We start from the raw sequence: 54,185 nt of genomic DNA on the forward strand, positions 1-54,185 counted from the left end.
AATAAAGAGGTTTTGATAACCAAATTAAAGCAGCTCTAAAGAGTTTTGAGTTAAAAGTTAAACTTCAAGTTTTCATTCAGGACGAATGTACTGATTAACTATTTTTTTTGGGAAAATTAGTTAACCCATCATTATAACATATAATTAATTTGCAAGAGTTCTAATCTTCTCTGTGGTTTGATTGCTTACTGTCACCAGCCGAAAAAACCCTCCTTGAAGTTAGCTATTTTTGCCTTATATTTCGAGAATAACGGGGGTATGATCGCTAGGTTTTTCTTGTTTTCTGGGTTCTCGATCGATCAGACAATTAACGGCTTTTTCGTATAGCTGAGGAGTTAAATAAAGATGATCGATTCGCCAACCTCGGTTACGAGCAAAACCACCGCTGCGATAATCCCACCAACTATAATGTCCTGCTGCTGAGGTGAATTTTCTAAAGGCATCTTGTAAACCAATTTCTAAGACCTTTTCTAAAGCTTCTCTTTCTTTAGCTGAAGACATAATATGATTTTCTTTGCCTTTGGGATCATAAATATCTTTATCTTCTAAGGCAATATTAAAATCACCGCAGATACATAATTCCTGGGGTTGAGAATTAATAATTTTATCTAGATATTTCCTAAGAGTTTCTAACCATTTAAGCTTATAAATATATTTATCACTATCTAGGGAAGAACCATTAGGAACGTAGAGATTAATAATCCGAATATCGCCGATTACTCCAGTAATTAGCCGTTTCTGTTCGTCCAGTTCTCCTGTTAAATTTTCGCCGATAATTGGACTGAATCCCACAGTGATATCGTCCAGGGGTTTCTGGCTAAAAATCGCCACACCATTATAGGATTTTTGTCCAGAAATATAGAGATGATAACCCAAAGATTCAAAAGCTTCTCTGGGAAAATCTCGATCGATTACCTTGGTTTCTTGCAAGCATAAAACCTCAACGGGATTGAGTTGTAACCAATTAATTACCTGATCTTGTCGGCTGCGAATCGAGTTGACATTCCATGTGGCGATTTTCATAGCTAAAAACCGAGAATTTTTCTCACACTTCCTCAGCAAAACTACTGCGACGCACAAACTCAAAGGGACCGGCGATCGAACCCCAGACTAATTGATCGGTTTCGGGATCTAAACCGCGATCAACGCTAATTAATCCCTGTTCACTAATTTCAAAACTATTATCCAAATAAGTCATTTTATCTTTGCGAAAGACTAAACATTGTTTCCCCGGTTTCACCACCCCTTTAAAACTGTTACCTGTCCAAGTTACATTCATATCACAACCCGGCATCGGTTCTAATAACTCTAAGCTGAGATTTTTGAGACGCTGGGGTTCTCTAGAAGCACCAAAAAAGTTAGCTTCCTCTTTAACTTTAAAGTTTTCTAGTTCAATATGGTCATCGACTACCGATAATTTAAATACTCGTAAACGATAGGGAGTATTGAGCATAAAATCGTAGGCCTGCTCTAAAAATAAACTGGTTCCCTTCAGTAATTCATCGGGTAAAGGACGCATACACACGCGAATATGGGCAAAAAAAGGCGGATTAGCAAAAGCTTGTTCTTGATTACTAAAATCGGCCGCCATCCAGCGTGCTAGGGTTTTTATATCCGTAGAATGAGTCATAATTTTTGATATTTTAATGGCTATTAGCTATCAGCGATCAGCTAGTTAATCGCTCTGATAAATTTTCACTGATTACTGATAACTATGCCCCGACAATTTTTATTGTGCAATTACTTTAATTTCGATATCGGCACTAACTTCGGGATGGAGTTTGACTTGTACTTTATAGACTCCCAATTGACCGATATCGGGAACGGTAATACCACGGCGATCGATTTCTAATTTAGCATTTTCTAGAATAACCGTAGCCACATCTTGACTGGTGACAGTACCGAAAATCGCCTCGTTTTCACCCACCTGTTTAGGGATGGTGTAGGGACTGAGTTTTTCGATCGCAGTTTTTCTGGTTTCCGCTTCTTGTTTTTCGGCGAGGAGACGTTGACGCTCTTTTTCTTTCCTAAATTCTGCCTGTTTAATCGCGCCTTTGGTGGCTAAAACGGCCACACCTTGGGGAATAAGGTAATTGCGGGCATAACCGGGTGCCACTTCCACCACATCGCCATTTTCACCTAATTTGCTGACTTTTTGATTGAGGATAACCTGCATTCGTTTCGCCATGATCTTGACCTAAAACAATAGTTCCAAAACCTTTATCATACCATGCAATCGTCAAGTGTTGATCACAAGTTAGTTATTGCCGGCGGCGATGATTTGGGTTAATAGGGGACCGATTGCCTGAAAAGCCGAGGGTAAAACCGCTACGGTGGCGGCTGCGATAATAATTGTCGTGGCCAATCTCAGCACTTTCTCGGAGGCTTTTTCGTAGGTGTCAAATTTATAGTCGAGCTTGTCTAATCTTTGGTCTATTTCCTGAAAGCGTTGTCCCATAGCATCAAAACGTTGGTCTATTTCCTCAAAACGTAGATCTATCGCCTCAAAACGTTGATTTACTGCTGTTTGGAAGCTTTTCAGTTCGTTGAGAACATCGGTTAGGGTGGGTTCTTGAGTGGACATGGTGACACCTTCGGGAATTTGATCGCCTAACACAATTATAACCTTAAGTCAAGCTTTTTTGATGATAATTAACGTTTTTATTGGTAATATTTTGACCTTGTTCCAGTGTTGGAGACAACCAGTATTTCTATTCTAATAAGGTCTCTTTAATTGTTGTTAAAACTTTGCTATCTTTGACCATCCAAGCATGAAGCAATACGGGAATGGAAATTTCTTTGCCCACCGATAAACGGGAACTATGGGCAGGAAATATCATTAAATCGTAGGGAGTCCAGATAATTGTGGTTTTAATTTTATTTAAAATTTGTTGACAATCTTTATTTAAATCCTCTAGAAATTGACTCCCCGGCTGCATTTGTCTAATCCCATCTAAGGGTAAACTATATGCGGTTAAAGTGCCTCGATTCGGGGCAGAAATATTTAGGTAACGTTGCACTCTTGCCACCCCTCCTAATCTTTGCAGGTAGTAGCGGGTAATTAGTCCTCCCATACTAAACCCAATCAGATCTACTTTCTGCTCTTTAGCAAAGTTTTTCTCGATATAATTCTCCACCTGACCTGCTAAAACTTCTAACTTTTCGTAACCGTGATTAGGAATTAGATTAAAAGTATGTACCTGCCAACCATGATGGGTTAAATACTCACTCATCGGTTTAAAAACAGCAGTAGTGTCCAGAAAACCATGCACTAAAACGACAGGATTCATAGATGAGGGTTTATCCTTTAATTTCAGATCTATTCTAACGGATGATACGGGTAATTATCGAAAAAATTTTTTAGAAATAAAAGGGCGATCGCACTAATTCAAGATGATTTAATTTTCGTTTTGGCTTGTTTTCATGTCAAACGTAATCCTCAACAATGGAAAAGACATTTTTCGCAATCGCACCCCAAACCTCTCTTAAAACAAGTTTGATCGCAATTCTCAACTCCGCTCGCACCTCAAACTCCCCACAAAGTTCGATCGTACTTCACACTCTCTTGCAAAAAATTGATAGGATGCTATAATCCAATTAAGCTGATTTATCAAAAACCTTAAATTTTAAAATAATTATGACTATTGAACAAATTGAGAATGCAATTTTAAATCTTTCTAAAACTGATTTTGCTAAGTTAAGAAATTGGTTATTAGACTTAGATTATTTGCAGTGGGATAAACAATTAGAACAAGATATTAAGGAAGGAAAATTAGATGCTTTAGCTCAAGAAGCACTGGCTGAATTTGAAGCGGGAGATTATGACAAAATTTAATGCACTATACTAACCGTAAATTTTGGTTGTTTTATAATCAGCTACCCGAAGATATACAACAGATAGCAGATATTGCTTATGAATTATTAAAAACTAATCCTAATCATCTCTCATTACATTTTAAGAAAGTTAATAAATATTGGTCTGTTAGAGTCGGAAAAGCTTATCGTGCGTTAGGAATTGAAGTTAAAAATGGGATTTTATGGTTTTGGATTGGTACTCATGATGAATATGATAGATTAATTAGTAAATAAAAGCGATCGCCCCCGCTTCTAAAAAAAAGATCGCACCACCAACTCCCTGAAAACAGCGATCGCACCCTCAAAACTCTCTTACAACAAGTTCGATCGCACTTGAGTTCGTAGTAAACCCTTTAGGGTTAAATTATGGCTAAAGTTACCGCTACAAGAAAAGACGATGCCGAAGGCACAGCTACGCTGCCCGCACCCTTAAACTCTCCAAAAAGCGATCACAACTACAAGAAAAGCTGATCGCATTCTAGCTAAAAAATGTTAAAATAAAACCTGAATATCAAAAACTATTGTGCTTAAGAATAGATAGTATGAGCAAATTAGAATCAATTCAGGCAGAAATAGAAACTCTTACCCCCGATGACTTTACCTATTTAAAAAACTGGATTAATGAGTTAGATGAGCAAAAATGGGATAAGGAAATTGAGGAAGATTCTAATGAGGGAAAACTTGACTTTCTAATTAAGGAAGCCTTATTAGAAAAGAGTAAAAATCAATTGCAGGAGTTATAAGTGCATCGAACTAATGCTAGATTTTGGAGATGTTTTAATCAGTTACCTCAACCAATTCAAATTTTAGCAAAAAAGAATTTTGAACTCTTAAAAAATAACTTAAATCATCCTTCTTTATCTTTTAAAAAAGTAGGGAAATTTTGGTCAGTTAGAGTTGGTATTAATTACCGTGCTTTAGCTTTTAAAGATGGAGAAGATTATATTTGGGTATGGATAGGAAGCCATGAAGAATATGAAAGATTATTGAAATAAAACTGATCGCCCTCGCCTCTAAAAAAAAGATCGCACCCTCAAAACTCTCTTACAACAAGTTCGATCGAACTTTTAGTTCGTAGTAAGCACGGAGAGGGCTAATCATGGCTAAAGCCATTACTACAAAAAGAAGATCGCACTTTTTCAGACAAATATTTTTAGATTGTTTAAATATTTTGTATGTTATAGTCTAGAGAAAAGAAAGATATTACACGCCCTCTCCTTTGCATCTGCCTTTCCACTCCCATACCACCATCGTATACCAAACTCAAGAGCAGGAAGATGTCCTCGTGGTGCAGTAGCACTGGAGAAAGTCAGTGAACTGAAATATAACCATTCTTTGTCTAGCCACCAGCCTTTACGCCAGCCTATTTTATCGCCAAACTTACAGAAAATATCCCAATCAAAAATACCGATTTCGCCGCCGCATTCTAACCAGATTTTTTTTTGCACGGAAAAGCCAAATTTACCGTCACTATATTTTACCCAAAGCTGGTCAATAATTTTTAATTCTTCACGAGAAAAATTTTTACAATTATCTTCTTTTAACAAACATTCTCTTAGTTCTGTCCCCATAACTTTTCTTGTTCTTAGCCCCATAATTTCATACATTACCTTAGCAGTTTCTTCATCTGCTTCTCGCCATTGTCCATTTTTTAAATATCGATCTAATTGGGTAAAATCAGCCTTAGCAGTTTTAAGTGGTATTTGTGAAACAGGCATCTTGCCTGTTGGTTGTGCTTGTGGTTGTAAAGCATTTAAAACTTGTTGTGCAGTCCATCTTTGTCTTCTATCTTTTTGCAAACAACCTTCAATAATTGGCTTAAACTCCCTCGGTAAAGTAGGGATTTGTAAATCACAATTCATCACCCTAGCCATTAATTGATTAATATCATTATCGAATTTATAGGGAAATTGATTAGTCGTCATTTCAATCAACATAATACCTAATGACCACATATCCCAACCTGCTGAAATATCACCCTTAAACGCTTCAGGAGGCATATAAATAATTGTACCGCCATTATTCACTGTTTGAGTATGACTTTTGTTATTTAAAGTTCTAATTAAGCCAAAATCTGCTAACTTATATTGTTGATTAATCTTAAGAATATTACCCGGTTTTAAATCTCGATGTACCTTATTTTGACTATGAAGATAACTTAAACCTTGTGCCACTTGAGCCGTAATATTTTTAATCTCACCCGATGATAAACTACCTTTGGCAATGTGATTTTCGAGGCTACCTTGTGCCAATTCCATCACTAAATAAAGCATTTCAGTATTGAGAAAACGAAATTCACCTACCGAATAAGCCTTAATTAAATTAGAGTGTTCTAACTTTCTGGCATTTTGTAACTCAATTAATTTATCATCGCTACTTTCGGGAATAACTTTAATAGCAACTTCTTGAACAGACGTATTTCTTACCATTTCACTAGCATGAAACACACCCCCAAAACTACCCGCACCGAGAAATTTATTAAGACGATAAGAGCCTATTTGTTGCCCTTCTAGCATCTTCATCATTTGATCTAGCATAATACTTAAATTTGCTAATTTTTCCGTTGTGTAGAAATATGAATGGGACTTTCGGCATCGTGATGCGGAACGAAATACGGTTTTAAACCTAACTTTTTCCAATAAATCAATAATTGATCATGTTGGGTTTCGTGCCTCAACCCAATCTATAGGCGATCACACTAAGTTAAAAAACTTTGAGATTATGATGACAAATTGTATCACATCTCTAACCCTCATAAAAGATGATTGCACCCCCATTATAAGAAAATTATAAGTCAAGACTTGAGTTTTTGTCAAGCTTTTTTTTGACGGCAATCAATGGCAAGAATTTCGGGGAAGTATTTAGCCACCGATGCCTAACCGTCCCGCTAAACTAGGGCTTAAAGGAATCAGAGTCGCTAACATTAAAAAGAGTAGTAATAAACCCCAACCGGCGCGGGTGTCATCGGGTTCGGTTAACTCATTTAAACTAGGTCTTTCTAACTCTCTTTGTAAAAAAGCGACTAAAATTGTCCAATAGAGAGGAATGGGATTGCTAGAATTAACTAAGGAAATAATGCCCAAAATAACCAAAGTGGCCACAGTGGTACGGCGGGCAATTTTGCGACCATAAATAGCCTGAACAATTCTGCCACCATCTAACTGTCCGGCGGGCAGTAAATTAAGGGCAGTAATCACCAATCCTAACCAACCAATAACAGTTAAAGGATGCACGGAGATAACGGCATTTTGTAACTCGTCACCTAAAACTATCCGCGCTAAAAAACTCACTAAAATTGAACTTTGGAAAAAGGTACTAGGGATTTGAAAAAGGCTGGCAGAATTAGATAAAGTCAGTCCAACAATTAACAAGATTAAAGAAACCAAACCTCCCAAAGCAGGACCAGCAAAAGCTATATCAAATAGGACACTGCGGTTAGGTAATAAAGATTCAAAACGAGTAATCGCCCCAAAAGAACCAATCTGCCAAGTGGGAAGAAAATAGGGTAAACTGAGACGAACATTATGGCGTTTAGCGATAATTAGATGACCAATTTCGTGGGCAATTAATACCGACCATAAACCCAAACTGAGGGGAATTGCTTCTCGATATCTCTGCCAATTACTAAACAAATCAAAACCTAATAAAATTCCCGCCGCTTCTAAGCTGGTGACAATGGTAGCGACTAACAAAACTAAAGAGAGATTTTTTTGAGCAAGAGTTGCAGGACTAGGATCATTAGTTTTGGGAAGGATAATTACCACCGGTTTTTCCTCGGTTCCTTCCACCAGAAATAAACGATATTTATCACCAAAATGATTACTTAATTTCTGGGTTAAGCGCGAGTGAACTATATCCGGTTCTCCCCGTAAATTGCCTTTAAAAATTGCCCCTTCCTGAAAAGAGATAGTTTCGGTGGCAAAAAAAGTATCTATCCCAAAAATACTCTGAATAACTTTTATATCCTGTTCGGAAATTGGCATCACATCCGGCACAATTACTGTCACCGCTGCCGGGGTTTCTAGGGGAGTAACGGACTGGCTAACTGCTGGGTTAACTTTCGGTTCAATTATCTGATTGGTTTTCAGTAAGCGTAAACGGTTGCCTAAATAAATATAGATAATTGTGGAAGCAATCAGTAAAAAGAGAATTACCGCTAGATTGAGAGCAATTCCCGCCGCAAATAGCCCGAAAAAAATCAACCAAGGAGCAATTAGTACCAAGGACTGTAACCAAGGTAAAATTCCCAGTTGGCCGTAGGGTTTAGCTCGATAAAAACTCCAAGTCAAGATAGCACCAGCGACGAGGAAAATAACAGCGACCGCAGCAATTTCCGAAGAAATATTAACCATAGGAAAGTCAAAATTAACAGGTTTTTATCAATCAATTTGATTATAAGCTTGCAGGGCGGCCCGTAATTGCCCTCGATGCTTTTGTAACAATTCTTGTCCTGCCGCCGCCGAAAGTCCCGTTTTCTGCATTAACAAAGCCAGTTTAACCCGGCGGCCACTTTTTTCCAGTAAAATTGCCGCTTCCTCACGACTAATATCGCTAAGGTGGCAGATAATCCGTAGGGCGCGGTCATGGAGTTTATGATTAGTAACAGCCACATCGACCATCTGGTTGCCGTAAACCTTGCCTAACATTACCATTGTCCCTGTGGAAAGGATATTTAAAGCCATTTTCGTCACCGTTCCCGCTTTCAGACGGGTGGAGCCAGCCAAAAGTTCTGGTCCGGTCAATAAGCGGATATCCACATCCACGGCGATCTCCACTTGTTCGGCGGGGACACAACTAATGGCAATCGTCGTCGCACCTCGCTGTTTTGCCGCCTGTAAAGCCCCGTGAACGTAGGGGGTTGTCCCCCCGGCGGTAATCCCGACTACCACGTCTAATTCGTGAATTTCTCGCTGGGCAATAATCGCCGCCCCATCTTCCGCTTTATCCTCCAAATCTTCGGAACTACGCACCAGCGCTGCCGCTCCACCGGCAATAATTCCCTGTACCAATTCCGGGGGAGTGCAGAAGGTGGGGGGACATTCGGCCGCGTCCAAAACCCCCAGCCGGCCACTGGTTCCCGCCCCAATGTAAAAGAGCCTACCACCCTTAGCCAGAGCTTGACTGGTCAGGGAGATTGCTAGGGCCAATTCTTGCCGGGCTATGGCGATCGCTTTTAGGGTTTGGGCATCCTCGCGATTGAAGAGATCCACCAATTCGAGCGGGTTTAATTGGTCTAAATTTAGGCTGTTTGGGTTAATTTGTTCGGTTAACAGGTGTCCTCTGCTTTCCCACTGTTCCATAACGGTTTAATTGAGCTTTTTGTAAGATTATTTTTAGTATATAGCCAATCGGTGGGTAAAAAGCTTGACAATTGCCCCCCGAATGTTAGATGATAGTAAATTGTGTCAATTCCTGCTCGGATCAGGTGAAGACATTAGCACAAAAGCTGGAATTTTTTTCAGCTACCTGTACGGCAAAACGAGCGCAGAAAATTCATGAGTTACGCAATTATTGAGACCGGTGGCAAACAGATTCGGGTGGAACCCGGTCGCTATTACGATATCGAACTTCTTCCCGTCGATGAACAAAGTACCCATACCATCGACAAAGTGCTATTAATCCATGATGAGGATGATATTAGCATCGGTCAGCCCTTTATCGAAGGGGCCAGCGTGGAAGGGACTGTCATGCAACATCGTCGGGGCAAAAAAGTTATTGTCTATAAAATGCGCCCGAAAAAGAAAACCCGTAAAAAACGCGGTCATCGTCAAGAAATTACCCGTTTTATGATTGATTCAATCAATTATAACGGTAAAACCCTAACTGCCACTGCTGCCACCTCCGTCGCTGAAGTTGTGGAAGATAGTAGCGACGAAGAAGAATAACTTTTACAATCAAAAAAGCATTTGGAGAGAAATTATGGCTCATAAGAAAGGTACGGGTAGTACCCGCAACGGACGCGATTCTCGTTCCCAGAGACTAGGCGTTAAGCGCTACGGTGGTCAAGTGGTAAAAGCGGGAAGTATTCTCATCCGTCAACGGGGTACTAAAGTTCACCCGGGTAAAAATGTTGGTCGTGGTGGCGATGATACTTTATTCGCTTTAATTGATGGTGTGGTCAAATTTGAATACAAGGATAAAAGTCGCCGTCAAGTTAGCGTTTATCCTGCTGAAGTTAGCGCCAGTTAATCCCATCAACCCTGATTAATTTTTTCCCTGTAACCTCCTAACTCATCCTAGGGGGTTTTTTCAGATAATTTATATCTGTTGACAGGGTAGATCGATCGCTCATAGATTAAAATAGTCCGAAAGTAGCTCGGAAAAGATGGACTCACCATGATTTTTAAAATTGCCGATATCTTAAAAAATTTGCCCTGGTCTTTCAATTCTACTGCCGAATTACCCTGGTTAGATCGCTCGCGAGCCGAAAAATCCCTGCAAAAAGCTCGTCAACAACGGCGAATTTCCGAACGAGAATATCAACTCCTTGACCATTGGCGAGAATTGGGTTATTGTATTGTCAAAGATTTAATTCCCGCAACTGCGATCAATAATTTAGTAGCAGAATTAGCCGATTTATTTTTCCTAGAATCGGCTATCCCTGGATTAAGAATTGAAGGCATTCAAGCAGAAAATCTACCGGCGAGTTTAAGTCACGAGCAAGTTTTAGCCCTAGATATGGAGCAAAGAAAAGCCTTAGTTAATTCTATTTGGCGACTCCATGCCTTTCATGAGATTTCCCCCGCTGCTCGAGCAATTTTTGACAATCAAAATCTGAGAGATTTAGTTAATTTAATTATCGGCAAATCCTGCGAACCGAGATATTCCATCAACTTCCTGCACGGTACAGAGCAGGGGCTGCACGAGGATATGGCAGTTTTTTATGTTCATCCTGCTAATCATTTAGTCGGTGTTTGGATTGCCTTGGAAGATATTTCCGCCGATGCTGGTCCGCTAATTTTTTATCCTAAATCTCATAAAAATATCAAAGTAACTGAATTTTTTCCAGACTATCCCGCCGTCAATCTTAAAAATATTACTGCCGCTCAAATTCCCCAATACCAAGATTATGTTAACCGGCGCGCTCAGAATTATGATTGTCAATCATTTACTGCTAAAAAAGGAGAGATTCTTCTCTGGCACGGAATGTTAATTCATGGTGGTGGGAAGATTAATAATACCCTGCTAACCCGTAAATCGATGGTAATTCATTTTATTGCCGAGGGTGGCGATTACAACGATCGGGCTTTGGGTCCTTTTAATTGGTAAGATTAATGTACCACTAATAACTCGGAAATAATCGGACTAATACTAAATCCGTTTAGTATAGGCTACTTATGAGGAGAGGCAATAGGGGTAATAGATAATCCGTCTTTAATAACTAGATTTAGTATAACATCGGATTTTAACAGGTCAAAAGTCTTATTTTCAAAGGGTTTTACCATCATTCAGCAAACCCTAAATATGACAAATGCCCCGCAACTATTCTGTTTTTTTTCCCTTGACAATACTTCTTGTATTTGTGGTACTAAGGTCGGCAAATCTTCTCGAATTGTTGCCCAAATTCTACTTAAATTAACTTGAAAATATTCGTGAGTTGCAACATTTCTCATTCCTGCCATTAAACGCCAAGGAATAAGAGGATAGCGAGACTGAATTTCCTTCGGTACATTTCTAGTTGCTTCTCCGATAATAATAAAATCATAGAGAACCGCTTTGATATTTGTTTGATTCTTGGCAAATTCCTCAAACGTCATTGCCTTTGTTCGCTGTTCAATTTCACTGATAGATTCTAAAATGTCTTGAAGGCGAAGTCGCCAATCTCTAGAAGGCATTGATCAGATCCTCAAGCACAGGTTCCCGTAAATGTTCTCTTAAGGCATCCTGAGTTCCTAAATCCACAGAGCATCCCAGAATATCTTCTAAATAATACTGTACTTGCAGAAGTTGAAAAAAACCACCTTGTCGATCGAATTCTACTAACAAATCTACATCACTATCGGCATCAGCTTCATCCCTGGCCACTGAACCAAATAAAGACAAAGATTTCACCCCTAGTTTTTGTAACTGTTCTCGGTGTGCCTCTAGAATTGCCAGCACCTCGTCCCGTTTCATTTGGTGTGTCTTTGAACCTGCCATCAATATTATAGCTTTGTCGGTGCAACCCTTAAACTGAAGCTGAAATCTTCCAAATCTACAAAACAAACTAATCACTGAAAACTCACATCTGATCACTGCTCACTGATTAAGCGGTAGCTTCTAAAAATACGCCTAAATTGCGGAATTTTTGATAACGAGATTCGCGTCGTTGTTGGGGTGTCAACAAAGATAAAGTCTCTAAATTTTCACTAATAGCGGCTTTTAAATTGGCTGCCGCTTTAATCGGATCAGCATGGGCCCCTCTGGAGGGTTCAGGAACGATCTGATCGATAATATTTAACTCTTTTAAATCTTTTGAGGTAATTTTGAGGGCAACTGCTGCTTTATCGGATTTTTTGGCATCTTTCCAGAGAATGGCGGCACAAGCTTCGGGAGTCGCCACGGTATAGACAGAATGCTCTAACATTAATAGGCGATCGCCGACACCGATCCCCAAAGCACCGCCGGAACCACCTTCGCCAATAACAGTACAAATGATCGGCACATCTAAACGGAACATCTCCCGAAGATTATAGGCGATCGCTTCTCCTTGACCTAATTTTTCCGCTTCTACCCCCGCCCAGGCGCCGGGGGTGTCAATAAAGGTTAAAATTGGCTGATTAAACTGATGAGCGTGTTCCATTAAACGCATGGCTTTACGATAACCACCGGGGGCAGCCATGCCGAAATTTCTAGCCACATTATCCTTAGTATCCCGGCCTTTTTGATGCCCGATAATCACCACGGGACGACCGTTAAAACGGGCAACACCACCCACAAGAGCGGGATCGTCGTAACCACCGCGATCCCCGTGCAACTCGAACCATTCATCGGTGATTGCCTGAATATAGTCTAGGGTGCTGGGGCGCCGGGGATGACGGGCTAATTGTAGCCGTTGGGAAGGGGTGAGATTGCTAAAAATTTCACGACGTAATTGATTAGCTCGTTCGTCTAGTTGACTAATTTGTTCCGAGACATCTACGCTATTTTCTTGGGCTAATTCTTTAATCTGTTCGATGCGGGATTCTAATTCGTAGAGGGGTTTTTCAAAATCTAGGAGAAAAATCTTTTTCTCGGTAGTCTCGTTTTTGGTCATAGGTTAGTGGCTAGAAGTTTACTGTTCGCTAAGTAGGTAGGCGTTAAAAATTATCAAATACCCCCCTTATCAATGGGGGATTAAGGGGGGATCGGCACCCCCCTTATCAAGGGAGATCCCCCCGCCTATCGGCACCCCCCTTATCAAGGGGGGCAGGGGGGATCAGAGGCAAAATCTATCTTCAATTTAATTATAACTACTTACTTAATCTTTTCTAGCTTAACGTTTTTCAGCGATCGATTATCGGCAGCTTCGGGATTACCCGGAGATAATTTCAGATTATCGATCGAATTTTGTCAATTGTTGTATAATGATAGATCGTGCCTTTTTCACCCCAAGGAGGATTAGTTATGGCAGGAAGTGAACTAAAAGCGGATCTATGGGTTAACGAATATATTACCCCCTGGGACATTTATAGTCATGGGGTTTCGCGGATTTTAGCCTACAAAAAAACCGCTTTTCAGGAGATGTATATTGTAGAGTCGGGGGCCTATGGAAAAGCCTTGGTACTGGATGGGAAATGGCAATCTTGTACGGGGGATGAATTTATTTATCATGAAGCATTAGTGCAACCGGCAATGATTGCCCACCAAGAACCAAAAACTGCTTTAATTCTGGGAGGTGGTGAAGGTGCGACAACGCGGGAGTTATTGCGTTGGAAAACAATCGAAAAAGTGATGATGATCGATATCGATGGGGATGTGGTGGCAGCCTGTAAGGAACATCTTCCCGAAATGCACCAAGGCACTTTTGATGATCCTCGTTTTGAGTTAGTTGTGGCCGATGCTTTAGAAGTTTTAGACACTACTAACGATCAATGGGATATTATTATTTCTGATCTGGTTGATCCCATCGGAGAGGGTCCTTCTTTCCCCCTATTCACGAAAGAATACTTTGAAAAACTACAAAGAGTTTTGGCCGAAAATGGCATTGTTGTTGTCCAATCTGGCCCAGTTTCTCCTCCTTCGGTGATGTATCATGCGCGTTTGGTGAATACTTTAAAAGCAGTTTTTCCCTACGTTCATTCCTATTGCGCTCCCACCCCTAGTTATGGTTCCCCTTGGGGTTTTACTCTCTGTGCTAATCATCCTTTAAATACTCGTCCCGATCCCGATGTGGTGGATGAATTAATCAGCGATACAACTACGGGAGGATTACGTTTAATTGATGGCATGACTTTACTAGGAATGTTACAAACTCCTCTCTATATTCGTCAAGCAATCGCACAAAATACGGAAGTTTATACCCTAGCAAAACCTCCGAAATTCTTCGGTCAAGGAGTTATCAGTAATCAGTAATCATCAGTTATCAGTTATCAGTTATCAGTCAATAAGAGTTATGATTAGAAATCGATCGAGTCTTCATGATTAAGAATTGTTTGCAGAATTTCTATAGGAACAGTAGCAAAGTATTGCTGGAGAAAGTTTTCTAAGGCCACCGCTTCCAGAAATTGCTCAATCTTATTAATTTTTGCCTCATGATTGACTAATTCAAAGGATAAATTTTCTTGATTTTTCTTGACTTTAAAGCCATTTTCTGCTAGGGAAACTAATCCTAATTCTAGGGTATGATAACTGAGGTTTAAGCGGTTTTGTAATTGTTGACGGGAAATACTGGTTTTAGTTCTAGCTAAATATTTCCCAATCCCCACAAGGTTTATCCATCTGGTGTGAGCGGATTTTTTTAAAGGACTAGCATAGGCAAGAACTAACTTTTTATCGCGTAAAATTGCCTGTTGATATTCCCTAGAAAGTTTTGTCCAATCCCGGGGACATTCCCGGAGAAAAAGGGGATTTAATTGGTTAACTTCTTGATTAATTTCTCGATTACGATTGTCGATTAAAAAATCTTTTTTATTGCCATAGCTTAGGAATTCTTGTTGATAGGGTTGCAGAGCAATTAATCGCACTTCATAGCGATTTTTGGAGGTATTAAAATCTAATTCAACTACGGCATCATAATGGGTATCGGCAGCAATTTCGTCTCTCTGATGACCCCACCACATACCGGGGAATCCCTGCTCGATTGAACTATCCCAGAGATCAAAAGTTGTCCGGGGATAAGCGATTTTTTTGCCTTTGAAATCCTCAAGATTTTTATGCCAAAGATTGTGAAAATAACAATTTTGAATTAATAGCTTCGGTGTCGGATTACCCATCCCGCAGGGTTCCAGTAATTTTAATTCTCGAAATAGACTTTTTCCCAATTGGGAAACCGTCACCACTGCATCCACTTCTATCTGGGAAGAAAGGGAAGTTAAATCAATTCCTGTGCGTCGTAACTGTTGATTAATTCCCTCAATAAATAGGGGTAAATTTTCTATGGTTAAACTTAAACCTGCGGCCAAAGGATGACCACCAAAACGATGTAAAAGATGGGATTGAGAGGATACTAATTGATAGAGATCGATCTCGCGAATTGACCGAGCGGAACCCTTAGCAAAAGGTGGTTCACTGGTACTTAATAAAATTGTTGGTCGCTGGTATTCTTGGGCAATTTGTCCCGCAACTAATCCTAAAATTCCCGCCAGCCATTGGGGATCATCTAGAATAATTACATTAGTGGTGGAAAGATCAATTCTCTCTAGTTTTTTCTGAACTTGTTTAATAATATCCCGTTGGATTTCTTGGCGACGAATGTTGGCTAATTCCGCTTGTTCAGCTAATTCTTGACAACGCTTTTCATCTTCACTGGTGAGTAATTCCACACAAAATCTAGCATCGCCATAAATGCGACTGACGGCATTAATTCGCGGTCCAATACCGAAGGATATATCCATCGGTCTATCTCCGGTTTTGTTACATAAATCGAGTAATTTTTTAACTCCTAAACGCTGAGTATTTTGGAGCTTTTGCATACCTTTTTGGGCTAAATAACGACATTCTCCCGTCAATTTGACTAAATCAGCAATTAAACCAATCGCAACTAAATCAAGTAAATTTTCTAGGGGTTTTCTGGGAATATCTGCTAGGGTTAAATACATCGCTTCCACTAATTTATAAGCAACAGCAACCCCAGAAAGATGATAGAAAGGATGGGTTTCCACAAAGTAGCGGGGATTAATCAGGGCAATCACCTCGGGGCGCTCGTCGGGTAGGGTATGATGATCGGTGATGATAATATCGATGCCTAAACCGTTTGCATAGTCAATTTCAGCGATATTCGTGCTTCCCGTGTCACAGGTGACGATTAAACTGGTTCCTTGATGCGCTAGTTTCTCGATACCTGGACAATTGAGGCCGTGGGATTCTTTTTGGCGATCGGGTATGTAATAATCTAACTGTTGATAGGGTGGAAAAAACTGCCCCAATCCTTCCCAGAGGACACTGGTAGCGGTGACACCATCGGCATCGAAATCACCCCAAATAGTCACTTTTTCGCCTTTATTTAGGGCTTTTTCCAGTCTTTTGACGGCAAAGTTCATTTCTTGCCCAAAATCAAAGGGAGTTTTTGACTGATAAGCTTTCTCATCCAGAAACGTCCGCAGAGTCGCCCCATCCCGGACACCGCGATGCCATAATATTTGTGCCACGACGCTGCCATCCGACTCTGGGGTGTAGTCTTGGACTATTTTTAAAAACTCTTGGGGAAGAGTTACCGATGGGGGAATTTGCCAGTTAGACACGGGATATCAAGGAAAAAGTAAAAAGGGAAAAAGGTGGCAGTTTTTGTGATTTTCCCTATCTCCATTTAGGGCTTGCTGAACAAATGTGAAATGTAGGCAAGGTAAGGGTTTTGTGGCTTTTCTCGCGAAACAGGTGCAAGATTTTGAGAGAATCGTGCTTCAAAACCTTGCGTCTTCATCAGCCCGCGTCCTGTAGGGGCGAAGCATTCGGACAATAACCTATCGGTGAAACCGTAGATTTTCTATCCGAATGCTTCGCCCGTACTTTTTCAGCAAACCCCATTTAGCCACCACTAACGGGGGGAATTAGAACTATCTCATCGCCATTTTCGAGGACTTTCTCTCCCGAAACAAACTGAAGATTAACTCCAAAACGAGTAACATCGCGCCATCTTTCTAATTGAGGATAGGGGGCTATAATATAGTTTAACACTTCTGTAAGGGAAGTGTGGGCAGGAAATTCGAGGTTTAATTGTGAAGTTTGATAGACTTCTTGATAAATAGCAAATAGTTTTACTGTTACCGTAATTTTTTCCATATTTACATCAATATTTTTCCTAGGATAATAACATCAATTGGGAACCCTGTTCGGTTTTGCGGACTTCGATGCGATGTTGAAAAGCTTCTTTAAATTGGGGCATATGAGTTACAGTCAAAATACAGGCAAAATCGGCGGATATAGCGTTAATTGCCGCAATTAAGCGATCGCATCCTTCCGCATCCTGAGTTCCGAATCCTTCGTCAACAATGAGCATTTGTAGAGCTGTTCCGGCTCTTTGTGCCAATAATCTCGCTAAAGCTAATCGAATCGAGAAATTAATCCGAAAAGCTTCCCCTCCTGAATAGGTTTCGTAGGGACGGGATCCCCGGGTATCACCAATAATAATGTCTAAAGTATCGATTAACTTTTCTCGCTGTTTCTTCGTACCTTTACCGCTTTTTTGGGTTAAAAACTGCACATGAAATTGATTACCAGTTAAGCGAGCTAAGATATGATTAGTTTGTGCTTCTAACTCTGGTAAAACATTCTCAATCATCAGAGTTTGTAAACCATTTTTGCCGAAAGCTAGGGCTAACTCTTTATGAACTCTATATTGTTTTTTAACTTTAGCTAAATCGCTCTCTTTTTCTGTCAGTTGTTTACCTAAAGTTTCCAGTTGATGTAACTTCTCCTCAACCCGACCTTTTTGGGAGAGCAATCCATCAATTATCTGTCTCCGCTGTTGAATATTAGTCGATAATGCGGCTATTTCTTGGCGATAGTCGGTCAAAGTACCAATCTTTTGAATAATATTTGCTAACTCCTGATTTATCTTTTGGTGATCCTCATTTCGCAGCTGTAATCTTTGCTCAATGTCAGCGATTTTAGCGGCTATTTCTGGATAAATTTTTTCCGCTTGTTGCCAGTCTTGATACTGTAATCTTACCCCCTGTAATTGTCGGATCAGATTTTGAATATTCTGATGTTCACTGCGATCATAATTTAAGTTTTGAATAAGCTTTTCTAAGCGTTCAATTTCCTGTTTAAGTGGGGAATTTTGACCTAGTTCTTGCTTCTCTTGTTCTAGTCTAGCTAATTGGTTAATTAAATTAGGTTTCTCAGCCTTGATATTAGCTAAACGACGGTTTGCTTGCTTAAGTTCTGATTCTTGAATTTCTGCCCAACGCCATCTTTTTTCTTCTCCTCTGACTAAAGCATGACTTTGTTCATCATAATTTAATAAGGCGATTTCTTGATTGACAATTTGCAATTCTTGCTGTAATTCTAGGGCATAATTGCCACTGCGTAAAAGTGCTTCTAACTCCACAAGTATCTCCTCGGTTTTCTCTAGTTCTATTTCCTTTTCTTCAATAGTTTCTAACTTGACTTCCAACTGCACATATTTTTGTTGTAGATTCGATCTTACTGGCAATTCTTGTTTAATTTGGGCTAATTCCTCGCGTAAACGTTTTAAATCTCGATCGCAGTCTGCCATCTGTTCCTGTAGGGACCAAATTTGCTCTTGAATTTGTTCTTGATGTTGATGGGTTTTTCTGATTACCTGATGACGGTGATGACTGTCTAAATTCTGTTCACACAAAGGACAAACCGAATCGGGAATATTCAATTTTTCCAATTTATCAGTTAACTCTAAAAGTTGTTCTTCATATCTTTTCTGTTGCTCCAATAAACTTTTTTTATCCACTTGTTTAACCGTTTCTTTTTCTTCCACTCGTTCACAATAGGTTTGTTTTTTATCTAGTTCCTTAATTCGCTTGGCTAAATTGAGAGCTTCCTCTCTTAGCAGCGGAATACGAGCGATTTCTGTCTCTAATTGTTGCCGATTTCTTTGCAGTTGTTCCCGACGAGCATTAATCCTGGCTTTTTCCCGTTCCAACTGCATATTTAGATCAGCTTTTCGGCTATTTAAAGGAGCATATTTTAAAGCTAATCTATCCAATTCCTGAAGACGTTGACGATGATAATTTAATTTCTCTAATCCTGCTTGAATATCCCCCGCTTGCTCGATAATTTTTTGAGTTTCTTGTTCCTGTCTTCGCAATTCTTCTAAACGAGCGCTCGTTTGTTGGATGGGAAGGGTAAATTCGTTAATTTTTTGCTGTAATTTCTGTTCTAATTGTTGTTTATCATACTGGGCCTGTTGCCAAGCTTGCAATTGACTTGACAAACTTGCCTCTTTCTGGTCTAAATTGATTAGGCGCTCGTGTGCAGTAATAATGTCATTTTTGCGATGAAGAATGGTCCTTATTTGATTTAATTGATTATCTAGACTAACTTTTTCCCGGTCTAATCTCTCGATTTCTGCTAATAAAACTCGCTCCTGTTCTCGTTGCCACTGCAGCTGTTTTTCCCAATTCTGACGCTGATTTTCTTCCCCTTGCAGTTGCTGTAAACGCCAATTATTTACCTCTTGTTCTTGATTAATTTGGTTAATTTGGGTGCTTAACTCTTGCAGGTGTTCCTGATAAGAATTTTTCTCCTGAAGACGGAGTTTGATAGTTTCTACTTGCTGCTCGATCTGGAGGGATTGTCCATCAAATTGTTTCGATATATCCTTGGCTTTATTCGCTAAAATTTCATAGCGATCGAGTTGTAATAATTCTGCTAAAATCTGTTTACGACCACTAGGAGGCTGTTTCATAAACTCGTCCGCTTGTCCCTGTCGTAAATAAGCAGAATTAATGAAAGTTTTATGGTCTATTTTTAGATAAGTATTAATCTGTGCTTGGGTATCTTTAATACTTTTACCCGATAAAGGACGAAAACTTTGATCATTAATCACCTGAAAATCTAAACTAGAAGCTTTTCCCCCCCGGTGACGACTACGGATAATTTTATAGATTTCTCCCCCATAACTAAACTCGAAATCTACCCGCGCATAATCGCTGCCCGCATGAATCACATCATCAGCAATCGAGACGCGACTTTCCCCCCAAATTACCCAAGTAATTGCTTCGAGTAAAGAGGATTTTCCCGCACCATTGGCACCACAAATACAGGCAGTATGTAATCCGCGAAAATCTAGCACTGCCTCGCGATAACTGAGAAAATTTTTTAGGGTTAATTGTAGGGGAATCATAAGCTGGGAAGTGGGGAAGTGGGGAAGTGGGGAAGTGGGGAGATGGGGAGAAAGGAGAGGGGAGAATGCAGTACAGATTAGAAATTAATCAGAGGACAAAAAACCGAGGACAAGATAGCTTCAGCGCAATACATCTGGGTGAATCTATTCGGTATCAATAACTCTCTCCTACAATAACCTCTAATCAAAGCTTAACTGAAATCCAGCCGGGGGCAAATGCGCTTTTTTCTGTTCCTCAGAATTCTCCTCACCATTATCACAACCTAGGCACTGTTCACAGATAAACGCTCAGGGTCCCTCGATTTGCTACTCTAAAGGAAAGATAACCGATTCTTAAGACCAAATCTATGAGCATTCCCGAAATTAGCGTCCATGAACTCGCTCTCCGTTTAGCCGATCATGATCCTAATTTACAACTTATTGATGTGCGCGAACCGGAGGAAGTTGCGATCGCATTTGTAGCCAGTTTTACCATTTTACCCTTGAGTCAATACCAAGAATGGTCGCCCACTATTGCCACCCAATTCAACCCCCAAGCGGAAACCCTCGTTATCTGTCACCATGGCATGAGATCCCTGCAAATGTGCCAATGGCTACAAAGTCAGGGTTTTACTAATGTTAAGAATATTAACGGCGGCATCGATGCTTATTCCCTCCTCGTCGATCCTAATATTCCCCGTTACTAATTTTTATAGCCCCCATCGGGAAAAGAGAGGGGTAAACTATCCCCTTTCTCCCCACGGAGGACTGACTAATGACTACTGATAACTGATAACTGATAACTGAATAAGCGTTATACTGTCTAGAAAAATGTTATAAATCTTTTGTTAAGATTATCCCCCTATGTCCGCTAGAACCCATCTCAGCGATCGCTATCAACATATCTTAAAGGCGACAATCCAACATTATATCGCCACAGCCGAACCGGTTGGCTCGAAAACTCTGCTAGAGGAGTACAAATTTACGGTTAGTTCCGCCACGATTCGCAATGCTCTCGGTAAACTAGAAAAAGAAGGTTTACTCTATCAACCCCACACTTCCTCCGGACGCATTCCCTCCGATTGGGGTTATCGTCTCTACGTCGATGAGTTAATGACTCCCGATGACCGTATCGGCGAAAAAATCGGCTATTATCTGCATCAAAACGCTAAATCTCCCGCTTGGAGTCTCGAAAGTCTGCTGCAACGGGCCACCCAGTTTTTAGCCGGTTTAAGCGGTTATATCGCTATCGTTACCCTTCCCCACACCCTCACTAATACCCTGCGTCATCTGCAATTAATCCCTGTCTCGAACCGGCAGATCATGTTAATTATTGTTACAGATAGTTTACAAACACGCTCGGTTATGATAGAGATTCCTGAGTCTATGGCAACGGACAAGGAGGATGGATTAGCAGAAGAATTACAAATCCTCTCTAATTTTCTCGGGGAAAAATTAAAAGGTTATTGCTTGGCAGATTTAATTAACCTCGATTGGCAGCAAATCGAGCGAGAATTTACCCGTTATACTCATTTTCTCCAACAATTAAGCCAAGAAATCAGCGCTAGTCTCCAATCCACTGCCATCCCAGAGATTATCGTCCATGGTGTCGCTGAAGTCATTCGACAGCCAGAATTCGCCCAATGGCAACAAGTACAAATGTTACTGCATCTATTGGAAGCAGAACAGGATCGCCTTTTACCCCTGATTTTACAAAGACCAGAACTAGAAAAATCAGCTAAAAAAGTCAAAATCACCATTGGTTCCGAAAATCCTCTGGAATCCATGCGCCCTTGTACTCTTATCTCCGCTTTTTATAAACAGGGAGATACTCCCGTCGGTAGTGTCGGCATTATCGGACCGACGCGAATGTTATACGAAAATACTATTCCCCTAGTGGAATCCACCGCTAACTATCTCAGCGAGGCTATAAGTAAGTAGATATCCCCCGTAAAGGTTCGGGAATAGGACAATCGACAGTAAACTCTAAAATTGTTTCACCATCCCCCAAATAGCCAGAATTGGCAAAACAGAGCAACATCCGCACCAGCGCCACCCACACCTGTGCATCGAACTCCCAATCCTGTCCCCGACGCGCTCCACAGGCGATCGATTTTAGCGCCCAAAAATAACTATTTCTCACCACCGAACCGCCTTTTTTATAAACTGGCACATCCTCATGGTGAATATAAAGAATATCATCTTTAGCGATCGCTCTCATCGGTGGCTAGGAAAGTTATAGGAATTTTCAGCTTATCGTCTAGAGAATAACACCCTATAGGAAATTTTGGGCGCATCCCCTGCACCCCTACCATTTTTAATAACTTCTGTTTATCATCACAAATAGGAAATGCCGCCTTTCTAGTGGAGGCACAAAAAGCTATAATTCTACCTTAAACCCTCGTTTTTTATCCCTAGAGCGATCGAGTTTTCCTGATTATTATTCAGCTATGACCACCGATACTATCACCACTCCCTCACCCAAAAAACTCTGGTTAGCAGCCCTGAAACCACCAATGTATAGTGTGGCGATTATACCGATTATTTTGGGAACAGCGATCGCTTATCAGGAAACAGGTGGATTTTCTCTGCCGATTTTTGCCACTTTTATCCTCTCAGCTATTTTAATTCTCGCTTGGTTAAATCTCAGTAATGATGTTTTTGATGCCGATACTGGGATCGATGTTAATAAAGCTCATTCGATCGTTAATTTAACTGGCAATAAATCTTTAATTTTCTGGCTCAGTAATCTTTTTCTATTAGTGGGTATTGCTGGTATTTTTGCTATTAGTTATTGGCGAGGTGATTGGACTATCCTAGAATTAATCGCCCTCTGCTGTTTTTTGGGCTATACCTATCAAGGGCCTCCCTTCCGTCTCGGTTATCAAGGATTAGGTGAAATTATCTGTTTCTTTACTTTTGGACCCTTGGCGATTGCTGCTGCCTACTATTCCCAAGTGGGTGCTTTTTCTGTCTCTAGTCTAGCGGCTTCAATTATTATCGGGATTACCACTTCTATCATCCTTTTTTGTTCCCATTTCCATCAAGTTGCCGATGATCTCAAAGCGGGTAAAAAATCACCTATTGCTCGTTTAGGTACTTTAAAAGGTTCTAGAGTTTTAACCGTAGTGACGGTTCTCGTTTACGTTTTAACGGTAGTTTTTGTCCTGCTGCAGGTTTATCCCCCTCTCACCCTCTTAATCTTCCTTAGTCTCCCTTTCGCTTGGCAATTAGTCCACCACGTTAACCAAAATCACGATCAACCTCAGCTAGTCAGTAACTGCAAGTTTATAGCGGTTAATCTTCACTTTTTTAGTGGCATTCTCTTCTCCCTTGGCTATTTCCTTGCTTCCCGTTGATCAACCCGATTTTTTTTCTTAAACCCCTTTATCAGTTATCAGTTATCAGTTATCAGTTATCAGTTATCAGTTATTAGTTTTGAGTTTTAAGTTCAGTGATCACTGTTTACTGATCACTGAAAACACTTCCTCATTCATAATTCATAATTCATAATTCATCGCCACAAATCAAGGTTAGCATGAGTGAACAGCCCCTCGGATCGGTTATTCAAGGTTCCCTGAGTGAAGGTTTAGAAATCCGTCTTTATCCGGATATTTCGGTAGAAGATATGCGCGTCGGTAAATTTTTAGTGGTGCAAGGCACTCGCTCGCGTTTTTTCTGTCTCCTCACCGATGTCTCCCTGGGTAACTCTAGTCCCCGAATTATCGCGAATCCTCCCCATCCCGATGATAGTTTTATGCGCGATGTTTTAGCGGGTAGCGGTACTTATGGTACTATTGAACTATCGCCTATGCTTATGTTTACACCGACTGGAGGTAATTCCCCGGCAGTTTCCGACACTTCCTTAGGCTCTTTTCAACCCCAAACTAGCGCCGATTTAGAATTACTGCCAGTTAAAACTATTCCCGCGCATTTTAGCCAAGTTTATGAAGCTTGTGAGCAGGATTTTCGCATGGTTTTCGGTTGGGAAGATGATCCCACCAGAAAGAATTTTGCTATTGGTCAACCCCTTGACATGGACGTGCCAATATGTATTAATCTCGATCGCTTTGTGGAACGTAGTAACGGTGTTTTTGGCAAATCCGGGACGGGAAAATCCTTTTTAACCAGGCTCTTAATTTCGGGTATTATTCGCAAACAAGCAGGGGTTAACCTCATGTTTGATATGCACTCGGAATACGGTTGGGAAGCGATGAAAGAAGGGAAGGAGGTTTCTACGGTGAAAGGATTATGTCAATTATTTCCCGGACAGGTAGAAATTTATACCCTCGATCCCGATTCTACCAAACGCCGGGGAGTACGAGGGGCGCAGGAATTATTCTTAAGTTATAATCAGATTGAAATCGAAGATATTCGTTTAATCGGTCGGGAATTAGGTATCTCGGAAGCTAGTTTAGATAATGCCAATATTCTCTATAACGAGTATGGAGAATCCTGGATTACTCAGTTATTAAATATGAGTAACGAGGATATTAAAATCTTCTGTACGGAAAAACAGGGCCATGCGGGATCAATCATGTCCCTCCAGAGAAAATTAATGCGTCTAGATAGTTTGAAATATTTAAGAAGTTCTTGTCCCCACAATTATATCGATCAGGTTTTACAAGCTTTAGATGCAGGTAAGCACGTTGTTATTGAATTTGGCTCCCAAAGTAATATGCTTTCCTATATGTTAGCCACCAATATGATCACCCGTCGGATTCATGCTAATTATGTTAAAAAAGCTGAATATTTTTTACAAACTAAAAACCCCGTTGATCGGCCGCAACAGTTAGTGATTACCATTGAAGAAGCTCATCGATTTCTTGATTCTGCTGTGGTACATCAAACTATCTTTGGAACCATCGCCAGGGAGATGCGAAAATACTTTGTTACTCTCTTAATTGTCGATCAAAGACCTTCAGGAATTGATAACGAAGTTATGTCTCAGGTAGGGACGAGAATCACCTGTTTATTAAACGATGAAAAGGACATCGAAGCCATATTTACTGGGGTTTCTGGAGGGGGAAGTTTGCGATCAGTTTTAGCGAAATTAGACTCAAAACAACAAGCTTTAGTTTTAGGTCATGCGGTCCCTATGCCGGTAGTAATTCGTACTCGCGCCTACGATCAAAAATTCTATACTGAAATAGGTGCGACCGACTGGCGAGAATTACCCGATGAGGAAGTTTTAGCGGCGGCCAAAATTGCCAAAGCCGATCTAGGATTTTAGAAAAATTAACTTTTGATTGTAGAATAGAGTTGGGTTATTTTTACTGAGAAGAAACCCTGGATGAAAACTGGTTTCCCTAACTATGCAACAAGGTGATTTAATCGAGATCGAGATTACCGACCTCAACCATACGGGCGAAGGTGTGGGAAAATACCGAGGACAGGTGATTTTTGTGCCAGATACGGTTATTGGCGATCGCATTCAAACTCGCATCACCTATATCAAAAAAAGTCATGCGATCGGCAAACTACAAACTATTCTACAAGCATCTCCCCATCGTATCCGGCCTCGCTGCATCGTTGCCGATAAATGTGGTGGCTGTCAATGGCAACACATCGAGGATCAATTTCAGCTGCAGGTCAAAAAAGAGCAAGTACAAGAGGTATTAACCAGAATTGGCGGTTTTACCGATCCTTTGGTTTATCCTCCCCTCACCGGTACTTCTCCCCTCGCTTATCGCAATAAAGCTACCTATCCTCTCGGATTTTCCCCCACCGGCAATGTGCAAGCGGGTTATTATCGTCGCGGCAGCCATCATCTGATTAATCTCAATCAATGTCCAATTCAAGATCAGGCTTTAAATCCGTTTCTAGCAGAGATAAAACAGGATATTCAGGAGCAAGGCTGGTCAATTTACGATGAAAAGACCCATCAAGGACAATTACGCCATTTATCCCTAAGAATTGGCCGCCACACGGGAGAAATTTTATTAACCCTGATTAGTACCGATAATAATTTACAGGGAATTGAGACCCAAGCGCGGCAATGGCTGGCAAAATACGGCAATTTAGTCGGTGTAACCCTGAATTATAACCCCGATCGAGGTAATGCTATTTTTGGCACTCAGACCACAACTATTGCGGGAAGGGACTATATTAACGAAAAGTTCGCCGGATTAACCTATCAATTGGCTGCCGATACCTTTTTTCAGATTAATACAGAGGCTGCTGAAGCCTTATTTGCGCTTATTTGCCAAAAATTAGAGCTTAAAGGTGAAGAAATTCTTATTGATGCTTACTGTGGTATCGGTACTTTTACTTTACCCCTCGCTAAACGGGTTAAAGAGGTGATTGGACTAGAATCCTATAGCTTTTCCCTCGATCGAGCCAAGATTAACGCCCAATTAAATAATATTACCAACACAACCTTTATTTTAGGGGCCGTAGAAAAAACTTTACCGCAACTGACAGTTAAACCCGACATTATTTTACTCGATCCGCCCCGCAAAGGTTGCGATCGATCTGTTCTCGATAGTCTGTTACAGCTGCAAAGTCAACGCATTGTTTATATCAGTTGTCAAAGTGCAACTTTAGCCAGAGACTTGCAATATCTTTGTAAAACAGGCGATTATCAACTACTAGAAGTGCAAACCGCCGATTTCTTTCCCCAAACTCCCCACGTCGAATGCGCTGCTTTTCTTAGACAAAAAAACACAAATCTGGTATGATGAAATAAGGGAGAAAACCCGACACTTTAGCCGTTTATGGCTGAAAAGTCAACGGTTAAGGATAATAGCATATTAAGCCCCGTTCCAGTCAACTATTTTTTTGATTAACTACTCGCTCAAAGCTGCCTTGATTCTCGATTGGTTTGTAGATCAATCATAAAAATATCTAATCAATCTCAGAGACAGAAAAGGGATAAAACATGACTCATTAGGTATGGCAATCATCGGTTAAGAGACCTTAATCTTTCTGTAAGAGAATAGTCATTGAATAAAAGCTAGAGGTAAAGCGCGTGATTGCTATTTCACTGCCCACAAGCAAACGAAGCTGGAACACCATGAGTTTCGCTTCCACCTTGTATCTTTGTCCGATTTTAGATTTATTGACCGCTAGTATTCCCGAAGAATTAGAACCAGAAATTAGATTAGGATTGCAAGAGGCTTTAGTTAATGCCGCTAAACACGGCAATCATCTCGATCCCAGCAAAACCGTGGTCGTTCACTTTTCCAGCAGTAAAGACGAGTATTCTTGGGTAATTACCGACGAAGGTTGTGGATTTACGCCAGGTTGTCACCATCATGGCTGTAGTTGCGATTGCCCCAATTTTCCCCCTGAAGAAGCGGAAAATGGCCGAGGACTGTGTATGTTATATCAAATCTTCGACCAAGTTCACTGGAATCAAACAGGAACCCAACTGAAACTTTCTAAACAAATTAAACAGGAACGCTGGTTGAATTAATGACCATGACCGTGAGAAGGACAGGGAGGAGCAGAAATCGAGCGATCAAGCCAGCCTGTAGCCTGTTGTAGCCGAGGAAGTGCTTCTTCTGGCTGATTATCTAATAAAAACACCAAAGCCGTCCCCAATTGTTCAGCAGCCCGAGCATTACGATTGGCCTTCAGACGATGCCAGTCAATTGGTGCGATCGCCAAACGTTCCGCCAAAATCCGCGCCAATTCCAGGGTAGATAGATCATCAACAGTCTGAGAGGAGGAAGAGACAGGGGATGGAATCATAATCAAAAGGTTTCGTAAAACCGTAAAATCGTCTATAACTATAGTTTAGACGCAGGCAATCGGATCGAGTCCATGTCCTTAGAAGAAAACCCCTACCCTAACGATGAATCGGCAGAATTTACCGAAGCGATTGAAGAAGTCGAAGCGGCGATCGCATCACTAAAAGACCGTTATCGACAGATCAATGAAGCAGAACAGCAAAAAAAAGACCTAGAAGCACAATTTAGCCAAATAGAACCCCAATGGCGCGAAAATCCCCTACCTGAACTAGAAAAGGAATTAGTACAAATTCGCGAACAGATTCAAGAATTAGAGGTAATTTTAGAAAGCAATTTACTTAAAGAAGGGGAATTAAAGCGCCTATTCTGGGAAGGAATCCGTCGCGGACTGCTGGGGGAAGTTTTTTGGCAAATTGTCCGCTTTGGTGGTATTGGAGTCTTACTGGGTTGGATTCTGCGATCCTGCAGTGGGTGATGAACTGGTATCTAAATTACTTGTTAAGACTGCACTGGGGAGGAGAGAAGGGGTTCTCTTGGATTTGGTGGGTAAAATGTATTCTAAGATACATTCCTCCTAGCGAGGGGGTGGAACGAACCACAAAGACACAAAGGACACAAAGATCGATCGATCATATAGTAAGTTAAACTTATCACACAGAACCTAGAAGAGGAGAGAAGGTAGCTTTTTTTCAGGGAATGCTCACCTAATACCGCTCACTGAAAAATCGCCTATCTCCCCATCTCTCTATTTCGGTAAAATTCGGCCAATAGTGCGATTTTCCGGGGTAAAAGTCTCTTTAGCCACCCGTTGAATATCAGCTGCCGTGACAGCATTATAAGCATCTAATTGGGCGAATAAATTACGCCAATCGCCGGTTTTTACCTCGTATTCGATCAAGGATCGCGCCATGCCCATGTTAGAATCAAGACCTCTTAATAGGGCTGCCCGTAGTTGATTTTTAACCCGTTCTAATTCCTGTTCCGAAACCGGTTCATTTTTCAATCTTTCCAACTCCAAATTCAAACCCTGCGCTACTTCCTCTAGGCTGACATTAGGAGCGCTCAGAGCATAGAATAAGAGCAAATTCGGGTATTTATCCCCCGGAAAGCCGTTAAATCCCTGGGCAGCGAGAGCAAGTTGTTTGTCCTCCACTAAAGCTTTATACAGTCGCGAAGTTCTTCCTTCACTCATTAAAGTGGCAATAACCTCGTAAACCGCATGATCGGGATGATTGAGGGCGGGACGATGGTATCCTTCTAAATACCAAGGCTGCGAGGCTAATTTTAGGGTAATTTCCTTGGTTTTGGTTTGGTTCGGTTCCACTACCGTCACCTGTGGGGGTTTCGGTTTAGCGGGAAAACGACCAAAATAAACTTTAGCTAACTGTTTGACCTGTTCTGGGTCCACATCCCCGGCGATAGCTATGGTTAAATTACTGGCAGGATAAAATTTATCGAAAAAGTTTTGGATATCTGAGGGTTCCAGATTGCGAATATCTCGATCGTAGCCGATAACGGGACGTTTGTAGGGATGGACAGTATAAGCTTGATCGAGAAAAGCTTCGATTAATAGACCCAAGGGGCTATTATCCGTCCGCATCCGTCTTTCTTCTAGAATTACGTCTTTTTCTTTGTAAAATTCCCGTTGGAACACCGGTTCTAAAAATCGTTCCGATTCCAAAGACATCCACAATTCCAATTTATTCGACGGGAAGCTGTAAAAATAGCTAGTTGCATCGCTGGAAGTGGTGGCATTTAAACCGACTCCCCCCTGAGTTTCGACAATTTGCCCGTATTCGTTGCGTTGGACGAATTTCTCGGACTCTGCCTTAGTTTTTTGAAATTCTTCCGTTAATTTAGCCACTTCTGCGCTTTTACCTGCTTTTTTGGCCGCTTGCAGTTCTTTGTCTATAGCTTCAAGGCGATCGAGGACTTTTTTCTCGCTAAGATAATCGCTAGTACCGATGGTTTTTGTGCCTTTAAAGGCTAAATGTTCCAAAAAGTGGGCAACTCCTGTTTTACCGTCTGGTTCATCGGCACCTCCCACATCCGCGTAGGTGACAAAGGAAATAACCGGGGCATCGCGATTTTCTAGGATAATAAATTTTAGTCCGTTATCGAGGCGAAATTCGGTAATTTTTTGTTGAAATTGCTTAAGGTAGGGGGTAATCGATTGTACATCGGCTGGTTCCTCTTTCGCTTGGGCAAGAAGGGGTGAGAAACTCCCAAAACCCCAAAACACAAGGAAAGCGACCCAAAAGCCGATTACAGCCCGATAATAGGGGTTATTTTTAATGATCATAGATAGTTTTATCAGGTGTCGTGGGAGCGAGAGATCGATCGCTCTGTTCGATCTTAGCAGTCGATTGTTAGGAGAGGGGGAGTGGGAAGCTTTTTTCAGTGTTGCCAAAGGCACGGCGTAGCCGTCCAGTAAACAGTAAACAGTAAACAGTTAAGCTAAGACGCATTTAAACCGCTTATTCTTAGATTAGCCGAACCCCCCCAATCCCTTTACTGTTGCCTTTTGCCTCTTGCCTTTTGCCTCGTCTCAACAAGCAATTTAAATTACGAACAGCTTAGGGACTTGCGTGGGAATAATATCCCAATCGATCGGAGGGCGCAAGCTTTGCGCCCCTACAGTAACGGATTTTGCCCACAATGTAGGGGCGAACTGCGTTCGCCCAAAAGGTACATTATCAAAGCGCAAGTCCCTTATCAGTTGTCATTTCATTGTTTACTGTTCACTGTATCTCAACAGTAGAAGAATTTATATAACATCGTCAAGTTTATTACTGTTTGGGCGACTATCACTGCCCATCTAAAATGCCTCTGAGGGGGTTGCGGGCTTTTTCTTCTAATTCTTTACCTCGCACCCAAAGGACAGTACAAAATCCGAAGATAACTAGCCAAAATAGGGATATTGATTGCCATTCCCAAGATAGGCGATGATACAGAGCAAAAGAGGTAAACCCAAATACAATGGGAAACCAACAAAACCAGGGAAAAGCCAATATCGACAAGAATCGCACCCATCCTAAATCTGTTTCTTCTTTAGCCCGATACCAAATTCCCAAACCAAAGCCAATAGCCGCAGCCCCAGCCCCAGCCACAGCCCCAGCCACAGCCCCAGCCCCAGCCCCAGCCATAGCCGCAGCCACAGCCGCAGCCACAGCCACAGCCACACCCGCAGCCGCAGCCACAGCCACAGCCACACTCCCAGCCCCAGCCGCAACCACAACCCCATCCTCAAACAAAGCTGTCACCCCTTCCCAAACTAGGTTTTTTCTGAGTAGTCGATACCATTCTTGGCAAAACGTCCAGGATCCGAGTAAGCCCAATTGCATCAATAAAGTTGGCTCTGATTTATCTTCTTCGGTTATTTCTATCAATAAAACTCTCAAAAAAGACAGCACAACAACAATTGTGATTGCCATCAAGCCATTAACCCAACTTTTTGGCTGACTGTACATGATAGCGAATATTTCAATTACAGATCCAAGAGAGAGCAAGAAGACAATAGTTAAAACAATTAGATATTCTCGGCCTTTTTTAAACTCATATTCTATTTTTTCAAAAAGATTGCGCCAGTCGTTTCTTGTGGGGCGGCGGTAGTTGATTAAGCGAAACAGTAAGGCAAATTTTAATTCAGGTGTCAGACTATTAAATAAATATAACCAACGCTGGTTTGGAGTGATTTTACTTAAAACTCGATCAACAAACTCTATTTTAGCAGCTAAATTTTCAATTGAAACTGATTCCAATTCATTTTTAAAAGAACTTAATTGAGTTAGATTAATTTCATCTTGTAACTGAATCGCACATAAAGGAATGACTAACCGAGGATCGACTTCAAAAGTGATTTTAGGAATATCATCAGCAGAGCTTTCAATAATTGCAGCAGCAACTTTCTTGACAGTAGCAGAGAACTGAAAATTGCTTGAATTTTCAAAAGGTTGCCAAATCCAATTTAAGTCCGTTTCGATTACCTCTTGTGGCTGGCGCTTTTGTTTAACGGCTCGATTTTTTAGTCGGCGAATGAATCTGAATAGCATTAGTTTTCCTTCATGATAGAGTGCGATTGCGTTCAGCTTGACTATCTTCTAACTCCTTCAACAGTGCTGCAAGTCGAAAACTTACTTTTCCGCTTAAGTTCGGATCTTCCTGCAATCTTTCAAGTGCCTCAGCCGCTTCTGGTATGGCAATTTTAACTAGATCATCCATTGCTTCTATAGAGCCTTTTCGAGCTAAAGATTCTAGTTGATTAACTGCTAAACCTCCCATTCTGATCAACGCTTCTCGCACTTCTATAAAATGGGGTTGATTGGGATCATAGTAAATAACTAATTTTTCTACTGCTTGAGGCAAATTAGTGGCGGATAAGGCTTGAGCCGCTGCTTTTTGGCTGGCTGAATTATCTAAACTAGCAACTAAAAAATCAAATAATGCTTTCCCTCTAGGACGAAAATCAGCCGCGACTGAGCCGAAAGCACTACAAATTGATTCATCAGTTTTCAATTGTGTCTTAAAATAATCTATAATCTCCTGAGCAACTTCTGGTGTTACTTCTTGAGCATCTGCTAAACATTCAAATGCTGTCAGTGTATCTTGTTGATATACCGCCGCAATTAAATCCGTACTACTGTTGTTTGGCAATCCACACCATAACTTAACAATTTCTAGCCAGTCGCTAGGAGCATTTTGCCATTTTTGAATTAATTCATCTTGTCTGTTTGTTAAAGCTGCTGCTACGAAATATTCTTGTAGAGTGAGATGAGGAAAATAATAACGCTGTCCGCCATCAATGCGAAGCAATAATCCACTGCGTTTGACGATTTCATCAACGATAGAATTAGCATCTTTAGCCTCTAGATTTAATGAAGGTAAGACTTGTTTAACTTGTTCCCATACTTCAGAATCAAGAAGACTGCGGCGATCTTGCTGTTGTCGATTAGTGCTATTCTGAGCATAGAGTGCTAAATGTTGCAGAACTCGCCGCTTGTTGACACCCCTATATTGATTATCAATATTTCTTTCTTGATCGCGCAATTCTAATAAAACATCAGTAGCTTTAGTGTAAAATTCGGCTCGCGAATGAGGTAAAACGAAGGGAGTATCAGTATAAAGATAGGCGATGATTGTTAACAGTAGGGGATTCCGCGCCAGTGCCATAATTTTCGGTTTAGCTCGCAAGTTTTGAATCAATTGTTCTACTGATTTCTCTGGCGGCATTTCCGACTTCCAAGCTTGCAAAAAGCGGCGCATTTGTTGGTCACTAAATTCGTCAATCTCTAAAGTTTCCTCGGTATTATCGACAAACTCATTATGATAAACAGCCGTCCGACAGGTAATAATTACTCGACATTTTTTATAATTTTCTAATTCTAAAAAGTCCTTAAGACACCGAACAACAGAAGAGCGAACGCCACTACTAACCTCATCTAACCCATCTAAAAGCAGCAGCAAACGTCCGTCTTTTAAACCTTGAGAGATGAAACGATTAGCTTTAGGAAAATTATGGCGATCGCAAGCTTCTACTAAATGTTGTTCTAACTTTTCTACTGTCAAATTAGCCTCATTGAGGCGGTTCAATTCTAGTAAAATTGGCACGGGACGATCCGATAAATTTTTGAATCGTCCTTCTGAATAGGAAAGTGCTAGATATTTTAATAACATCGACTTCCCCGAACCAGGCGCACCTTTAACCACTAAGCGGCGGTATTTTTGCACCGCATTTTCTGCTTCAATCAAAGAGCGATCGCTCGCTTTAAAAGCTTTTAAAGAAACATAAATCTCCCGCATTTCTAGGGGACGATGAGGACGAAAAGGTATATTAAGTTTTTGATATTTATCAATTAATGCTTGTCGATACTTTTTAAGAGCAATATTTTCAAATAAGGGTGTTCCAGCAAAGGTTTTATAAATCCATTTACTAATCGCTTCTAAAGACTGATTGAGCCATTTTTTTAAGGTATCACTAATAACATTCCACAAAATACCACCCAAAACAAGAATAACAATCACAGGTATCCAGGCAGGATATTTATTAATATCATATTGTTGTTCATAGATATCCCATAATTCATCCTGTGGAAAACAAGAAGCTTGAGAATTTACCTCTTTATACAAATTTAAAATATCAGCAATTGTCTTTTTCTTTTTATCAGTATTAAAAAAGTTCAAACGGTCAGCTTCTGCATCTTTTTTTGCCCGATTTTGAATATCTCCCCTAAGTTGGTTACAGGGATTAGGTGCAGGAGACTTTTGAGTAAAAACAGGCAAAATTGTCCCCCACGCGACTGAAATTGCCAGCGCTAGGACAAAAATCATCAATAACTGCTGCTTTTTCCAGTGAATAAACTTCATTGTCTGTACCGTTTCTTTGCCTTTTTCCCACATCCTGGCTACCAATATAACACTGATTTATACAGTATAGGCTACATATAAGGAGAGGCACTCATGCACGAGGGGGAATAAATAATCAGTTTTTAATAACCAGATTCAGTATGATAACTGATGACTGATAACTGATAACTGACTCCCGACTCCTGACTTTTAGACAAAAAATCTCTCCCTAAAGAGGAGAGAAGTCAAAAAAAGCACGAATAACAATGGGTGGGAGGCGATTTTTATAGGTCGCCACCACGAAAAGCTAGTAGGAAAATGACAAAGGGGCCAGCTAACATGATTAGCGCCACGAAGGTGAGTTGAAAAATGGGTTCTAAATTGAGAGCCGCAAATAATTCCATGATGTCTCCTAACCTGTTTACAATGATTTAAAAGGCTAATCTGGTCAAAACCATTGTCTCTGGTCAAAACCATTGTCTATCATACAGGGGATGATTCGCTGGTTTTCCTGATTCGATACAAAAATACATAAAGTTTTGTTGCAATTCTGAATTTTCCCGCTTTCCTATTTCCTTCCCACCGAGGGACCATCTCAATGTTCAACTCTCTGACCACATCTCCCGACTCGTTAACCCAAATTTACACTGGTTTTCAGGCACTCTCGGATCCCCTGCGACTGCAAATTTTGCAACTGTTGCGACATCAGGAATTATGCGTCTGTGAATTGCGCGATCATCTCGATATCGCCCAATCTAAACTATCTTTTCACCTAAAAACGCTAAAAGAAGCCAATTTAGTCCGCAGTCGTCAAGAGGGTCGTTGGATCTACTACAGCCTAAATCTATCTCAATTTCTTCTCCTAGAAGAATATCTATCCGAATATCGTCGTTTTGCCGCCCTTGTCCCCGCTCGTTTCTGCGAGGAAAATCAGTAACCAATCAAGATTTTTAGAAATATTAAAGCTTTATAACTAGCTTTTACCCTTGACATATCAACTTTTTTTGAAATAATAAAGGTGGATTACCCAATCTCCCATTATTCTCTTTCCACCTTTGTGCGATGACTAATCAAATCAATCCTAAAGCCGCCAAAGCTGGCGGTAGCCTTAGTGTTTTTGAAAAATATCTTACCCTTTGGGTTATTTTCTGTATTTTGGCGGGAATTGCCCTCGGTCGGTCATTTCCGGACGTAGCGCGGACTTTAGATGCCATGAGTATCTATAACGTTTCTATTCCGATCGCCATCTGTCTTTTCTTCATGATGTATCCGATCATGGTTAAGATCGACTTTTCTCAGGCTCTCCGGGCTGCCCGTACTCCCAAACCAGTTATTTTAACTTTAGTGGTTAATTGGCTGATCAAACCCTTTACCATGGTGGCGCTGGCTCAATTTTTTCTCGGCTGGCTGTTTCTGCCTTGGTTGAGTCAAACGGAGATTATCCGAGGACAGACGGTAAGTTTAGCTAGTTCCTACACTGCTGGAGCTATTTTACTAGGAATTGCTCCCTGTACGGCCATGGTTTTGATGTGGGGCTATCTTTCCTACAGTAACCAGGGTCATACCCTAATTATGGTAGCAGTCAATTCCCTAGCGATGCTTTTTCTCTACGCTCCTCTAGGTAAATGGTTACTGGCAGCTAATAATTTTGTAGTCCCCTGGCAGACCATTGTTTTTTCTGTGTTAATCTACGTTGGTTTACCGCTTATTGCCGGTATCTATAGCCGTCACTGGATTTTTAAACATAAAGGACGCGCCTGGTTTGAATCGCGTTTTCTTCACTATCTCAGTCCTGTGGCAATCACTGCCTTATTGTTAACCTTAATCCTCCTCTTTGCTTTCAAAGGCGATTTAATTGTTAGTAATCCCCTGCATATTTTCCTGATTGCTATTCCCCTGTTTATTCAAACTAATCTGATTTTTTTACTTAGTTATGTGGCCGCTCTCAAACTCAATTTAGTTTACGAAGATGCGGCTCCCGCTGCTTTAATTGGTGCTAGTAATCATTTTGAGGTCGCGATCGCCACTGCGGTGATGTTATTCGGATTGAATTCGGGGGCTGCTTTAGCGACAGTAGTGGGGGTATTGATTGAAGTACCTGTGATGTTAATGTTGGTAGAATTCTGTAAAAAAACCGCCTTTTGGTTTCCCAGAGATCCAGAAAAAGCCACCCTTCTCGATCCTCGTTGCTTGAGTCCTTACAAATAATTATTCACCATGATCCAATCGACTCACAAACCAAGAATTCTTTTTCTGTATGGCTCTTTGCGGCCACGTTCTTACAGTCGTTTATTAGCAGAAGAAGCGGCCAGAATTATCACTGAATATGGGGCAGAAGTGCGCTTTTTTGATCCCCGTGAATTGCCGATTTATGGCAGTGTTTCCGATACTCATGCCAAGGTGCAAGAATTACGAGAATTAAGTCAATGGTCTGAGGGTCAAGTCTGGTCATCTCCCGAACTTCACGGCAATATTAGCGGCATTATCAAAAACCAAATTGATTGGATTCCCTTGAGTATTGGTGCGGTTAGACCTACCCAAGGCCGCACCTTAGCAGTTATGCAAGTAAGCGGAGGTTCCCAATCTTTTAATGCGGTTAATACCCTGCGAATTCTTGGTCGTTGGATGCGAATGTTTACTATTCCTAATCAGTCTTCGGTGGCTAAAGCTTATCAGGAGTTTCACGAGGATGGCACGATGAAAGATTCCCCCTATCGAGATCGAGTTATTGATGTGATGGAGGAACTTTATAAGTTTACCATTCTCCTGCGAGATCAGGTAGATTATCTGACTGATCGCTATAGTGAAAGAAAGGAAAAAGCCGCCCAAGAAATAGCCACAATTGCCCATAAAGCTATTAATTAAATCAATTTCTAGGAGTTAAAATCATGAAAAAAGTCATGTTTGCCTGTAGAAAAAATTCCTGTCGTTCCCAAATCGCCGAAGGTTTCGCTAAAACTTTAGGTGCGGGTAAAATTGCTGTCACCAGTTCTGGATTAGAAGCGGCCAAAGTTCACCCCGGAGCAATCGAAGTTATGGGGGAAATTGGTATCGATATTACTGACCAAACTTCTAAATCAATTAGGGATTTTAATCCTGAAGATTACGATGCCGTTATCTCCCTATGTGGTTGCGGTGTCAATCTGCCGGAAGGATGGATTTTACAGGAAATTTTCGAGGATTGGTTAATTGATGATCCCGATGGTCAACCCATGGAAACTTTTCGCCGAGTTCGCGATGAAATTAAGGCTAAAGTTATCAGATTAATCGAGCAGTTAAGTAGGTAGTTGTTAAAAGTTGTCAGACACCCCCCTTATCAAGGGGGGATTAAGGTAGGGTTGATTCATTTAAATTAAGTACAGCTGATTTTGAGTCAATAAATTTGACTTAAGATTCTCAAGTTTATCTTTTTCTAATCAAAAGAGTTAGTTACAATAACTAATCTTTAATCCTCTGCCAATATTTATTATGAATAAATTGATAAAACTTGTTCTCAAGGCACTAAAAGCCTATCTCTCTTGAAGTTGTCTGAGAGTACATCCTGTTAATTTAGCTAATTTTTCTGCTTCTTACGTCGATAAAACTATCAGTTTTTCCCAACGTTCAGCTAACCACTTCTGTCCCTCCGTGATTGAGAGAAAACCCAAACCTCTGAAAAGATTCAATCCTATAGTTGTGAGAATTGACCAATTGCTTGCCGCTTGAAAATCACTGATCTCGCTTTTATCTTCCTCAAAAATTACATCTTTTACCCAATGTAACTGATTTTCTATTTTCCAATATCCTCGAATAATTTTAGCAAATACTTGAGCGGATTCGGTTAGGCTACACTTCGACAGGCTCAGTGACCGCTGATATAGTAAGCTGTTTCTTCATAAGTTTTATCCCCGCGACTACCCCTTCTTTCTACTTTAATAATTCTTCGCAGATTTTCAAACCCTTGTCTTTCATTTTTCCTCACTTTAAAAACTTCTATTTTTCTTGATATTTTTCGTCCATGACTATTATTTTGACGGTGATAACATAATCATTTTTACTCTTGGCTATTAAGCTGATTGTTTTTTTCTGACAGTGTCAAGCATCCCCAGTAAAAATTTTATTTTGGAAAGAGCAAACCTCAATTATAGCTTAACCTTCGTCGATTTCAGACCCTTTTTTGTTTTCGACTCTTTTTAAGTGTAATACTAATCCACACTTCGACACATTTCGACACATTTTGACAAGCTCAATGTAAAGGGTCAGTGACACTTTCTTGACTAAACAATGAGACAAGCATGATAAAATTTTGTTGTTCATTGTTAGGATTCTTTAGGGTGTTTTTGAGACTTTTTCTATCTATGTCTAGCCAATTTATATCATATCTTTGTCCATATTCTTCTAATACCCATTCATTAAACATTTTTAACAAACTCTGCCATTTAATTCCCATTATTAAGTACCTAAGCAAAATTAATTACACATTTCGATAAAGCTTGGTTCTTCCGAACTTACACTGTAGAAAATTCCCCAAGCTTCCTCTCTGTCCAGCAATGCTCTAAAGTTGATAAATATCAATCTAATAAAAACTCAAAGCCCTATTGTACAAGCTTTACAAGCATGAGTTGTTGATAGTTTTGCATGACAGTTTCGGTAGAGCCTAAAGCTTTTGCCTATTGCCTATTGCATGAGTGCCTATCCTAACCAAGAAATTAATTTTGCACGACTACTTACCCTTCTAATTATTGAACAAAGTCCTAGAAATCAGCCAAATTACCGCCCTATTTTTTGACACCTACAATTAAGGATAATCAGGGCAGTATCAGCCTCGAAATCGTCAAAAACACCGATAACCATCCGGGGAAAGTTGACGGCCAACCTGAACCTAGAACTAGGGAGACAAAAACAAGATCGGGCAGAAAGCCGATACTTGTTACAATAGTTTACAAATCACCCTGCCCCGTCACCGAACTATGTCCGAACAGATGATCTCCCCAGAGACGCAACCCGAAGAAGCGATTACTGTTGAAGTGCAGCCCGTCCATATTCCCGAAGAGCATCGGGAAGATATCGGCCCCATGGATGACAACGTGGCCGAGAGTTGGCGCTACAATCCCCAAGTTATTAACGACTATTACCGTGGGCGACCTCTAGACGTTGTGGGGAGATTAATCGAAATTACTCTACCAGTTTTGTCTTTTCTCATCGGTATCTGGTGGGATAAACTGCGGGGAAAATCGCCGAAAAATGAAATTAGACGGGCTGTACAATTGCGGGAAATGTTGACCAAATTGGGACCGACCTATATTAAAATCGGTCAAGCTCTCTCTACCCGTCCTGATTTAGTACCGCCTTTATATTTAGAAGAATTAACCACTCTCCAGGATCAAATTCCCTCTTTTCCTAACGAAATCGCCTATCGTTTTATCGAAGAAGAATTAGGTTATTCTCCTGAAGAAATTTATGCAGAATTATCCCCCAATCCCATAGCGGCCGCTTCCCTAGGACAAGTTTATAAAGGTAAATTAAAAACCGGAGAGAGAGTCGCCGTTAAAGTACAGCGTCCCGATTTGATTCGCTGTATAACTTTAGATGTGTATATCATGCGTAGTTTGGCGAGTTGGGCGAAAATTAATGTTAAAAGACTTCGCTCCGATTTAGTGGCAATTACCGACGAATTAGCTGGTCGTATTTTTGAAGAAATTAATTATCTGCACGAAGGACAAAACGCCGAAAAATTCGCTCAACTTTATGGTCACATTGCCGAAATTTACATCCCCAAAATCTACTGGAAATATACCGGGCGACGGGTTTTAACCATGGAGTGGGTGGACGGCACAAAATTAACTAATATCAAAGAAATTCAAGCGCAAGGTATTGATGCCACCTACTTAGTTAATGTGGGGGTGCAGTGTTCTTTGCGTCAATTACTTGAACATGGATTTTTCCATGCGGACCCCCATCCGGGTAATTTATTAGCAACTCCCGATGGTAAATTAGCTTATCTTGATTTCGGCATGATGAGCAATATTGAACCCTATCAACGCTACGGTTTAATCGAAGCGGTGGTGCATTTAGTCAACCGGGATTTTGAGTCTCTGGCCAAGGATTATGTTAAACTAGACTTCCTATCACCAACTACCAATTTAGAGCCAATTATTCCCGCTTTTTCGGAAGTTTTCGGTAATGCTTTGGGGGCGAGTGTGGCAGAATTAAACTTTAAAAGTATCACCGATAAAATGTCGGCGATGATGTACGAGTTTCCCTTTCGAGTTCCTGCCTATTATGCCCTGATTATTCGCTCGATGGTGACTTTAGAGGGAATAGCGATTGGCATCGATCCTAATTTTAAGGTACTGAGTAAAGCCTATCCTTATATTGCCAAACGTCTGCTCACCGATCCTTCCACGGAGTTGCGAGATTCCCTGCGGGATTTATTGTTTAAAGACGGTACTTTTCGCTGGAATCGTTTAGAAAATCTCTTGCGTAATGCTAAAGATTCTAATGATTTTAACTTCGAGAAAGTCAGCGAACAAGCATTAGATTTTCTTCTGTCAGATAGGGGTATATTTATCCGCGAAAAATTAGTGAATGAGTTAGTAAATACCCTCGATAATTTCGGCCGTCGCACTTGGTTTAATCTCACGGTTAATTTCCGGCAACAGGTGGGTTTAACGGTACAAGAAACTCCCCCAGAATTGTTGGGTGATGCTAAGAGTTTTGAGCATCTTCGCAACATCTTTAGTATTTTACAGGAAACGAAAGGATTCGATGCCATGGCTATGGTGCCAGTGATGACTAAACTAATCGCTAAACCGGAAACCCAACAGATGGGACAAAAAATTGCTGAAGGTTTACTACAAAAATCCCTAGCGCGTTTGATTCGTTACCTAGTTCTCGAATTTGATACACCAAATCATCGGCAAAATGGAGAATTATCGAAAGCTTTACCCGCTGCCGATTAACCTCTGTTCGGTCAATAAATGCCGTGAAATAAATTTCACGGCTCCGAGAAAAACGTTAAACTGTTTTTAAAGTTTTTTTATCCTAGCCGGTTAACGGAGTTTAAAGGTGACTTGTAAACCGTCCCGGGGATGGGGAGTGGGGATAGTGGTGAGGGTGAGATCTTGATTGGGGAGTAATTGCCAATCGTATTTTTCTACTAAACGGACGGCTAAAATTTTCATCTCTAAACGAGCGAATTCCTTGCCGATACATTCGCGCAATCCCCCACCAAAGGGGATATATCCGTAGGGTTTTTCGTCGGCTAAAAAGCGATCAGGATCAAAGGTTTCAGGATGGGAATAAATATTATTATCTTTATGGGTATTGCTGATTTGATACTGCACTACCCATCCTTTCGGCAAATGATAACCGTTAAATTGACAGTCTTTTATTACCCGACGGAATCCTCCTCCCACGGGGGGAGTAAAACGTAAAACTTCCTTTAAAACGCGATCTAAATAGGTCATCTGTTTGAGGGTATCAACGCTTAAAGGAGTGGATAGATCAAAATTAGTTATTTCCTCAAGGACAAGCTGAAAAATATCGGGATGCAGTGCCATTTGTAGGCAGAAAGTGGCGATAGCAGAGGTTAAAGTTTCATGACCAGCAAAGAGTAATAATAGCACTTGATCCTTTAATTCCGCTAGGGATAAACTTTGACCGTTTTCGTCTTTAGCTTGTAAAAGGATAGCAAGAGCATCCTGGCCGGGGTTATCATTTTTTTGTCTTTCTAAAATGATAGTTTCGAGCGCTTGCAGTAATTCTTCTCGACAGCGTAATGCTTTGCCGAAAGCTGTCCAAGGAAGGGGAAGGGGAAGGGTAAATAGTCCCGCAGAAAAAGTATCAAAAGCTTCTCCTAATTTGGTAGCAGAACCCTGGTCAAGACCGACAAATAATTTACAGGCGATATCGAGGGTATAGTTTCTTAATTCAGGATACCATGACAGGGTTTTTGCGGTTTGCCAACGCTCTAAATAGCGAGCGGTAATTGTTTCTACCGTAGGGATATAACTTGCTAGGGACCGGGGTTGAAAAGCTTGATAGATTAAACGACGACGGGAAGCGTGAACATCTCCCGTATGCACTGCTAAAGATGCGCTACCTAGGAGAGTTTTGGTACTTTTAGGCCAAGTGGCCGCAAAGTATTTATTCTCGTTGCTGAGGAGAAACCGGTTAGCTTCGGCACCGGATAAAATAATCGTGGGACTGCCAAAAATATGAGTACGGAAAAGTTGACCATATTTATTATGACGTTTGCTGGCAAAATCCCCATCGGTTAAAAAAGCGATTGTTTCTCCTAATAGGGGTAATCCGAAACTGCCGGGGGGTAGGGGTAAATCGTTGCTTGTAGTCATCGCTGCCTCTAGGGTAAAACTAATCATTTGCCGTCGATTAACCCTGTTTATTCTAACCTAAAGCACTGGGGAATTCATCCCCCAGCGATCGCACTTGACCAAGGCAAGTATCTAGGCAAAATTAATTACAGATATCATCACCAGTCATTCAACAGTGAGAATTGCCGCCAATTGACATTTTTTAAGATCACCGCCATAATTAGCCATTGCTAATAGTAATTCGCGGCAAACGATGCTTAAAACCGCAGAGAATCTCCCAGGATATCGTACCTAAATCCCGCGCCCAATCGTCGGCGGTGATGCACTGTGGGCCATCTTTACCGATAAGTGTGACGATTTCCCCTGTTTTTACCTCTGGAATCTCGCTCACGTCAATCATTAACTGATCCATGGTTATCGCGCCGATTTGGGGTACTAAACGTCCTCTCAGGGATACTTTTAAACGATTGGAGAGATTGCGGGGAATTCCATCAGCGTAACCGATACCGACCACAGCAATACGGGTGTCTTTTGCCGCTATGTACTGATGACCATAACTCACTCCCGAACCGGCGGCAATGGTTTTGACTTGGGCAATGCGCGCTTTTACTTGCAGGACGGGTTGCAAAGGGACTTTATCGGTGAGATGATCGGCGGGATAAAGACCGTAGAGAGCTAATCCGACTCTAACTCGATCGTAGTGCAGAGATCGATCGCTTAGGGTAGCGGCAGAGTTGGCTAAATGCAGACAGGGGGGATGATAACCTTTTGATCTTAACTCGGCGATCGCTTGTTGGAATCTTTGCCGTTGTAACTGCATGATCTCGGGATTGGGATCGTCAGCTGTGGCAAAATGGGAGTATATACTGGCAATTTTCAGGTTAGGAGCCTCTAAAACCTGTTCGACGAATTTGGTGCCGTTGTGCCATTGTGTACCTAAGCGAGACATCCCCGTATCTAGTTTGATATGGACCGGCAGCCGCTGCTCTAAGCGTCTCATCACGCTGGCAAAAATTTGCACCTGTTCGATTTGCACCAGGGTGGGTTGCAATTGCCAATGGGCTAAGGCTGCCACTTCTTCCGGGGTGTTCACTGCCCCTAAAATCATAATTGGGGCAACGATTCCCGCTTCCCGTAGTTCGATACCTTCCCCGATAGTCGCGATGGCTAAAGACTGCGCTCCAGCTTCTAAAACGCTGTTAGCCACCTTAACTGCCCCGTGTCCGTAAGCATCGGCTTTAATTACCGCCATTAATTCCGTTTTTGGGGCTAATAAGGCCTTGACTTTTCGCACGTTTTGTTGTAGGGCAGATCGATCAATCTCTACCCAAGCACGATAGCGAATTACTTCCGACAATTGATAATCATGACGGTTTTTGGGCGGATTGATAATTTTTGGTTCGATGCTAAACGTCACTCGCTCACTCCTTTGCACGCATAACCCAATTTATACCAAAAGAAAACCGAGAGGGCTAGGAAAAAAGCCGGAAACTCCTCTGGATTTCCTCCTTTTTCCAGGCGGAATCTAGGCTTTAAGATGAATGGGATCTTAGGAAGTTCCCGAAAAAATTGGCAGTTAGGGTTTTTTCCTAGAGAATGAACAGTAACGGGTAATCAGTGACAAGAAAGTAGCGAAGTTTTCACCTAACACTATCTCAGTGGTTGGACAGAAGTGAAGTTAACTATAGGCTAAGGAATGCCAAAAAGCCTAGACTAAGATAAAATTATTATATCCAACCAGATGCAGTACAGGAGTTTAGCCAATGTCTAACGAAACTGTTACTTATTCCCTAGAAGCTGTCCTCACAAGGATTGAGGGGAAGATCGATAAGATTGATGAGCGCTTGACAAAAGTAGAAATAGGATTAACCGATCTCAAAGGAGATATTAAAGTGTTAGACGAGAAAATCGAAGGCATGGACAATCGGCTAATATCGGTAGAGGGAACCCAAAAAAATCAGGTCTGGACATTGATTATCCTTTTGGGAAGTGCCATTATTACTGCCGCTTGGAAAGTATTTTTTTCCAGTAATATCTGAGTTCTCTAATTCTCAACAAGACTACAGTTAACCGCTCCTGAAAGAAAATTTTCTTAAAGCCTAGACTTAAGATAAAATTATATCCAACCGGATGCAGTATAGGAGTTTACCAAATGTCTAACGAAACTGTTACTTATTCCCTAGAAGCTGTCCTCACAAGGATTGAGGGGAAGATTGACTCGCTTGAGAAGCGGGTTAACGAAAGATTTGACAAGGTAGAAGATCGGTTAACCAAACTAGAAATAGGAGTAACTGATCTCAAAGGGGATATTAAAGTGTTAGACGAGAAAATCGAAGGCATCGACAATCGGCTAATATCGGTAGAGGGAACCCAAAAAAATCAGGTCTGGACATTGATTATCCTTTTGGGAAGTGCCATTATTACGGCCGCTTGGAAAGTATGGCTCTTCGGTTTATGTTATGCAATGAACGGGGGTTATAAGGGATGGAACCCTTATATAGAAAGGCATTTAGCGATTTTTGTTAATTATTTTCGATCTAGAGCGAACTAATCAATTAAATCCCTTGCCAGATAAGGATTTAGTCGATTTATGCCCCCCTATCGAACCATACCAAGTAACGAAGAGCCGAAAGTATTTTTTTCCAGTAATATCTGAGTTCTCTAATTCTCAACAAGACTACAGTTAATCGCTCCTGAAAGAAAATTTTCTTAAAGCCTAGACTAAGATAAAATTATATCCAACCAGATGCAGTATAGGAGTTGACCCAATGTCTAACGAAACTGTTACTTATTCCCTTGATGTCGTCCTTAAAGAAATTAAAGACAGTATCAAGGAAGTTAGCCAGAAATTCGATAAGATTGATGAACGGTTTGATCGATTAGATAATCGCTTAACAAAACTTGAGATAGGACAAGCAGATATCAAAGGGGATATTAAAGTGTTAGACGGGAAAATTGAAGGCATCGACAATCGGCTCAGATCGGTAGAAGGAACCCAAAAAAATCAGGTCTGGACATTAATCATCCTTTTGGGGAGTGCCATTATTACGGCCGCTTGGAAAGTCTTTTTTTCCAGTAATATCTGAGTTCTCGAATCCTCAACAAAACTACAGTTAACCGCTCCTGAAAGAAAATTTTCTTAAAGCCTAGACTAAGATAAAATTATATCCAACCAGATGCAGTATAGGAGTTGACCCAATGTCTAACGAAACTGTTACTTATTCCCTGGATGTCGTCCTTAAAGAAATTAAAGACAGTATCAAGGAGGTTAGTCAGAAATTCGATAAGATTGATGAGCGGTTGACAAAAGTAGAAATAGGAATAGCCGATCTCAAAGGGGATATTAAAGTGTTAGACGGGAAAATTGAAGGCATCGACAATCGGCTCAGATCGGTAGAGGGAACCCAAAAAAATCAGGTCTGGACATTGATTATCCTTTTGGGAAGTGCCATTATTACGGCCGCTTGGAAAGTATTTTTTTCCAGTAATATCTGAGTTCTCCAATCCTCAACAAGACCACAGTTAACCCAACACAGTTGACCAGATTTTCTAATTGCTTATTTACCAATACAAAAACGGCTAAAAATGCGATCAAGTACCGATTCAGTCACTTCTTCGCCGGTAATTTCTCCTAAAGCTTGAATGGCAGTACGCAGATCGATCGACCAAAAATCAAAAGGCAAATTTTCGTCAATTGTGTTTTTGACCTGTTGCAAAGCAATTTTCGCCCTAGTTAAAGCGGCCGCCTGTCGTTGATTAATGGCTAAATCCAAATTAGCCGCCTGTATTTCTTGATTTTGGACAGCATTAATAATAGTTTTTTCTAACTCTTCAATACCCTGATTTTGGGCAGCGGATAGCTTGACAACTCGCTCAATTTCTGCTGGATAAATTACCGTTTCGGGATGAGCTAAATCAATTTTATTAATCACTAAAATTAATCGGCGATCGCTGACAGAGCGATAAATTTCCTCATCTTCCTCTGTCCATCCGGACTCTGCGGAGACGGTTAAGAGAACTAAATCAGCAGACCGGGCCGTTTGACGGGAACGTTCCACCCCAATTTGTTCAACTCGATCGCTGGCCGAGCGAATTCCTGCCGTATCGAGGACTTGTACGGGAATTCCCGCCACAACTAGCTGAGATTCGACGATATCGCGGGTAGTGCCGGGTAAATCGGTGACAATCGCTCGATCGCTCCGACTCCAAGCATTTAACAAACTGGATTTACCCACATTCGGCCGCCCCACGATCGCCACTTTCAGACCACTACGCAGCAATTCCCCGCGCTCGGCGGTGGCTAAAATTAAATTTACTTGACAAAAAACCTGTTCTATGCTATGGAGAACCGCCTCGCAATCCAAGGGCGGTAAATCCTCTTCAAAGTCAATACGGGCCTCAATTTCAGCCAAAATATCGAGACAGGTGGCCCGCAAATGGCGGATCGGTTGCGCGAGTTTCCCCTGCAACCCAGCGAGGGCAAATTGTGCCGCTTGGGGAGAACGCGCCCCAACGAGATCGACGACGCTTTCGGCTTGAGTTAGGTCAATTCTGCCGTTCAGAAAGGCACGCAGGCTAAATTCCCCCGCTTGTGCCAAACGCGCCCCATTTTCTAGACATAACTGTAACACCTGTTGTACGGGAATAATGCCGCCATGACAGTGAAATTCCACCACATCCTCGCGGGTGAAAGAGCGGGGCGCTAACATGAGCAACAGTAAAGCTTCATCGATAATTGCTTGACTTTGGGGATGCCGGATATAACCGTAGAGAAGACGATGACTTTCCCAGGGTTGACGATTGCGGGTATGGAAAAGCCGACGAGCGATCGCCACTGCCTGACTACCGGATAAACGGACAATACCGATACTACCCTGTTCCGGAACGATCGCCGTAGCGATAGCGGCGATCGTATCCCCTGTGTTTAACATCTCTTAATCACTCCTTGCTAAAATTGAAGTCAGGATCAATTTTGTCAGCATTTATCCCGAAAATATGCGCTCAAGGTCATTAAAAGCGAGAAAAAGCCGCAAATATTCAAGTAATCGCTTACTGCGATTTTTGCGCTATTGGTATATTCGCTTAATGCGATTACAAGGACATCCTAGGGAAATTGCCAGGGGTTTTGCCTTGGGAGTTTTTTCGGGATTTTTCCCGTGGATCGGCCTTCAAATCATCATCGCTATCTTTTTAGCTACCCTATTTCGTGCCAACAAAATTGCCGCTGCTGCTGGTACTTATATCAGCAATCCCGTGACCGATCTGCCGATTTTCCTGTTTAATTATAGATTGGGAGAGTTTATTCTTGGTCAAAGCGGGCGATCGAATGTGGGTGACATTTTTCAAACTAATCAAAGCTTCACCGAAAAGTTAGCTAGTTCTGGCGGCCAATTTCTTTTGACCCTGTTTTTTGGTTGCTTACTATCAGCGACGGTATTTGCTACTATAACCTATTTTGTTAGCTATCGCCTAGTTCATCAACGGTATCACCGGCGACAAACAAGGAGAAAACGCTGATAAATTGTAACCGTTCGGGGGGGACGAAATCTGGTAATCTAAGAGGCATCGATGAGAAGCACCTACGGTAATCCCACAATAAGTCTAAACTGTTATTTGATTGAATGAATACTATGATTGTGTTGTATTCAGCAAGTCTTCATCAATGATCAATTATAGTCCATCCCATAATCCCATCAATCACAGTTAAGACGATGGATGTGACTGTCGCATCATTTGTAAATTATTACGAATCATTTGTGTATTGAGATGCTCTTTACTTAATGTATTGACATACAATACTTTTGTCATTTAATCAGTAGGAAGCAGGTCTGAAATTATATTTAAAAAATCTCTCACTTTTGCAATAAAAGGAAGAACTTGTAATTCATCAAAATCTGCAAAGTCTGTATAATCTGCTTCGAGACGGTATTCAAATAATTCGTTATAAACTGCACCAAAGTCTTTTGAAATAATTTCGCTACGGATGTAGTTTTTGTTGAAGAGACTACGGACACCTGTATGTTTTGGAGATGAGAGATTATCATAAGCAAGTAAAGCCGTAACAGCATAAAAGCAACTATAGTACAGACGATTGATACAACTATTCCATCTTGCACCATCAGCAAGAGAACAAGCATCTTGATAAGCTTCCTCTGCACGATTTAAACGATACCTAATTAGTTGATCGTGAGGGGAATTTTTACTCATAGCATAATAGCTTCTTTGTTAACTGATTGCCAGAAAGGAGTAGTTTGTAATAAGGGATGTTCCCATTGATTTTTGCTGCGAACAATGGTACAAATAACTTCTTCTGTTTCCCATTCGATTTCATAAATTTGACGACGGATTTGAGATGTGCGAGTAGGGTTAGTGATCCCATCAACTAATACTAATATATCCCAATCAGAGTCTGGTTGAGCATCGTTTCGCGCCCGTGAACCATAAAGAAATATTTGCGCTTGTGGTTCGATCGCTTGTACTGCTTGTTTAATTTTATTGAGTAATAGTTGTTTGTCCATGATTTTTTATTACCTTTTTGTACTGCAAAACAATATTAACAATATAGTCCATCCCATAATCCCATAATAAGTCTAAACTATGATTGAAATGATTGAATGAATACTATGATTGTGTTGTATTCAGCAAGTCTTCATCAATGATCAATTATAGTCCATCCCATAATCCCATAATAAGTCTAAACTATGATTGAAATGATTGAATGAATACTATGATTGTGTTGTATTCAGCAAGTCTTCATCAATGATCAATTATAGTCCATCCCATAATCCCATAATAAGTCCAAACTATGATTGAAATGATTGAATGAATACTATGATTGTGTTGTATTCAGCAAGTCTTCATCAATGATCAATTATAGTCCATCCCATAATCCCATAAATCACAGTTAAGACGATGGATATTGCTGTTGTCGCATCATTTGTAAACTTTTCCGAATTTGAACAATAGTAGAGTGATTTTTCCTAATAGTCGTTGACTCCATTTTATAGTAGTTCTATTTTTTAAAAAAGAATAATAAAACCTTCTTGGGTAAAGTGCTTGTCATGGGTAAGCACTTCAAAAATATCCATTTGTTGCATAATTATCATTGATATGCAGTCTGTAATACTATAACCTTTGTCTGACCGTTGTTTATATAATTCAAAACCTAATTGACGTAATTCTGGTGTATAGGAAATAACTTGTATTGTTTTTTCCCGTAGCATTTGCGTACACATTAAGAGTGCTTTCTGTCTCATAATAGTTCCTCTACATGAAGCATAGTTCAGTATCTCATCAATAATGCCATCCGTTGTTATTAGTTGATCATTGATACAATTATGAGCATAGTTGAGTGCGATTTGATGCCAGTCATCTTTGGGGTTGAGTAAAGCGATCCAATAAAAGGTGTCGGCAAAAATTTGCTTCATGGTTAATGTTTAGGAGTACCGTAGATGTAATGATCATGTTGCTCTGCACTATCGGTTGGTAAGGTATCTAAAACTTCTTGAGGAATATCAGCAGTGAGTTCTTCGATAAATCGCGCGAAAGGTTTAGATTGTTCTTGCGATCGATGATGTTTGATTTTGGCTAACAATAAAAAGTCAAAAACTTCTTCTATTACCTCATCGGATACTGTTTCAATTTCATGAATTAGTTGTTCTTTAATGGTCATAATTTTACCTTTGTAAGTTCTTCAACTATAGCCTATATCAGTTATCAGTGATTAATTCAATTATAGTCCATCCCATAATCCCATCAATCACAGTTAAGACGATGGATGTTGCTGTTGTCGCAGCGTTTGTAAGTTTTCCCGAATCTTAACAGTAGTAGGATGATTCTCCCCTAAAGCTTGCTCGGCTATGTCTAAAGCTTGCTGGTGGAGTGGTTCTGCTTCTTCATACCTTCCTTGAGAGTGGTAGAGTTTTGCTAAATTATTAAGATTTTCAGTGATATTGGGATAGTTATCGCCTTCAAAAATTTCTGGACAGTATTTTTTTTGATTTGCCAGAAATTCCTGTGAGGTAACTTCAGTAAAATATTGGTGGATAATATTGCGAAATTCTTTAGGCTCTAGCATGGTTAATTTTCTCCTTCTATTTAATTAACTCTTCATACTCATCATGAGAACCAATCCAAAACCAGTAATAATCTTCACCTTTTTTCAATGCTAAAGCTCTATAATTCTCAGTTATTCGGACTGACCAGACATTTTTCCCTACTTTCTTGAAATGTAATGATCGATGGAAAACATTACTAATCCAGAGACGATAGGCTTTTTTGGCCTGTTGCTTAATGTAGGGAGATAAGTTGGCATAACATTGCCAAAAATCAGGAGTTGTTAAGGATTTCATCTAAAGGCTTAACTTGATTGTTACTGATATCATTGTTGACTTTTTGTAATAGTCGATCGAGTTTCCCTGATTCGAGATCGTTTTTTATCTGTTTGTCCCAACTATCATCAAGATAGTCTTGTAACCAAGCTGATAATTGATGGATTTCTTCGTCAGGCAACTGGAGAATCGCGGATTCAATATCTTTGAGTGTAGTCATGATTGTTTGGTTGATTGAAGGTGATTGTATTATTTTATATTGTTGTATTATCGGATGGGTTAATAACCCATCCTACGGAAGCGACTCTAAGTTTTCCCGAATCCTAACAGTAGTAGGATGATTCTCCCCTAAAGCTTGCTCGGCAATTGCTAAAGCTTGTAAATAGAGAGGTTCCGCTTCTAAGTATCTTCCTTGGTATTTGTACAGCTGTGCTAAATTGTTAAGGGAAGTTGCCAAATCGGGATGATTGTCTCTTAAGAGTCGTTTTCTCAAATCTAATGCTTCTAGAAGGAGAGGTTCCGCTTCTGTGTACCTGCCTTGGAAATAGTACAATTCTGCTAAATTGTTGAGGGAAGTTGCCACAAGGGGATGATTGTCTCTGAAGAGTCGTTTATACAAATCTAATGCTTCTAGATAGAGAGGTTCCGCTTCTGTGTACCTGCCTTGGGATTTGTACAGCTGTGCTAAATTGTTGAGGGAAGTTGCCACAAGGGGATGATTGTCTCTGAAGAGTCGTTTATACAAATCTAATGCTTCTAGATAGAGAGGTTCCGCTTCTGTGTACCTGCCTTGGGATTCGTACAATGATGCTAAATTGTTGAGGGATTGTGCCACAAGGGGATCATTGTCTCCTAAGAGTCGTTTTCTCAAATCTAATGCTTCTAGATAGAGAGGTTCTGCTTCTGTGTACCTGCCTTGGGATTTGTACAATCCTGCTAAATTGTTGAGGGAAGTTGCCACATGGGGATCATTGTCTCCTAAGAGTCGTTTTCTCAAATCTAATGCTTGTAAAAAGAGGGCTTCCGCTTCTGTGTACCTGCCTTGGGAACGGTACAATGCTGCTAAATTGTTGAGGGAAGTTGCCACATGGGGATCATTGTCTCCTAAGAGTCGTTTTCTCAAATCTAATGCTTTTAGATGGAGAGGTTCCGCTTCTTTGTACCTGCCTTGGGAATTGTAAAATGCTGCTAAATTGTTGAGGGAAGTTGCCACATGGGGATGATTGTCTCCTAAGCGAGATTGTACCGCTTCGAGACAATTATCAAAATATCTTTCTGCCGAGTTATACTGTCCTTGCCCCTCATAAAACCATGCTACCCCAACAAATGCCCACATTAAATTATCATCATCAGGATTAGGAATATCATCCAGCATCTCTTGACTCAGTAACTCCAGATGAGGAATAGCCAGACGCACTCTGTCAATATCTGCAATAACGGGATTCTGGGGAATAGTCTTTGCTACGGCAATTCCACTACTCGCAATTCCTCCTTGCAGAACATGAATAAAATCATCCCCTTCCTGCTTACTTTGATAACGAAAATACTCTCTCAACAAAGCATGAATAACAATATTTTTACCATTCTCAATCTCAATCAGAGACAAATTATCTAACTGCTTGCGTGCATCCTTGACTGCTTTCTTCTCCCATCCCAAACTGTTTATCGTCGGTTCCACCAAATCCTGCCAAGGAATAGCAGCAGCAGCAAACCTTCCCAACAGCATCGCCAACTGAGTTGCTAAACGTTGCAAACGTTGCCAACTCAAATTAAACGCAGCTATCACACCCCTCTCAGCCGTAATTCCCCTCACCATTTCATCGGAAAGCGACTCATCCTCAAGACTCAACTGCTGTAAATAATCTTCCAGAGACAACATCCGGTCATCTTTTAAATATTTAGCAACCAACTCTAATGCTAAAGGTAAATAACCCAGATAACGACAAATCTCCTTGGCTGTTTCTATCTCATTTTCACTGCGCGAAGTGAGTTCAGCATCGACAATTTTTGTTAACAGTTCAAGAGACTCCGCTTCTGACAACACCCCTAACGATAACTCCCAAAACCTCAGACTCAGATTCCTTTGTCGCGTCGTTAGCATCACCTTAAAACGAGAGGAAATTGGGAGCAATTCTTGAGGAATATCTTCTAAGCTTTTAACATCATCAATAACAAGTAAAATTTGTCCCTCTTGAGGATGCCAGTTTTGCCAACACCACTTCACCTGTTCCTCAACACTTCCCAATTTCTGTAACTTCTCCGGCATTGCTAAATAAGGCGCAGCTTTTAATAAAATTTGAGTCGCTAAATCCCCTTGATTGAGAGAAAACCAATAACAAGCCACATATCGCTGTTGAAACTCCCTTGATAACGCATACTGAACCGCTAACTCAGTCTTACCCACACCTCCCATACCCCGCACCGCACAAACCGAAACCTTACCCTCATTTTGTAACGCCTCATGCAAGTTTTTTAAGTCTTGCTGTCTCCCGACAAAATTGGGTGATCCTTGTCGTACATCACTGGGAATCGTTGTACTTACTTTTGGTAAATTAATCGTTTGGTTAATCTCAATTTGAGCATAATCACCAAATGTTGAATCTTTAATCCCTGTCTGAGTATTTTTGTTATCCATAATCGTTATAAAATTAGTTAGTTTCTTGCTCAATTATAAAAATAGCATCTCCATCCGCTTTGATCTGCTGCGCACCAATTTGTTCAACAAGATCGCCCTTAGCTTTTTGCTTGATTTCTGCTTCTATGCGACCTGCCGTAACATCTCTTAAACCAACTTGGGTGATTTCCCCTGCTTGAATTGCTTGTCCTAAAATCTGTAACTCCTCAGCAAAAAGGGAGTCTTCATCTAAAATCACATCTAAATTTTTAGTCAAAGTTGCGATCGCTGTACTATCACCAATTTCAACCTTAGCCAATGCTTCATCAACTTTAGGAGATTTTCCTGTTAAGCGAGTTTTGATCTTTTCCCATAAAATGGGAATCTTAGCCAAAGCCTCCGCCGTAAAGCGTTTCGCTAAATCCCCCGTCCCAGACTTCACAAACTCTTGTACTGCTAAGGTGATAAGTAAACCTGCTGTTAATGGCTCAGTCATTTTTAAATTTTCCTCTAAGGGACTTCCAGAGAATAAAATACCCAACAAAAAAATAGAAAAGTGTTTTTTTGAAAAAGTAATTATTTTTGTCTAGGAAAACAAAGAGTCTCCCATTACAA

The 54,185-nt window shown here is 40.8% G+C and carries 56 protein-coding genes and 2 pseudogenes; 25 read left to right on the forward strand and 33 right to left on the reverse strand.

Annotated features, from left to right (window positions below; all coding sequences use genetic code 11):
• Positions 1-234: 234 nt before the first annotated feature.
• From xth to H6G40_RS11490, 5 genes are all read right to left on the reverse strand, one after another.
• Complete coding sequence (gene xth / locus H6G40_RS11470; protein WP_002735626.1) at positions 235-1,023, reverse strand: exodeoxyribonuclease III; 789 nt, start codon at positions 1,021-1,023, stop codon at positions 235-237.
• 22 nt (positions 1,024-1,045) lie between these two features.
• On the reverse strand, positions 1,046-1,630 hold the full coding sequence (locus H6G40_RS11475; protein WP_002737599.1) for a chromophore lyase CpcT/CpeT: 585 nt from the start codon (positions 1,628-1,630) through the stop codon (positions 1,046-1,048).
• A 99-nt stretch (positions 1,631-1,729) separates the two neighbouring features.
• Complete coding sequence (rplI, locus tag H6G40_RS11480) at positions 1,730-2,188, reverse strand: 50S ribosomal protein L9 (RefSeq protein ID WP_002737358.1); 459 nt, start codon at positions 2,186-2,188, stop codon at positions 1,730-1,732.
• A 69-nt stretch (positions 2,189-2,257) separates the two neighbouring features.
• Positions 2,258-2,617, reverse strand: a complete 360-nt coding sequence (locus H6G40_RS11485; protein ID WP_002737039.1) for a ssr2422 family thylakoid membrane protein — start codon at positions 2,615-2,617, stop codon at positions 2,258-2,260.
• A gap of 94 nt (positions 2,618-2,711) precedes the next feature.
• Positions 2,712-3,290 (reverse strand): esterase/lipase family protein, encoded by a 579-nt coding sequence (locus H6G40_RS11490; protein WP_002737774.1) that lies wholly within the window; start codon positions 3,288-3,290, stop codon positions 2,712-2,714.
• A 347-nt stretch (positions 3,291-3,637) separates the two neighbouring features.
• Between H6G40_RS11490 and H6G40_RS11495 the strand changes: the two genes are divergently transcribed.
• The 4 genes from H6G40_RS11495 to H6G40_RS11510 all read left to right on the forward strand — a co-directional run bounded on the left by H6G40_RS11495 (position 3,638) and on the right by H6G40_RS11510 (position 4,850).
• Positions 3,638-3,835, forward strand: coding sequence for a hypothetical protein (locus tag H6G40_RS11495; protein WP_002736352.1), 198 nt, complete (start codon positions 3,638-3,640; stop codon positions 3,833-3,835).
• Entirely contained in the window at positions 3,835-4,089 is a 255-nt protein-coding gene (locus tag H6G40_RS11500) for a ParE family toxin-like protein (RefSeq protein WP_069475686.1), read from the forward strand. Before H6G40_RS11495 ends, H6G40_RS11500 begins: the two co-directional genes overlap by 1 nt.
• A 308-nt stretch (positions 4,090-4,397) precedes the next feature.
• Positions 4,398-4,598: a hypothetical protein gene (locus tag H6G40_RS11505; protein WP_002736204.1), complete on the forward strand. Its 201-nt coding sequence runs from the start codon at positions 4,398-4,400 to the stop codon at positions 4,596-4,598.
• Entirely contained in the window at positions 4,599-4,850 is a 252-nt protein-coding gene (locus H6G40_RS11510; protein ID WP_002736627.1) for a ParE family toxin-like protein, read from the forward strand. It abuts the gene before it with no gap.
• A 183-nt stretch (positions 4,851-5,033) separates the two neighbouring features.
• On the opposite strand, the gene H6G40_RS11515 is transcribed toward H6G40_RS11510, so the two are convergent.
• The 3 genes from H6G40_RS11515 to murQ form a co-directional block, all read right to left on the reverse strand.
• Positions 5,034-6,392 carry a protein kinase domain-containing protein gene (locus H6G40_RS11515; protein ID WP_081330939.1) on the reverse strand — a complete coding sequence of 453 codons (1,359 nt, stop codon included), beginning with the start codon at positions 6,390-6,392 and terminating at the stop codon, positions 5,034-5,036.
• A gap of 324 nt (positions 6,393-6,716) precedes the next feature.
• Positions 6,717-8,207 carry a site-2 protease family protein gene (locus tag H6G40_RS11520; protein ID WP_002735685.1) on the reverse strand — a complete coding sequence of 497 codons (1,491 nt, stop codon included), beginning with the start codon at positions 8,205-8,207 and terminating at the stop codon, positions 6,717-6,719.
• 27 nt (positions 8,208-8,234) lie between these two features.
• On the reverse strand, positions 8,235-9,155 hold the full coding sequence (gene murQ, locus H6G40_RS11525; protein ID WP_002736540.1) for an N-acetylmuramic acid 6-phosphate etherase: 921 nt from the start codon (positions 9,153-9,155) through the stop codon (positions 8,235-8,237).
• Positions 9,156-9,350: 195 nt separating this feature from the next.
• Here murQ and rplU point away from each other — a divergent pair, with 195 nt between their 5' ends.
• From rplU to H6G40_RS11540, 3 genes are all read left to right on the forward strand, one after another.
• Positions 9,351-9,740 (forward strand): 50S ribosomal protein L21, encoded by a 390-nt coding sequence (rplU, locus tag H6G40_RS11530; protein ID WP_103112026.1) that lies wholly within the window; start codon positions 9,351-9,353, stop codon positions 9,738-9,740.
• A 34-nt stretch (positions 9,741-9,774) separates the two neighbouring features.
• Positions 9,775-10,044 carry a 50S ribosomal protein L27 gene (rpmA, locus tag H6G40_RS11535; protein ID WP_002738127.1) on the forward strand — a complete coding sequence of 90 codons (270 nt, stop codon included), beginning with the start codon at positions 9,775-9,777 and terminating at the stop codon, positions 10,042-10,044.
• Between the two features lie 147 nt (positions 10,045-10,191).
• Positions 10,192-11,124, forward strand: coding sequence for a phytanoyl-CoA dioxygenase family protein (locus tag H6G40_RS11540; protein WP_002735649.1), 933 nt, complete (start codon positions 10,192-10,194; stop codon positions 11,122-11,124).
• 179 nt (positions 11,125-11,303) lie between these two features.
• On the opposite strand, the gene H6G40_RS11545 is transcribed toward H6G40_RS11540, so the two are convergent.
• The 3 genes from H6G40_RS11545 to accA all read right to left on the reverse strand — a co-directional run bounded on the left by H6G40_RS11545 (position 11,304) and on the right by accA (position 13,090).
• Complete coding sequence (locus H6G40_RS11545) at positions 11,304-11,690, reverse strand: HepT-like ribonuclease domain-containing protein (RefSeq protein WP_002735935.1); 387 nt, start codon at positions 11,688-11,690, stop codon at positions 11,304-11,306.
• The gene (locus H6G40_RS11550) at positions 11,680-11,970 is read right to left on the reverse strand and encodes a nucleotidyltransferase family protein (RefSeq protein WP_002736589.1); all 291 of its coding nucleotides are present in this window, start codon (positions 11,968-11,970) and stop codon (positions 11,680-11,682) included. The genes H6G40_RS11545 and H6G40_RS11550 overlap by 11 nt, the downstream gene beginning before the upstream one ends.
• A 130-nt stretch (positions 11,971-12,100) precedes the next feature.
• Positions 12,101-13,090 carry an acetyl-CoA carboxylase carboxyl transferase subunit alpha gene (gene accA, locus H6G40_RS11555; protein WP_002737858.1) on the reverse strand — a complete coding sequence of 330 codons (990 nt, stop codon included), beginning with the start codon at positions 13,088-13,090 and terminating at the stop codon, positions 12,101-12,103.
• A 350-nt stretch (positions 13,091-13,440) separates the two neighbouring features.
• Here accA and H6G40_RS11560 point away from each other — a divergent pair, with 350 nt between their 5' ends.
• On the forward strand, positions 13,441-14,388 hold the full coding sequence (locus H6G40_RS11560; RefSeq protein ID WP_002736180.1) for a fused MFS/spermidine synthase: 948 nt from the start codon (positions 13,441-13,443) through the stop codon (positions 14,386-14,388).
• A gap of 44 nt (positions 14,389-14,432) precedes the next feature.
• On the opposite strand, the gene recJ is transcribed toward H6G40_RS11560, so the two are convergent.
• The 3 genes from recJ to sbcC form a co-directional block, all read right to left on the reverse strand.
• Positions 14,433-16,715 (reverse strand): single-stranded-DNA-specific exonuclease RecJ, encoded by a 2,283-nt coding sequence (gene recJ / locus H6G40_RS11565; RefSeq protein WP_190537700.1) that lies wholly within the window; start codon positions 16,713-16,715, stop codon positions 14,433-14,435.
• 283 nt (positions 16,716-16,998) lie between these two features.
• Positions 16,999-17,253, reverse strand: coding sequence for a MoaD/ThiS family protein (locus H6G40_RS11570; RefSeq protein ID WP_002737297.1), 255 nt, complete (start codon positions 17,251-17,253; stop codon positions 16,999-17,001).
• 19 nt (positions 17,254-17,272) lie between these two features.
• Positions 17,273-20,296, reverse strand: coding sequence for an exonuclease subunit SbcC (gene sbcC / locus H6G40_RS11575; protein WP_190537701.1), 3,024 nt, complete (start codon positions 20,294-20,296; stop codon positions 17,273-17,275).
• A gap of 347 nt (positions 20,297-20,643) precedes the next feature.
• Between sbcC and H6G40_RS11580 the strand changes: the two genes are divergently transcribed.
• Positions 20,644-20,982 carry a rhodanese-like domain-containing protein gene (locus tag H6G40_RS11580; protein ID WP_002738038.1) on the forward strand — a complete coding sequence of 113 codons (339 nt, stop codon included), beginning with the start codon at positions 20,644-20,646 and terminating at the stop codon, positions 20,980-20,982.
• Between the two features lie 157 nt (positions 20,983-21,139).
• Complete coding sequence (gene hrcA, locus H6G40_RS11585; RefSeq protein WP_002738212.1) at positions 21,140-22,216, forward strand: heat-inducible transcriptional repressor HrcA; 1,077 nt, start codon at positions 21,140-21,142, stop codon at positions 22,214-22,216.
• Here the strand turns inward: hrcA and H6G40_RS11590 are convergent.
• Complete coding sequence (locus H6G40_RS11590; protein WP_002735877.1) at positions 22,203-22,496, reverse strand: hypothetical protein; 294 nt, start codon at positions 22,494-22,496, stop codon at positions 22,203-22,205. The two genes, hrcA and H6G40_RS11590, sit on opposite strands and share 14 nt — an antisense overlap.
• Before the next feature lie 229 nt (positions 22,497-22,725).
• On the opposite strand from H6G40_RS11590, the gene menA reads away from it, so the two are divergent.
• From menA to H6G40_RS11610, 4 genes are all read left to right on the forward strand, one after another.
• Positions 22,726-23,634, forward strand: a complete 909-nt coding sequence (menA, locus tag H6G40_RS11595; protein WP_002736788.1) for a 2-carboxy-1,4-naphthoquinone phytyltransferase — start codon at positions 22,726-22,728, stop codon at positions 23,632-23,634.
• A gap of 179 nt (positions 23,635-23,813) precedes the next feature.
• A complete protein-coding gene (locus tag H6G40_RS11600) occupies positions 23,814-25,508 on the forward strand; it encodes a helicase HerA domain-containing protein (RefSeq protein ID WP_002737662.1) in 1,695 nt (564 codons plus the stop codon).
• Positions 25,509-25,590: 82 nt separating this feature from the next.
• Positions 25,591-26,955 carry a 23S rRNA (uracil(1939)-C(5))-methyltransferase RlmD gene (gene rlmD, locus H6G40_RS11605; protein WP_190537704.1) on the forward strand — a complete coding sequence of 455 codons (1,365 nt, stop codon included), beginning with the start codon at positions 25,591-25,593 and terminating at the stop codon, positions 26,953-26,955.
• 335 nt (positions 26,956-27,290) lie between these two features.
• The gene (locus H6G40_RS11610) at positions 27,291-27,692 is read left to right on the forward strand and encodes an ATP-binding protein (protein WP_002800661.1); all 402 of its coding nucleotides are present in this window, start codon (positions 27,291-27,293) and stop codon (positions 27,690-27,692) included.
• On the opposite strand, the gene H6G40_RS11615 is transcribed toward H6G40_RS11610, so the two are convergent.
• Positions 27,689-27,970: a DUF6439 family protein gene (locus H6G40_RS11615; protein WP_002735085.1), complete on the reverse strand. Its 282-nt coding sequence runs from the start codon at positions 27,968-27,970 to the stop codon at positions 27,689-27,691. The genes H6G40_RS11610 and H6G40_RS11615 overlap by 4 nt on opposite strands.
• Positions 27,971-28,042: 72 nt before the next feature.
• Between H6G40_RS11615 and H6G40_RS11620 the strand changes: the two genes are divergently transcribed.
• A complete protein-coding gene (locus tag H6G40_RS11620; RefSeq protein WP_002735395.1) occupies positions 28,043-28,444 on the forward strand; it encodes a sll0565 family protein in 402 nt (133 codons plus the stop codon).
• Between the two features lie 270 nt (positions 28,445-28,714).
• Here H6G40_RS11620 and H6G40_RS11625 read toward each other — a convergent pair whose 3' ends face one another.
• The 4 genes from H6G40_RS11625 to psb30 all read right to left on the reverse strand — a co-directional run bounded on the left by H6G40_RS11625 (position 28,715) and on the right by psb30 (position 34,715).
• Positions 28,715-30,271 carry a M16 family metallopeptidase gene (locus H6G40_RS11625; protein WP_190537706.1) on the reverse strand — a complete coding sequence of 519 codons (1,557 nt, stop codon included), beginning with the start codon at positions 30,269-30,271 and terminating at the stop codon, positions 28,715-28,717.
• 505 nt (positions 30,272-30,776) lie between these two features.
• Positions 30,777-32,021, reverse strand: coding sequence for a hypothetical protein (locus H6G40_RS11630; RefSeq protein ID WP_190537708.1), 1,245 nt, complete (start codon positions 32,019-32,021; stop codon positions 30,777-30,779).
• 10 nt (positions 32,022-32,031) lie between these two features.
• Positions 32,032-34,365, reverse strand: a complete 2,334-nt coding sequence (locus tag H6G40_RS11635; protein ID WP_190537711.1) for an NACHT domain-containing protein — start codon at positions 34,363-34,365, stop codon at positions 32,032-32,034.
• Between the two features lie 230 nt (positions 34,366-34,595).
• Entirely contained in the window at positions 34,596-34,715 is a 120-nt protein-coding gene (gene psb30 / locus H6G40_RS11640) for a photosystem II reaction center protein Ycf12/Psb30 (RefSeq protein ID WP_002736367.1), read from the reverse strand.
• Positions 34,716-34,909: 194 nt separating this feature from the next.
• Between psb30 and H6G40_RS11645 the strand changes: the two genes are divergently transcribed.
• The 4 genes from H6G40_RS11645 to arsC all read left to right on the forward strand — a co-directional run bounded on the left by H6G40_RS11645 (position 34,910) and on the right by arsC (position 37,598).
• A complete protein-coding gene (locus tag H6G40_RS11645) occupies positions 34,910-35,248 on the forward strand; it encodes an ArsR/SmtB family transcription factor (RefSeq protein WP_002737698.1) in 339 nt (112 codons plus the stop codon).
• A gap of 125 nt (positions 35,249-35,373) precedes the next feature.
• The gene (arsB, locus tag H6G40_RS11650) at positions 35,374-36,519 is read left to right on the forward strand and encodes an ACR3 family arsenite efflux transporter (protein WP_069475693.1); all 1,146 of its coding nucleotides are present in this window, start codon (positions 35,374-35,376) and stop codon (positions 36,517-36,519) included.
• Positions 36,520-36,528: 9 nt separating this feature from the next.
• Positions 36,529-37,176, forward strand: a complete 648-nt coding sequence (gene arsH / locus H6G40_RS11655; RefSeq protein WP_069475694.1) for an arsenical resistance protein ArsH — start codon at positions 36,529-36,531, stop codon at positions 37,174-37,176.
• 23 nt (positions 37,177-37,199) lie between these two features.
• Complete coding sequence (arsC, locus tag H6G40_RS11660) at positions 37,200-37,598, forward strand: arsenate reductase, glutathione/glutaredoxin type (protein ID WP_190537713.1); 399 nt, start codon at positions 37,200-37,202, stop codon at positions 37,596-37,598.
• A gap of 282 nt (positions 37,599-37,880) precedes the next feature.
• Here arsC and H6G40_RS11665 read toward each other — a convergent pair.
• Positions 37,881-38,755, reverse strand: a pseudogene (locus H6G40_RS11665) (ISAs1 family transposase); the annotation flags it as partial.
• Between the two features lie 505 nt (positions 38,756-39,260).
• Here H6G40_RS11665 and H6G40_RS11670 point away from each other — a divergent pair.
• A complete protein-coding gene (locus tag H6G40_RS11670; protein WP_190537714.1) occupies positions 39,261-41,252 on the forward strand; it encodes an ABC1 kinase family protein in 1,992 nt (663 codons plus the stop codon).
• Positions 41,253-41,342: 90 nt separating this feature from the next.
• Here the strand turns inward: H6G40_RS11670 and H6G40_RS11675 are convergent, their stop codons facing one another.
• Positions 41,343-42,647 (reverse strand): cytochrome P450, encoded by a 1,305-nt coding sequence (locus H6G40_RS11675; RefSeq protein WP_190537718.1) that lies wholly within the window; start codon positions 42,645-42,647, stop codon positions 41,343-41,345.
• A 199-nt stretch (positions 42,648-42,846) separates the two neighbouring features.
• Positions 42,847-44,043: an alanine racemase gene (gene alr / locus H6G40_RS11680; RefSeq protein WP_002736974.1), complete on the reverse strand. Its 1,197-nt coding sequence runs from the start codon at positions 44,041-44,043 to the stop codon at positions 42,847-42,849.
• A gap of 346 nt (positions 44,044-44,389) precedes the next feature.
• Here alr and H6G40_RS11685 point away from each other — a divergent pair, with 346 nt between their 5' ends.
• The 4 genes and pseudogenes from H6G40_RS11685 to H6G40_RS11700 all read left to right on the forward strand — a co-directional run bounded on the left by H6G40_RS11685 (position 44,390) and on the right by H6G40_RS11700 (position 46,121).
• Positions 44,390-44,665, forward strand: a complete 276-nt coding sequence (locus H6G40_RS11685; protein ID WP_002737292.1) for a hypothetical protein — start codon at positions 44,390-44,392, stop codon at positions 44,663-44,665.
• A 113-nt stretch (positions 44,666-44,778) separates the two neighbouring features.
• Positions 44,779-45,069, forward strand: a pseudogene (locus H6G40_RS11690) (DUF4164 family protein); the annotation flags it as partial.
• A gap of 325 nt (positions 45,070-45,394) precedes the next feature.
• Positions 45,395-45,712 (forward strand): hypothetical protein, encoded by a 318-nt coding sequence (locus H6G40_RS11695; RefSeq protein WP_002737406.1) that lies wholly within the window; start codon positions 45,395-45,397, stop codon positions 45,710-45,712.
• A gap of 112 nt (positions 45,713-45,824) precedes the next feature.
• On the forward strand, positions 45,825-46,121 hold the full coding sequence (locus tag H6G40_RS11700) for a hypothetical protein (protein ID WP_002738090.1): 297 nt from the start codon (positions 45,825-45,827) through the stop codon (positions 46,119-46,121).
• A 62-nt stretch (positions 46,122-46,183) separates the two neighbouring features.
• Here the strand turns inward: H6G40_RS11700 and mnmE are convergent, their stop codons facing one another.
• The gene (mnmE, locus tag H6G40_RS11705) at positions 46,184-47,557 is read right to left on the reverse strand and encodes a tRNA uridine-5-carboxymethylaminomethyl(34) synthesis GTPase MnmE (protein WP_069475697.1); all 1,374 of its coding nucleotides are present in this window, start codon (positions 47,555-47,557) and stop codon (positions 46,184-46,186) included.
• Between the two features lie 64 nt (positions 47,558-47,621).
• Here mnmE and H6G40_RS11710 point away from each other — a divergent pair, with 64 nt between their 5' ends.
• Positions 47,622-48,143 carry a DUF2062 domain-containing protein gene (locus tag H6G40_RS11710; protein WP_002738112.1) on the forward strand — a complete coding sequence of 174 codons (522 nt, stop codon included), beginning with the start codon at positions 47,622-47,624 and terminating at the stop codon, positions 48,141-48,143.
• Between the two features lie 291 nt (positions 48,144-48,434).
• Here H6G40_RS11710 and H6G40_RS11715 read toward each other — a convergent pair whose 3' ends face one another.
• The 9 genes from H6G40_RS11715 to H6G40_RS11755 form a co-directional block, all read right to left on the reverse strand.
• Positions 48,435-48,833 (reverse strand): HEPN domain-containing protein, encoded by a 399-nt coding sequence (locus tag H6G40_RS11715; RefSeq protein WP_002736237.1) that lies wholly within the window; start codon positions 48,831-48,833, stop codon positions 48,435-48,437.
• On the reverse strand, positions 48,830-49,144 hold the full coding sequence (locus H6G40_RS11720) for a nucleotidyltransferase domain-containing protein (RefSeq protein WP_002737075.1): 315 nt from the start codon (positions 49,142-49,144) through the stop codon (positions 48,830-48,832). The genes H6G40_RS11715 and H6G40_RS11720 overlap by 4 nt, the downstream gene beginning before the upstream one ends.
• A 501-nt stretch (positions 49,145-49,645) precedes the next feature.
• A complete protein-coding gene (locus H6G40_RS11725) occupies positions 49,646-50,053 on the reverse strand; it encodes a type II toxin-antitoxin system VapC family toxin (protein ID WP_008197333.1) in 408 nt (135 codons plus the stop codon).
• 2 nt (positions 50,054-50,055) lie between these two features.
• Positions 50,056-50,298 (reverse strand): hypothetical protein, encoded by a 243-nt coding sequence (locus tag H6G40_RS11730; RefSeq protein ID WP_002735297.1) that lies wholly within the window; start codon positions 50,296-50,298, stop codon positions 50,056-50,058.
• A 93-nt stretch (positions 50,299-50,391) separates the two neighbouring features.
• Positions 50,392-50,703: a tetratricopeptide repeat protein gene (locus H6G40_RS11735; RefSeq protein WP_069475698.1), complete on the reverse strand. Its 312-nt coding sequence runs from the start codon at positions 50,701-50,703 to the stop codon at positions 50,392-50,394.
• A 16-nt stretch (positions 50,704-50,719) separates the two neighbouring features.
• Positions 50,720-50,977 (reverse strand): ParE family toxin-like protein, encoded by a 258-nt coding sequence (locus H6G40_RS11740; protein WP_069475699.1) that lies wholly within the window; start codon positions 50,975-50,977, stop codon positions 50,720-50,722.
• Positions 50,955-51,176, reverse strand: coding sequence for a hypothetical protein (locus tag H6G40_RS11745; protein ID WP_002736659.1), 222 nt, complete (start codon positions 51,174-51,176; stop codon positions 50,955-50,957). The genes H6G40_RS11740 and H6G40_RS11745 overlap by 23 nt, the downstream gene beginning before the upstream one ends.
• A 72-nt stretch (positions 51,177-51,248) precedes the next feature.
• Positions 51,249-53,591 (reverse strand): tetratricopeptide repeat protein, encoded by a 2,343-nt coding sequence (locus H6G40_RS11750; protein WP_190537716.1) that lies wholly within the window; start codon positions 53,589-53,591, stop codon positions 51,249-51,251.
• Positions 53,592-53,604: 13 nt separating this feature from the next.
• Positions 53,605-54,066 carry a hypothetical protein gene (locus H6G40_RS11755; RefSeq protein ID WP_242028747.1) on the reverse strand — a complete coding sequence of 154 codons (462 nt, stop codon included), beginning with the start codon at positions 54,064-54,066 and terminating at the stop codon, positions 53,605-53,607.
• Positions 54,067-54,185 lie beyond the last annotated feature (119 nt).

The sequence above is a fragment of the Microcystis viridis FACHB-1342 genome, assembly GCF_014698335.1.
Lineage (GTDB): Bacteria > Cyanobacteriota > Cyanobacteriia > Cyanobacteriales > Microcystaceae > Microcystis > Microcystis ichthyoblabe_A.

What these genes read in the sequence shown, in the direction of transcription:
- H6G40_RS11685 (WP_002737292.1), top strand. Translation starts at nt 44,390, where the DNA reads ATGTCTAACGAAACTGTTACTTATTCCCTAGAAGCTGTCCTCACAAGG.
- rlmD (WP_190537704.1), top strand. Translation starts at nt 25,591, where the DNA reads ATGCAACAAGGTGATTTAATCGAGATCGAGATTACCGACCTCAACCAT.
- H6G40_RS11540 (WP_002735649.1), top strand. Translation starts at nt 10,192, where the DNA reads ATGATTTTTAAAATTGCCGATATCTTAAAAAATTTGCCCTGGTCTTTC.
- H6G40_RS11520 (WP_002735685.1), bottom strand. Translation starts at nt 8,207, where the DNA reads ATGGTTAATATTTCTTCGGAAATTGCTGCGGTCGCTGTTATTTTCCTC.
- H6G40_RS11645 (WP_002737698.1), top strand. Translation starts at nt 34,910, where the DNA reads ATGTTCAACTCTCTGACCACATCTCCCGACTCGTTAACCCAAATTTAC.
- H6G40_RS11730 (WP_002735297.1), bottom strand. Translation starts at nt 50,298, where the DNA reads ATGACCATTAAAGAACAACTAATTCATGAAATTGAAACAGTATCCGAT.
- H6G40_RS11500 (WP_069475686.1), top strand. Translation starts at nt 3,835, where the DNA reads ATGCACTATACTAACCGTAAATTTTGGTTGTTTTATAATCAGCTACCC.
- hrcA (WP_002738212.1), top strand. Translation starts at nt 21,140, where the DNA reads ATGTCCGCTAGAACCCATCTCAGCGATCGCTATCAACATATCTTAAAG.
- mnmE (WP_069475697.1), bottom strand. Translation starts at nt 47,557, where the DNA reads ATGTTAAACACAGGGGATACGATCGCCGCTATCGCTACGGCGATCGTT.
- sbcC (WP_190537701.1), bottom strand. Translation starts at nt 20,296, where the DNA reads ATGATTCCCCTACAATTAACCCTAAAAAATTTTCTCAGTTATCGCGAG.
- H6G40_RS11675 (WP_190537718.1), bottom strand. Translation starts at nt 42,647, where the DNA reads ATGACTACAAGCAACGATTTACCCCTACCCCCCGGCAGTTTCGGATTA.
- rplI (WP_002737358.1), bottom strand. Translation starts at nt 2,188, where the DNA reads ATGGCGAAACGAATGCAGGTTATCCTCAATCAAAAAGTCAGCAAATTA.
- H6G40_RS11600 (WP_002737662.1), top strand. Translation starts at nt 23,814, where the DNA reads ATGAGTGAACAGCCCCTCGGATCGGTTATTCAAGGTTCCCTGAGTGAA.
- accA (WP_002737858.1), bottom strand. Translation starts at nt 13,090, where the DNA reads ATGACCAAAAACGAGACTACCGAGAAAAAGATTTTTCTCCTAGATTTT.
- H6G40_RS11745 (WP_002736659.1), bottom strand. Translation starts at nt 51,176, where the DNA reads ATGACTACACTCAAAGATATTGAATCCGCGATTCTCCAGTTGCCTGAC.
- H6G40_RS11550 (WP_002736589.1), bottom strand. Translation starts at nt 11,970, where the DNA reads ATGAAACGGGACGAGGTGCTGGCAATTCTAGAGGCACACCGAGAACAG.
- H6G40_RS11720 (WP_002737075.1), bottom strand. Translation starts at nt 49,144, where the DNA reads ATGGACAAACAACTATTACTCAATAAAATTAAACAAGCAGTACAAGCG.
- H6G40_RS11505 (WP_002736204.1), top strand. Translation starts at nt 4,398, where the DNA reads ATGAGCAAATTAGAATCAATTCAGGCAGAAATAGAAACTCTTACCCCC.
- rpmA (WP_002738127.1), top strand. Translation starts at nt 9,775, where the DNA reads ATGGCTCATAAGAAAGGTACGGGTAGTACCCGCAACGGACGCGATTCT.
- H6G40_RS11590 (WP_002735877.1), bottom strand. Translation starts at nt 22,496, where the DNA reads ATGAGAGCGATCGCTAAAGATGATATTCTTTATATTCACCATGAGGAT.
- H6G40_RS11495 (WP_002736352.1), top strand. Translation starts at nt 3,638, where the DNA reads ATGACTATTGAACAAATTGAGAATGCAATTTTAAATCTTTCTAAAACT.
- arsH (WP_069475694.1), top strand. Translation starts at nt 36,529, where the DNA reads ATGATCCAATCGACTCACAAACCAAGAATTCTTTTTCTGTATGGCTCT.
- H6G40_RS11620 (WP_002735395.1), top strand. Translation starts at nt 28,043, where the DNA reads ATGTCCTTAGAAGAAAACCCCTACCCTAACGATGAATCGGCAGAATTT.
- H6G40_RS11580 (WP_002738038.1), top strand. Translation starts at nt 20,644, where the DNA reads ATGAGCATTCCCGAAATTAGCGTCCATGAACTCGCTCTCCGTTTAGCC.
- H6G40_RS11560 (WP_002736180.1), top strand. Translation starts at nt 13,441, where the DNA reads ATGGCAGGAAGTGAACTAAAAGCGGATCTATGGGTTAACGAATATATT.
- H6G40_RS11735 (WP_069475698.1), bottom strand. Translation starts at nt 50,703, where the DNA reads ATGCTAGAGCCTAAAGAATTTCGCAATATTATCCACCAATATTTTACT.
- H6G40_RS11710 (WP_002738112.1), top strand. Translation starts at nt 47,622, where the DNA reads ATGCGCTCAAGGTCATTAAAAGCGAGAAAAAGCCGCAAATATTCAAGT.
- arsC (WP_190537713.1), top strand. Translation starts at nt 37,200, where the DNA reads ATGAAAAAAGTCATGTTTGCCTGTAGAAAAAATTCCTGTCGTTCCCAA.
- H6G40_RS11725 (WP_008197333.1), bottom strand. Translation starts at nt 50,053, where the DNA reads ATGAAGCAAATTTTTGCCGACACCTTTTATTGGATCGCTTTACTCAAC.
- H6G40_RS11635 (WP_190537711.1), bottom strand. Translation starts at nt 34,365, where the DNA reads ATGTGGGAAAAAGGCAAAGAAACGGTACAGACAATGAAGTTTATTCAC.
- H6G40_RS11740 (WP_069475699.1), bottom strand. Translation starts at nt 50,977, where the DNA reads ATGAAATCCTTAACAACTCCTGATTTTTGGCAATGTTATGCCAACTTA.
- H6G40_RS11515 (WP_081330939.1), bottom strand. Translation starts at nt 6,392, where the DNA reads ATGCTAGATCAAATGATGAAGATGCTAGAAGGGCAACAAATAGGCTCT.
- H6G40_RS11490 (WP_002737774.1), bottom strand. Translation starts at nt 3,290, where the DNA reads ATGAATCCTGTCGTTTTAGTGCATGGTTTTCTGGACACTACTGCTGTT.
- H6G40_RS11670 (WP_190537714.1), top strand. Translation starts at nt 39,261, where the DNA reads ATGTCCGAACAGATGATCTCCCCAGAGACGCAACCCGAAGAAGCGATT.
- H6G40_RS11615 (WP_002735085.1), bottom strand. Translation starts at nt 27,970, where the DNA reads ATGATTCCATCCCCTGTCTCTTCCTCCTCTCAGACTGTTGATGATCTA.
- arsB (WP_069475693.1), top strand. Translation starts at nt 35,374, where the DNA reads ATGACTAATCAAATCAATCCTAAAGCCGCCAAAGCTGGCGGTAGCCTT.
- murQ (WP_002736540.1), bottom strand. Translation starts at nt 9,155, where the DNA reads ATGGAACAGTGGGAAAGCAGAGGACACCTGTTAACCGAACAAATTAAC.
- psb30 (WP_002736367.1), bottom strand. Translation starts at nt 34,715, where the DNA reads ATGGAATTATTTGCGGCTCTCAATTTAGAACCCATTTTTCAACTCACC.
- xth (WP_002735626.1), bottom strand. Translation starts at nt 1,023, where the DNA reads ATGAAAATCGCCACATGGAATGTCAACTCGATTCGCAGCCGACAAGAT.
- H6G40_RS11750 (WP_190537716.1), bottom strand. Translation starts at nt 53,591, where the DNA reads ATGGATAACAAAAATACTCAGACAGGGATTAAAGATTCAACATTTGGT.
- H6G40_RS11610 (WP_002800661.1), top strand. Translation starts at nt 27,291, where the DNA reads ATGAGTTTCGCTTCCACCTTGTATCTTTGTCCGATTTTAGATTTATTG.
- H6G40_RS11570 (WP_002737297.1), bottom strand. Translation starts at nt 17,253, where the DNA reads ATGGAAAAAATTACGGTAACAGTAAAACTATTTGCTATTTATCAAGAA.
- H6G40_RS11715 (WP_002736237.1), bottom strand. Translation starts at nt 48,833, where the DNA reads ATGAGTAAAAATTCCCCTCACGATCAACTAATTAGGTATCGTTTAAAT.
- H6G40_RS11755 (WP_242028747.1), bottom strand. Translation starts at nt 54,066, where the DNA reads ATGACTGAGCCATTAACAGCAGGTTTACTTATCACCTTAGCAGTACAA.
- H6G40_RS11625 (WP_190537706.1), bottom strand. Translation starts at nt 30,271, where the DNA reads ATGATCATTAAAAATAACCCCTATTATCGGGCTGTAATCGGCTTTTGG.
- H6G40_RS11545 (WP_002735935.1), bottom strand. Translation starts at nt 11,690, where the DNA reads ATGCCTTCTAGAGATTGGCGACTTCGCCTTCAAGACATTTTAGAATCT.
- rplU (WP_103112026.1), top strand. Translation starts at nt 9,351, where the DNA reads ATGAGTTACGCAATTATTGAGACCGGTGGCAAACAGATTCGGGTGGAA.
- menA (WP_002736788.1), top strand. Translation starts at nt 22,726, where the DNA reads ATGACCACCGATACTATCACCACTCCCTCACCCAAAAAACTCTGGTTA.
- H6G40_RS11475 (WP_002737599.1), bottom strand. Translation starts at nt 1,630, where the DNA reads ATGACTCATTCTACGGATATAAAAACCCTAGCACGCTGGATGGCGGCC.
- H6G40_RS11695 (WP_002737406.1), top strand. Translation starts at nt 45,395, where the DNA reads ATGTCTAACGAAACTGTTACTTATTCCCTTGATGTCGTCCTTAAAGAA.
- H6G40_RS11700 (WP_002738090.1), top strand. Translation starts at nt 45,825, where the DNA reads ATGTCTAACGAAACTGTTACTTATTCCCTGGATGTCGTCCTTAAAGAA.
- H6G40_RS11630 (WP_190537708.1), bottom strand. Translation starts at nt 32,021, where the DNA reads ATGCTATTCAGATTCATTCGCCGACTAAAAAATCGAGCCGTTAAACAA.